The organism is Enterobacter sp. 61D5 (genome assembly GCF_034107965.1).
In the GTDB taxonomy this organism is placed as follows: Bacteria; Pseudomonadota; Gammaproteobacteria; order Enterobacterales; family Enterobacteriaceae; genus Enterobacter; species Enterobacter cloacae_M.
Genome location: NZ_JAWNFK010000024.1, coordinates 173,014 through 214,634, shown reverse-complemented (window position 1 = coordinate 214,634; position 41,621 = coordinate 173,014). Strand labels below are relative to the sequence as shown.

Annotated in this window: 39 protein-coding genes, 1 pseudogene and 1 other annotated feature (1 of these 41 running past the window's edge); of the genes and pseudogenes, 31 read left to right on the top strand and 9 right to left on the bottom strand. The window is 56.2% G+C overall.

All coding sequences use genetic code 11. From position 1 onward, the window contains the following. Positions 1-714, top strand: a 714-nt coding sequence (locus UTM25_RS20530) for a magnesium chelatase domain-containing protein (protein WP_320715267.1), incomplete at its 5' end; no start/stop codon positions are given. 37 nt (positions 715-751) lie between these two features. Continuing rightward, a complete protein-coding gene (gene nadR, locus UTM25_RS20525; RefSeq protein WP_006810194.1) occupies positions 752-1,984 on the top strand; it encodes a multifunctional transcriptional regulator/nicotinamide-nucleotide adenylyltransferase/ribosylnicotinamide kinase NadR in 1,233 nt (410 codons plus the stop codon). A gap of 60 nt (positions 1,985-2,044) precedes the next feature. Here nadR and UTM25_RS20520 read toward each other — a convergent pair whose 3' ends face one another. Next, positions 2,045-3,046 (bottom strand): zinc-binding alcohol dehydrogenase family protein, encoded by a 1,002-nt coding sequence (locus tag UTM25_RS20520; RefSeq protein WP_194400810.1) that lies wholly within the window; start codon positions 3,044-3,046, stop codon positions 2,045-2,047. Between the two features lie 108 nt (positions 3,047-3,154). Between UTM25_RS20520 and UTM25_RS20515 the strand changes: the two genes are divergently transcribed. Next, on the top strand, positions 3,155-4,054 hold the full coding sequence (locus UTM25_RS20515) for a LysR family transcriptional regulator (RefSeq protein ID WP_194400808.1): 900 nt from the start codon (positions 3,155-3,157) through the stop codon (positions 4,052-4,054). A 91-nt stretch (positions 4,055-4,145) separates the two neighbouring features. On the opposite strand, the gene ettA is transcribed toward UTM25_RS20515, so the two are convergent. Then, a complete protein-coding gene (gene ettA, locus UTM25_RS20510; protein WP_006810191.1) occupies positions 4,146-5,813 on the bottom strand; it encodes an energy-dependent translational throttle protein EttA in 1,668 nt (555 codons plus the stop codon). Positions 5,814-6,040: 227 nt separating this feature from the next. Here ettA and sltY point away from each other — a divergent pair, with 227 nt between their 5' ends. Then, positions 6,041-7,978: a murein transglycosylase gene (gene sltY / locus UTM25_RS20505; protein WP_126796822.1), complete on the top strand. Its 1,938-nt coding sequence runs from the start codon at positions 6,041-6,043 to the stop codon at positions 7,976-7,978. A gap of 55 nt (positions 7,979-8,033) precedes the next feature. Further along, a complete protein-coding gene (trpR, locus tag UTM25_RS20500) occupies positions 8,034-8,363 on the top strand; it encodes a trp operon repressor (protein WP_023310330.1) in 330 nt (109 codons plus the stop codon). Between the two features lie 27 nt (positions 8,364-8,390). On the opposite strand, the gene yjjX is transcribed toward trpR, so the two are convergent. After that, a complete protein-coding gene (gene yjjX, locus UTM25_RS20495) occupies positions 8,391-8,906 on the bottom strand; it encodes an inosine/xanthosine triphosphatase (RefSeq protein ID WP_120159185.1) in 516 nt (171 codons plus the stop codon). Positions 8,907-8,956: 50 nt separating this feature from the next. Between yjjX and gpmB the strand changes: the two genes are divergently transcribed. Beyond that, on the top strand, positions 8,957-9,604 hold the full coding sequence (gpmB, locus tag UTM25_RS20490; RefSeq protein ID WP_023310332.1) for a 2,3-diphosphoglycerate-dependent phosphoglycerate mutase GpmB: 648 nt from the start codon (positions 8,957-8,959) through the stop codon (positions 9,602-9,604). Here the strand turns inward: gpmB and robA are convergent. Beyond that, a complete protein-coding gene (gene robA / locus UTM25_RS20485) occupies positions 9,601-10,470 on the bottom strand; it encodes an MDR efflux pump AcrAB transcriptional activator RobA (RefSeq protein ID WP_194400807.1) in 870 nt (289 codons plus the stop codon). The two genes, gpmB and robA, sit on opposite strands and share 4 nt — an antisense overlap. 212 nt (positions 10,471-10,682) lie before the next feature. On the opposite strand from robA, the gene creA reads away from it, so the two are divergent. From creA to creD, 4 genes are read left to right on the top strand one after another with little or no spacing between them, the layout of a single operon-like run. Beyond that, positions 10,683-11,153: a protein CreA gene (gene creA, locus UTM25_RS20480; RefSeq protein ID WP_023334448.1), complete on the top strand. Its 471-nt coding sequence runs from the start codon at positions 10,683-10,685 to the stop codon at positions 11,151-11,153. Positions 11,154-11,167: 14 nt separating this feature from the next. Next, positions 11,168-11,857 (top strand): two-component system response regulator CreB, encoded by a 690-nt coding sequence (creB, locus tag UTM25_RS20475; protein WP_159515481.1) that lies wholly within the window; start codon positions 11,168-11,170, stop codon positions 11,855-11,857. Then, a complete protein-coding gene (creC, locus tag UTM25_RS20470) occupies positions 11,857-13,281 on the top strand; it encodes a two-component system sensor histidine kinase CreC (protein WP_194400805.1) in 1,425 nt (474 codons plus the stop codon). The genes creB and creC overlap by 1 nt, the downstream gene beginning before the upstream one ends. Before the next feature lie 56 nt (positions 13,282-13,337). After that, positions 13,338-14,690 (top strand): cell envelope integrity protein CreD, encoded by a 1,353-nt coding sequence (creD, locus tag UTM25_RS20465; protein ID WP_194400803.1) that lies wholly within the window; start codon positions 13,338-13,340, stop codon positions 14,688-14,690. A 45-nt stretch (positions 14,691-14,735) separates the two neighbouring features. Here creD and arcA read toward each other — a convergent pair whose 3' ends face one another. Next, positions 14,736-15,452, bottom strand: a complete 717-nt coding sequence (gene arcA, locus UTM25_RS20460) for a two-component system response regulator ArcA (RefSeq protein ID WP_003856501.1) — start codon at positions 15,450-15,452, stop codon at positions 14,736-14,738. 95 nt (positions 15,453-15,547) lie between these two features. On the opposite strand from arcA, the gene yjjY reads away from it, so the two are divergent. The 7 genes from yjjY (at position 15,548) to UTM25_RS20425 (ending at position 22,378) form a co-directional block, all read left to right on the top strand. Then, positions 15,548-15,688: a protein YjjY gene (gene yjjY, locus UTM25_RS20455; protein WP_085928893.1), complete on the top strand. Its 141-nt coding sequence runs from the start codon at positions 15,548-15,550 to the stop codon at positions 15,686-15,688. A gap of 399 nt (positions 15,689-16,087) precedes the next feature. Then, positions 16,088-16,774: a tRNA/rRNA methyltransferase gene (locus tag UTM25_RS20450; RefSeq protein ID WP_032642639.1), complete on the top strand. Its 687-nt coding sequence runs from the start codon at positions 16,088-16,090 to the stop codon at positions 16,772-16,774. A gap of 211 nt (positions 16,775-16,985) precedes the next feature. Beyond that, positions 16,986-17,054, top strand: coding sequence for a thr operon leader peptide (gene thrL, locus UTM25_RS20445; RefSeq protein WP_015572623.1), 69 nt, complete (start codon positions 16,986-16,988; stop codon positions 17,052-17,054). Then, positions 16,993-17,110 (top strand) — a sequence feature (Thr leader region). It overlaps the preceding gene by 62 nt. A gap of 24 nt (positions 17,111-17,134) precedes the next feature. After that, positions 17,135-19,597, top strand: coding sequence for a bifunctional aspartate kinase/homoserine dehydrogenase I (gene thrA, locus UTM25_RS20440; protein ID WP_045355097.1), 2,463 nt, complete (start codon positions 17,135-17,137; stop codon positions 19,595-19,597). A 1-nt stretch (position 19,598) separates the two neighbouring features. Beyond that, the gene (thrB, locus tag UTM25_RS20435) at positions 19,599-20,528 is read left to right on the top strand and encodes a homoserine kinase (protein ID WP_194400801.1); all 930 of its coding nucleotides are present in this window, start codon (positions 19,599-19,601) and stop codon (positions 20,526-20,528) included. A 3-nt stretch (positions 20,529-20,531) separates the two neighbouring features. Beyond that, positions 20,532-21,818, top strand: coding sequence for a threonine synthase (gene thrC, locus UTM25_RS20430; protein WP_194400799.1), 1,287 nt, complete (start codon positions 20,532-20,534; stop codon positions 21,816-21,818). A 257-nt stretch (positions 21,819-22,075) separates the two neighbouring features. Further along, complete coding sequence (locus UTM25_RS20425; RefSeq protein WP_039260862.1) at positions 22,076-22,378, top strand: DUF2502 domain-containing protein; 303 nt, start codon at positions 22,076-22,078, stop codon at positions 22,376-22,378. Positions 22,379-22,410: 32 nt separating this feature from the next. Here UTM25_RS20425 and yaaA read toward each other — a convergent pair whose 3' ends face one another. Both yaaA and UTM25_RS20415 read right to left on the bottom strand, forming a co-directional pair. Further along, a complete protein-coding gene (yaaA, locus tag UTM25_RS20420; RefSeq protein WP_023310340.1) occupies positions 22,411-23,184 on the bottom strand; it encodes a peroxide stress protein YaaA in 774 nt (257 codons plus the stop codon). Between the two features lie 66 nt (positions 23,185-23,250). Further along, positions 23,251-24,681, bottom strand: coding sequence for an alanine/glycine:cation symporter family protein (locus UTM25_RS20415; RefSeq protein WP_194400798.1), 1,431 nt, complete (start codon positions 24,679-24,681; stop codon positions 23,251-23,253). Between the two features lie 262 nt (positions 24,682-24,943). Between UTM25_RS20415 and tal the strand changes: the two genes are divergently transcribed. From tal to UTM25_RS20400, 3 genes are all read left to right on the top strand, one after another. Beyond that, positions 24,944-25,897 (top strand): transaldolase, encoded by a 954-nt coding sequence (gene tal, locus UTM25_RS20410; RefSeq protein WP_023334458.1) that lies wholly within the window; start codon positions 24,944-24,946, stop codon positions 25,895-25,897. 110 nt (positions 25,898-26,007) lie between these two features. After that, the gene (mog, locus tag UTM25_RS20405) at positions 26,008-26,595 is read left to right on the top strand and encodes a molybdopterin adenylyltransferase (RefSeq protein ID WP_023310343.1); all 588 of its coding nucleotides are present in this window, start codon (positions 26,008-26,010) and stop codon (positions 26,593-26,595) included. Positions 26,596-26,716: 121 nt separating this feature from the next. Next, a complete protein-coding gene (locus UTM25_RS20400) occupies positions 26,717-28,039 on the top strand; it encodes an MFS transporter (protein ID WP_194400797.1) in 1,323 nt (440 codons plus the stop codon). On the opposite strand, the gene satP is transcribed toward UTM25_RS20400, so the two are convergent. After that, positions 28,016-28,582, bottom strand: a complete 567-nt coding sequence (gene satP / locus UTM25_RS20395) for an acetate uptake transporter (protein ID WP_023334461.1) — start codon at positions 28,580-28,582, stop codon at positions 28,016-28,018. The genes UTM25_RS20400 and satP overlap by 24 nt on opposite strands. A gap of 296 nt (positions 28,583-28,878) precedes the next feature. On the opposite strand from satP, the gene dnaK reads away from it, so the two are divergent. The 4 genes from dnaK to nhaR all read left to right on the top strand — a co-directional run bounded on the left by dnaK (position 28,879) and on the right by nhaR (position 34,331). Then, the gene (gene dnaK, locus UTM25_RS20390; RefSeq protein ID WP_023310346.1) at positions 28,879-30,792 is read left to right on the top strand and encodes a molecular chaperone DnaK; all 1,914 of its coding nucleotides are present in this window, start codon (positions 28,879-28,881) and stop codon (positions 30,790-30,792) included. A gap of 87 nt (positions 30,793-30,879) precedes the next feature. Beyond that, entirely contained in the window at positions 30,880-32,025 is a 1,146-nt protein-coding gene (gene dnaJ, locus UTM25_RS20385) for a molecular chaperone DnaJ (RefSeq protein WP_023310347.1), read from the top strand. 172 nt (positions 32,026-32,197) lie between these two features. Then, entirely contained in the window at positions 32,198-33,373 is a 1,176-nt protein-coding gene (nhaA, locus tag UTM25_RS20380; RefSeq protein ID WP_194400796.1) for a Na+/H+ antiporter NhaA, read from the top strand. A 58-nt stretch (positions 33,374-33,431) separates the two neighbouring features. After that, entirely contained in the window at positions 33,432-34,331 is a 900-nt protein-coding gene (gene nhaR / locus UTM25_RS20375; protein WP_032660752.1) for a transcriptional activator NhaR, read from the top strand. 57 nt (positions 34,332-34,388) lie between these two features. On the opposite strand, the gene rpsT is transcribed toward nhaR, so the two are convergent. Then, positions 34,389-34,652 (bottom strand): 30S ribosomal protein S20, encoded by a 264-nt coding sequence (gene rpsT / locus UTM25_RS20370; RefSeq protein WP_003856458.1) that lies wholly within the window; start codon positions 34,650-34,652, stop codon positions 34,389-34,391. Positions 34,653-34,753: 101 nt separating this feature from the next. On the opposite strand from rpsT, the pseudogene UTM25_RS20365 reads away from it, so the two are divergent. The 7 genes and pseudogenes from UTM25_RS20365 to dapB all read left to right on the top strand — a co-directional run. After that, a pseudogene (locus UTM25_RS20365) lies at positions 34,754-34,972 on the top strand (DUF2575 domain-containing protein). 7 nt (positions 34,973-34,979) lie between these two features. Then, positions 34,980-35,906: a bifunctional riboflavin kinase/FAD synthetase gene (gene ribF, locus UTM25_RS20360; RefSeq protein ID WP_023310350.1), complete on the top strand. Its 927-nt coding sequence runs from the start codon at positions 34,980-34,982 to the stop codon at positions 35,904-35,906. 45 nt (positions 35,907-35,951) lie between these two features. Beyond that, on the top strand, positions 35,952-38,768 hold the full coding sequence (gene ileS / locus UTM25_RS20355; RefSeq protein WP_194400795.1) for an isoleucine--tRNA ligase: 2,817 nt from the start codon (positions 35,952-35,954) through the stop codon (positions 38,766-38,768). Then, positions 38,768-39,268: a signal peptidase II gene (lspA, locus tag UTM25_RS20350; protein ID WP_008502034.1), complete on the top strand. Its 501-nt coding sequence runs from the start codon at positions 38,768-38,770 to the stop codon at positions 39,266-39,268. Before ileS ends, lspA begins: the two co-directional genes overlap by 1 nt. Positions 39,269-39,320: 52 nt before the next feature. Next, positions 39,321-39,770: an FKBP-type peptidyl-prolyl cis-trans isomerase gene (fkpB, locus tag UTM25_RS20345; protein WP_003856450.1), complete on the top strand. Its 450-nt coding sequence runs from the start codon at positions 39,321-39,323 to the stop codon at positions 39,768-39,770. Between the two features lies 1 nt (position 39,771). Then, entirely contained in the window at positions 39,772-40,722 is a 951-nt protein-coding gene (ispH, locus tag UTM25_RS20340; protein WP_194400794.1) for a 4-hydroxy-3-methylbut-2-enyl diphosphate reductase, read from the top strand. A 205-nt stretch (positions 40,723-40,927) separates the two neighbouring features. Continuing rightward, a protein-coding gene (gene dapB / locus UTM25_RS20335; RefSeq protein WP_320715260.1) for a 4-hydroxy-tetrahydrodipicolinate reductase crosses the window boundary here: on the top strand, positions 40,928-41,621 show its 5' portion. 128 nt of this gene lie beyond the right edge of the window; the window shows 694 of its 822 coding nt (coding positions 1-694); it begins with the start codon at positions 40,928-40,930; its stop codon lies off the right edge, out of view.

The following is a 41,621-nucleotide window of genomic DNA, read 5'->3' as shown; positions in this document are numbered from 1 at the left end:
GACGGCTCGCTGGCCGGGCCGAAGGTGCTGGAACACTGTATCGACTGCTCCGTAATGCTCGATGGCGACGCGGACTCCCGCTTCCGTACCCTGCGCAGCCACAAGAACCGCTTTGGCGCGGTGAACGAACTGGGCGTGTTTGCCATGACCGAACAGGGGCTGCGCGAAGTCAGCAACCCGTCGGCCATCTTCCTGAGCCGCGGCGATGAGATCACGTCCGGCAGCTCGGTGATGGTGCTATGGGAAGGGACGCGCCCGCTGCTTGTCGAAATTCAGGCGCTGGTGGACGTGTCGATGATGGGCAACCCGCGGCGCGTGGCGGTCGGTCTGGAACAGAACCGTCTGGCGATCCTGCTGGCGGTGCTGCACCGTCACGGCGGGCTGCAGATGGCGGATCAGGACGTCTTCGTTAACGTGGTCGGCGGCGTCAAAGTCACGGAGACCAGCGCAGACCTGGCGCTGCTGCTGGCGATGGTCTCCAGCCTGCGCGACAGACCGCTGCCGCAGGATCTGGTGGTCTTCGGCGAAGTGGGCCTCGCCGGGGAAATCCGTCCGGTACCCAGCGGGCAGGAGCGTATCTCCGAGGCGGCAAAACACGGCTTCCGCCGGGCGATCGTTCCCGCCGCCAACGTGCCGAAAAAGATCCCGGAAGGGATGCAGGTATTTGGCGTGAAAAAACTCGCAGATGCGTTAAATGTCTTTGACGACTTATAATTACGTAAATTTGATTTTGCAGGAGGCACCGTAATTTATGTCATCATTTGACTACATCAAGACCGCAATCCGCCAGAAGGGCTGCACTCTGCAGCAGGTGGCGGATGCCAGCGGCATGACCAAAGGCTACCTGAGCCAGCTGCTGAACGCCAAAATCAAAAGCCCCAGCGCGCAGAAGCTGGAAGCGCTGCACCGCTTTCTGGGGCTGGAGTTCCCGCGTATGCAAAAGAACATCGGCGTGGTGTTCGGCAAGTTTTACCCCTTGCATACCGGACATATCTATCTGATCCAGCGCGCCTGTAGCCAGGTTGACGAGCTGCACATCATCATGGGCTACGACGAAACCCGTGACCGCCAGCTGTTTGAAGACAGTGCCATGTCGCAGCAGCCCACCGTGCCGGACCGCCTGCGCTGGCTGCTCCAGACCTTTAAGTATCAGAAAAATATTCGTATTCATGCCTTTAACGAAGAGGGTATGGAGCCTTATCCGCACGGCTGGGACGTGTGGAGCAACGGCATCAAAGCGTTTATGGAAGAGAAGGGCATTGCGCCTAACTGGATCTACACCTCTGAAGAGTCCGACGCGCCGCAGTTCCGCGAGCATCTGGGTATCGAGACGGTGCTGATCGACCCGAAACGTACCTTTATGAACATCAGCGGGGCGCAGATCCGTGAAAACCCGTTCCGCTACTGGGATTACATTCCGACCGAAGTGAAGCCGTTCTTTGTGCGCACGGTAGCTATTCTTGGCGGCGAGTCGAGCGGTAAATCAACGCTGGTCAACAAGCTGGCAAACATCTTCAACACTACCAGCGCGTGGGAGTACGGACGCGATTATGTCTTCTCGCACCTTGGCGGCGATGAGATGGCGCTGCAGTATTCCGACTACGACAAAATCGCGCTCGGTCATGCCCAGTACATTGATTTTGCGGTCAAATACGCCAACAAAGTGGCGTTTATCGATACCGATTTCGTGACCACGCAGGCGTTCTGTAAAAAATACGAAGGGCGCGAGCACCCGTTCGTGCAGGCGCTGATTGACGAATACCGCTTTGACCTGGTGATCCTGCTGGAGAACAACACCCCGTGGGTCGCTGACGGCATGCGCAGCCTCGGCAGCTCCGTGGACAGGCGGGAATTCCAGTCCATGCTGGTGGAGATGCTCAACGAAAACAACGTTGAGTTTGTGCATGTGGAAGAGTCGGACTACGACTCCCGCTTCCTGCGCTGCGTCGAGTTGGTGAAGGAGATGATGGGGGAGCAGGGGTAAAAACTTACCCCTCTCCCGGCCCTCCCTGTGGGAGAGGGCCGGGAGAGGGCATCAAACCACTCAGAACTCAACCACCACTTTCCCCCGCATATGTCCCTCCAGCACTTTACGGTGCGCCTCGGTAATGCTTTCCACGCTCAGCCCGTGCAGCGTTTCGCTGAGCGAACTTTCCACCACGCCGTTATCCACCAGTTTTGCCACCTCATTGAGGATCTCACCCTGACGCGCCATATCCGCGGTCTGGTACATGCTGCGGGTGTACATAAATTCCCAGTGCAGGGCGGCGGATTTGGACTTCAGCTTGTCCTGGTTCAGCGGACGTTCATTCTCAACGATGGAGCAGATATGCCCCTGCGGCGCAATCAGTTCGCAGACCGCATCCCAGTGCCCGTCGGTATCGTTGAGGATAAAAATGTAATCCACAAAGGTCAGCCCCTGTTTCGCCAGCTCGCCTTTCAGGTCGCGGTAGTTGACGACAACGTCAGCCCCGCGTTCACGGCACCAGCGGGCGGAATCTTCTCTTGATGCCGTCGCGATGATTTTCACCTTGCTGCTGTGCTTCGCAAAGGGGATCGCCAGCGATCCCACTCCGCCCGCGCCGCCAATGATCAGCAGCGTTTTATCCGCCCCGGCATCCTGAATGTTCAGCCGCTCGAATAATCCTTCCCAGGCAGTAAGGGCGGTCAGAGGCAACGCGGCAGCCGCTGCCCAGCCGAGGCTGGCAGGCTTATGCCCGACAATCCGCGCATCGATCAGCTGATGCGTGGTGTTGCTGCCCGGGCGGGTGATGTCGCCCGCATACCACACTTCATCCCCCGGTTTGAATCCGGTCACGCTAGCCCCCACGGCTTTGACGATCCCGCTGGCATCCCACCCGAGGATGCGCGGCTCATTCAACCCGTTCCTGGCAATGCCTGCGTGGACTTTGGTATCGACCGGGTTTACGGAGACGGCCTTCACCTCCACCAGCAGATCGTGCTCGCCGGGCTGCGGCATCGGCGGGGTGATTTCAATGAAGGTGGACGGATTTTCTGGGTTAACGGCAATGGCTTTAACAGACATGGTGTGCTCCTCAATGGAATGCGTTTTGTTGAGGCTAGTCTATAAAGTGGACAGCTGCGTGATAAGATGGACAATCGAGAACTCAGCGTTCGTACAGGATGAACAATCATGTTTAAACAGCTGCAGGATATGGCGCTTTTCGCGCTGGTGGCGGAGATGGGAAGCTTTACCGCGGCGGCGCAGAAGGCCGAACTGCCGAAATCCAGCGTTAGTCAGCGAATTAGCCAGCTGGAGCAGCAGGTGGGTATCCGCCTGCTGAACCGCACCACGCGCAGGATCAGCCTCACGTTTGCGGGCGAGCACTATCTGGTGCACTGTCGTGAGATGCTGGCGGCCAGCGAGCGGGCAGAGTATGCCATTCAGCGCCTGCGCGAAAACCCCAGCGGGCGGCTGCGCATCACCTGTCCGGCGGGGATAGGGGCGACGCTGCTGGCGCACATGAATGCCGAGTTCCAGCTTTGCTATCCTGACGTTTCGCTGGATGTGTCGATTTCTGATGATGTGGTGGATCTGGTCGAGGCCGGTTTTGACGTAGCGCTGCGCACCGGTAAGCCGCAGGACTCCTCCCTGATTGGCCGGATGATCGGGCACTGCCCGCGCTACATGCTGGCCTCGCCGGACTATCTGGCGCGTCGGGAGCCGCTGACGCATCCCCGCCAGCTGGTGGAGCACCGCTGCATTACGCACCGGGCGTGGTCGGAGTGGCTTCTGCGAAGCGAGAGCGAGGATTACCGCTACCTGCCGGATAACGCGCACATGACCGATAATCTGGTATACGCCCGCGAGTGTGCGATTGCCGGTGCAGGGATCACGCTCTTACCCGCATTTCTGCTGGAAGATAAAATTGAAAAAGGTGCGCTGGTTCAGGTGCTGCCGGAGTGGAATGTTGAAGGTAACGATCTGTGGCTGGCCTATCCGAGCCGCAAGCTGAATTCGCCCGCGCTGATGAGCTATATCGAGTTTGCGATGCAGTTTGACGAGGTGAAGCGGTATTACGTGGGTGGCTGAGTTTGTGCCGCCTGATATCCTCATCCTGGCCCTCTCCCACGGGGAGAGGGTACAAACATAAAAAACGGCAACCGAGGTTGCCGTTTTGCTTTTATTTCGCGATACGCTTGTACTTAATACGCTTCGGCTCCAGCGCGTCGGCGCCCAGCGTGCGTTTCTTGTACTCTTCGTATTCGGTGAAGTTACCTTCGAAGAACTCCACTTTACCTTCGTCCTGGTAGTCCAGGATGTGGGTCGCGATACGGTCCAGGAACCAGCGGTCGTGCGAGATAACCATCGCGCAGCCCGGGAACTCCAGCAGGGCGTTTTCCAGCGCGCGCAGGGTTTCGATATCCAGGTCGTTGGTTGGTTCATCGAGCAGCAGAACGTTACCGCCCACCTGCAGCAGCTTCGCCAGGTGCAGACGACCACGCTCACCGCCGGACAGCTCGCCCACGCGTTTGCCCTGGTCGGTGCCTTTGAAGTTAAAGCGGCCAACATAGGCGCGGCTTGGCATCTCTGTGTTGCCGATACGCATGATATCCAGACCGCCGGAGACTTCTTCCCACACGGTTTTGCTGTTATCCATCGCGTCACGGAACTGGTCAACGGAGGCCAGCTTCACGGTTTCACCCAGGGTGATAGAGCCGCTGTCAGGCTGTTCCTGACCGGACATCATGCGGAACAGGGTCGATTTACCCGCGCCGTTCGGACCGATGATCCCGACGATAGCGCCTTTCGGTACGGAGAAGGTCAGGTCGTCGATCAGCAGACGGTCGCCGTAGGACTTACGCAGGTTGGTAACTTCAACCACTTTATCCCCCAGACGTGCTCCAGGCGGAATAAACAGTTCGTTGGTTTCGTTACGTTTCTGGTATTCGGTGTTGTTCAGCTCTTCGAAGCGTGCCAGACGGGCTTTGCCCTTAGACTGACGGCCTTTCGCGCCCTGACGAACCCACTCCAGCTCTTTCTCGATAGACTTACGACGCGCCGCTTCCTGAGAAGCTTCCTGCGCCAGACGCTGATCTTTCTGCTCCAGCCAGGAAGAGTAGTTGCCTTCCCACGGAATACCTTCACCGCGGTCCAGCTCCAGGATCCAGCCAGCGACGTTGTCGAGGAAGTAACGGTCGTGGGTAATCGCCACAACGGTGCCTTCGAAGTCGTGCAGGAAGCGCTCCAGCCACGCCACGGATTCTGCATCCAGGTGGTTAGTCGGTTCGTCGAGCAGCAGCATGTCTGGTTTTTCCAGCAGCAGGCGGCACAGCGCCACGCGGCGGCGTTCACCCCCGGAGAGGTTCGCGATTTTCGCATCCCAGTCCGGCAGACGCAGGGCATCTGCCGCGCGCTCCAGCTGCACGTTCAGGTTGTGACCGTCGTGCGCCTGGATGATCTCTTCATACTTGCCCTGTTGCGCGGCCAGCTTGTCGAAGTCCGCATCCGGCTCGGCGTATTTGGCATACACTTCATCCAGACCTTTCAGCGCGTTAACCACTTCGGATACCGCTTCTTCAACGGATTCGCGAACGGTGTGTTCCGGGTTCAGCTGAGGTTCCTGCGGCAGGTAACCAATCTTGATGCCAGGCTGCGGACGGGCTTCACCTTCGATGTCTGTATCAATGCCGGCCATGATGCGCAGCAGGGTGGACTTACCGGCACCGTTGAGACCCAGAACACCGATTTTTGCGCCCGGGAAGAAGCTCAGCGAGATATTTTTAAGAATATGACGTTTCGGCGGGACAACTTTGCCGACACGATGCATGGTATAAACGAATTGAGCCACGTTGGACTTCGCCTCTTTTATCGTAATGAGAAGGAATTTCAGCCTCGAAGTGTAGCCTTTTTCACGTCCTAATCCCAGCCAGGAACGTCGGGAGTGTTAAAACGCGCAAGAAAGGTAAAAAAGTGTCCATGACGTGGCGCGTTGAAGGATGCCTGGTTAGCATAAGTTAATTAGACTTTGACGTGGCAAGACGCTGCAATTGACGAAAAAACAATGAGGAAGAGCTTGTGGAAAAAGCCAAACGGGTGGTCTGGCGTCTGCTGGCTGCCAGCGTATGCGTAATGGCGGTAAGCCAGGCGGTGCATGCCGATTCACTGGATGAACAACGTAACCGCTACGCCCAGATTAAACAGGCGTGGGACAACAAGCAGATGGATACCGTGCAGGCGCTGATGCCGACGCTAAAGGATTATCCTCTGTATCCGTATCTGGAGTATCGCCAGATTACGGACGACCTGATGAACCAGCCTACCGTCACCGTGAATAACTTCATTCAGGCGAACCCGACCCTGCCGCCTGCCCGAAACCTCCAGTCTCGCTTTGTGAATGAGCTGGCGCGTCGCGAAGACTGGCGCGGCCTGCTGGCGTTTAGCCCTGAGAAGCCGAATGCCACCGAAGCCCAGTGTAACTATTACTACGCGAAATGGGCGACCGGCCAGCAGGAAGAGGCCTGGGCCGGGGCGAAAGAGCTCTGGCTGACCGGAAAAAACCAGCCGAACGCCTGTGATTCCCTGTTTAGCGCGTGGCGCGCTTCCGGCAAGCAGGATCCGCTGTCCTACCTTGAGCGCATCCGTCTGGCGATGAAAGCCGGTAACACGCGTCTGGTGACCACGCTGGCGGGGCAGATGCCGTCCGATTACCAGACGATCTCCACGGCGGTTATCTCGCTGGCAAACGATCCGAACAGCGTGCTGACCTTTGCCCGCAGTACGGGCGCGACCGATTTTACCCGCCAGATGGCGGCGGTGGCCTTTGCCAGCGTGGCGCGTGACGATGTGGAAAACGCGCGGCTGATGATCCCGCAGCTGGTGCAGGCGCAGCAGCTCAATGAGGAGCAAACCCAGGAGCTGCGCGACATTGTGGCGTGGCGACTGATGGGCACCGATGTGACCGATGAACAGGCGCGCTGGCGTGACGATGCGATTATGCGTTCGAATTCTACGTCGCTGGTGGAACGCCGCGTGCGCATGGCGCTGGGCACGGGCGATCGTCGTGGGCTCAATACCTGGCTCGCGCGTTTGCCAATGGAGGCCAAAGAGAAAGACGAATGGCGCTACTGGCAGGCCGACCTGCTGATGGAGCGCGGCCGTGATGATGAAGCCAAAGATATCCTCCATACGCTGATGCAGCAGCGCGGGTTTTACCCAATGGCTGCCGCGCAGCGTCTGGGCGAGGAATACACCTTCCGTATAGATAAAGCGCCTGCCAACGCGAACCCGGCGCTGACGCAGGGGCCAGAAATGGCGCGCGTTCGCGAGCTGATGTACTGGAATATGGATAACACCGCGCGCAGCGAGTGGGCGAATCTGGTGACCAGCCGCACCACCGATGAGAAAGCCCAGCTTGCCCGCTATGCGTTTGATAATCACTGGTGGGATCTCAGCGTGCAGGCGACGATCGCCGGCAAGCTCTGGGATCATCTGGAAGAGCGTTTCCCGCTGGCGTACAAAGATCTTTTCGATCGCTATACCAGCGGCAAAGATATCCCGCAAAGCTACGCGATGGCGATTGCCCGTCAGGAGAGCGCGTGGAACCCGAAAGTCCGTTCCCCGGTGGGCGCCAGCGGCCTGATGCAGATTATGCCAGGCACGGCGACGCACACGGTGAAGATGTTTAATATTCCGGGGTACAGCAGTCCGTCGCAGCTTCTGGATCCGGATACCAACATCAACATCGGTACCAGCTATCTCCAGTACGTGTATCAGCAGTTCGGCAATAACCGCATCTTCTCTTCGGCGGCGTATAACGCGGGGCCAGGACGCGTGCGCACCTGGCTCGGCAACAGCGCCGGACGCATCGACGCGGTAGCGTTTGTGGAGAGCATCCCGTTCTCGGAAACGCGCGGCTACGTGAAGAACGTGCTGGCCTATGACGCTTACTATCGCTACTTCATGGGGCAGAAAGATACCCTGATGAGCGATGCCGAGTGGCAGAGACGTTACTGATCGGCGTGGGTTGTGTTATGCTGTACTCGCTAAAGAGTACAAGAGGCAGCATAACATGACCCAGCATTCCCCGTATTCCTCGGCAATGGCCGAACAACGTCATCTGGAGTGGCTTCGTTTTGTGGAGCTGCTGCGTCAGTCTTACGAACAGGATCTGCATTTACCCCTGATGCAGCTGATGCTCACGCCGGACGAGCGTGAGGCGCTGGGCACGCGCGTGCGGATCATTGAAGAGCTGCTGCGCGGCGAGATGAGCCAGCGCGAGCTGAAAAATGAGCTCGGCGCGGGCATTGCAACGATCACCCGCGGCTCAAACAGCCTGAAGTCGGCCCCGGTTGAGCTGCGCCAGTGGCTGGAAGCGGTATTGCTGAAAAATGCCGGATGACGGCTTTTCTTTATCCGGCCAACAAACTTACCGATAAATCGCGTTATGGAACGGGCTTAACGCCAGAATCACGGCCTGGTGGTAAACGCCTGAACGCGTCAGCGCGCCTGCGGTAAAGACGCCAATTGCCCCTTCTTTACGGCCAATCTCATCGATTCCGGTGTACTGCGACATCACCGGCCCGAGCGCTTCACCCGCACGGACTTTTTCCAGAATGACCTCCGGCAGCGGCAGGGTGGCCGAACGCGCTTCACCGCGCTGCTCGCGGCTTTCAATCACCACCCAGCTAAAGGTTGCGCCTTCGTCGATACCTGCTTCAATCGCTACCCAAAAATCAGCATTCGGTGCGGCGGCCTTAGCGTTTGCCACGCGATTTCGTGCGCCAGCGCGCGTTTCCTCGCTGCCAAACGGCTGTTCAGGAACGCCACTCTCGACGCCGATGGCCTCAATATGGCAGGATCCTGCGCCGAAGATCTCGTCAAATGCCCTTAGAATTGCCTGAATTTTGGCAGGATTAGTGGTAGCAGAGACAACATGGTGCATAATTAAGCTCGATTCAAAAAAAACTCATCGCAGTATAACGGAAAAAAAGCATGTTACAGGTATACCTTGTTCGCCACGGTGAAACGCAGTGGAACGCCGAGCGACGTATTCAAGGCCAGTCAGACAGTCCTCTCACCGAGAAGGGTGTGCAGCAAGCGTGGCAGGTGGCGGAACGCGCCAGAACGCTGGGCATTACCCACGTGATTACCAGCGATTTAGGTCGCACACAGCAGACGGCGCGCATCATCGCAGATGCCTGCGGCTGCGACGTCATGCTGGAGCCGCGCCTGCGCGAGCTGGATATGGGCGTGCTGGAAAAACGCCATATCGATACGCTGACGGAAGCGGAGGAGGGCTGGCGCCGCACGCTGGTGAACGGCACCGAAGATGGTCGTATTCCTGAAGGCGAATCCATGCAGGAGCTTAGCGTACGCATGCATGCCGCCCTGGCGGAATGCCTGAAGCTGCCGGCGGGAAGCCGTCCGCTGCTGGTGAGTCACGGGATTGCGTTGGGTTGCCTGGTGAGCACCATTCTGGGGCTACCGGCTTACGCTGAGCGCCGTTTGCGTCTGCGCAACTGCTCGATTTCCCGGATTGATTATCAGGAAAGCGCGTGGCTGGCGTCGGGCTGGGTAGTGGAGATGGCAGGGGACATTTCGCATCTCGATGCCCCTGCGCTTGACGAACTGCAGCGTTAACGACGTATCGGAATTAAGAATTCCATACGCAGATTGATTGGGCCTTCTTCCGGTTTGGCATCCTGCGCCGGGTAGTAGCGCTCAATGTCCTGACCTTTACGGCGATTCAGATTCAGCATCGGCATGCAGGTTCCGTAAACGGTCAGGATAAATTCCTGAACCCCCGTTCCCAGCCCTTCATAGGCGAACATCACGTATTCGCCGCCTTCCAGCACGACAGGCTTCGCACCCTGAATATACCCATTCGCCATCTCTGGCGTCAGCGCGGTGGTGTAGAACACCTCCTGCTCGTCGTCTTTTTCCTGGCTTGGGTGCGTTTCGTTGAGGCCATACAGGATTGGCGGGATCGCCGGCGCGTGGCTCAGGAAGTCGCGCCAGAACTGGACGCGCATCTGATGACGGAACTCAGAAATCTGCTCCAGTGAACAGGAGTAGCTTTGCGTCGTGCCGATCAGATGGGTTTCCGGCAGCGCGACAATTTCATATTTCGGCATCGCGAACTCGCCCAGACGCAGCGGCGGACGCATGCCAAACGAGCTCCAGTCAGGCGAGCGACGATACAGCGCTGGCGTCAACGAGAACTGTTTTTTAAAGGCGCGAGTGAAGGTCTGCTGCGAATCGAAACGATATTGCAGGGCAATATCCAGAATCGGCCGCGCAGTCAGGCGCAATGCCACCGCAGATTTTGATAAACGACGTGCGCGAATATAGGCCCCGATAGCATGACCGGTGACATCCTTGAACATCCTTTGCAGATGCCACTTGGAATAGCCTGCTTTAGCCGCCACATTATCCAGTGACAAAGGCTGGTCGAGATGACCTTCCAGCCAGGTGAGCAGGTCGCGAATAATTCCAGCCTGATCCATATACTATCCTCATCCTTAAAACAGCAGGTGCCTGATAACAGGTTAGCGGATAATAGCATTTTTTGATGTTTTAGCATTCAGTGTTTTTTTTTGCGCATTCATGCTTTTTAGAGCACATTACAGGCAGATATATTCTAATCCTGTGATCTTGCTACATTTTTGTCTAAAGTGTTGAATAATCGCTCAGTGTAATTTTAAAGAATGGTAACAATATGAAATACAAGACTTTGATCTTCACCGCGTTGATGCTGATGGTCGGGCGCGTGGCGCAGGCAGAACAGATTGGCTCCGTCGATACCGTGTTCAAAATGTTCGGCCCGGACCACAAAATCGTGGTGGAGGCGTTTGACGATCCGGACGTGAAAAACGTCACCTGCTACGTCAGCCGCGCGAAAACGGGCGGTATCAAAGGCGGGCTGGGACTGGCGGAAGATACCTCCGATGCGGCGATTTCTTGTCAGCAGGTGGGGCCGGTTGAGTTGAGCGATAAAATTAAAAACGGCAAAGCGCAGGGCGACGTGGTATTCCAGAAACGGACTTCGCTGGTGTTTAAAAAGCTGCAGGTGGTGCGTTTCTATGATGCCAAACGCAACACCCTGGCGTATCTTGCCTACTCTGACAAAGTGGTGGAAGGCTCGCCGAAAAACGCCATCAGCGCGGTGCCGATTATGCCGTGGCATTAATTCAGGGATGAACCATGCAACAACCTGTGGTCTGGCTGGTTGAAGACGAAACCAGTATCGCCGATACGCTGATCTACATGCTTCAGCAGGAAGGATTCGCGGTAAAGGCGTTTGAACGCGGTTTACCCGTGCTGGAGGCGGCGCGGCGGCAGGTTCCGGCGCTCGCCATTCTGGACGTCGGGCTGCCGGACATCAGTGGATTTGAGCTTTGCCGCCAGCTGCTGGCGCAGCATCCCTCACTGCCCGTGCTGTTTCTGACGGCGCGCAGTGATGAGGTAGACAAGCTGCTTGGCCTGGAAATGGGGGCTGATGACTACGTTGCGAAACCTTTCTCCCCTCGTGAAGTCTGCGCCCGGGTGCGGACGATTTTACGGCGCATGCAGAAATCCGCCGCACCATCAGAAACGTTGCGTATCGGGCAGTTTGAACTGAACGAGCCTGCCGCGCGAATTAGCTGGTGCGGTGAAGCACTGCCTCTGACCCGCTACGAATTCTTGCTGCTCAAAACCTTGTTGCAGGCCCCCGGGCGGGTCTTTTCTCGTCAGCAGCTCATGGACAAGGTATGGGGTGAAGACGGCGACAGCTTCGATCGTACCGTGGACACCCACATCAAAACCCTGCGCGCCAAGCTGCGGGCGGTGAACGAGGAACTCTCACCCATCAGCACCCATCGCGGTATGGGCTACAGTCTGGGCCTTTACTGATGCGCATTGGGATGCGGCTATTGCTGGGGTACTTCCTGATCGTGGCAATCGCCGCGTGGTTTGTGCTGTCGATCTTTGTTCAGGAAGTAAAGCCCGGCGTGCGCAGGGCAACCGAAGGCACATTAATCGATACCGCGACCCTGCTGGCTGAAATTGGGCGTGATGATTTGCTTTCGGGCCATGCGCAGCAGGGTAAACTGGCGCAGGCCTTTTCTCAGCTTCATCAGCGCCCTTTCCGCGCCAATATCGGCGGGATTCATAAAGTGCGTAACGAGTACCACGTCTACATGACCGATGCGCAGGGTCGCGTCGTGTTTGATTCCGCCGGTCTGGCCGTGGGGAAAGATTACTCGCGCTGGAACGATGTCTGGCTGACGCTTCGCGGCGAATACGGCGCGCGCAGTACCCAGAGCCATCCCGACGATCCGGAGAGCACGGTGATGTATGTTGCTGCGCCGGTTGTGGAGCAGGGCAAGATTATCGGCGTGCTGTCGGTCGGGAAACCTAACAGCGCGATGGCACCGGTGATCCATCGCAGCGAGCGGCGGATCCTGTGGGCAGGCGGGGCGCTGCTCGGCATTGCCCTGCTAATTGGCCTCGTTGTGGTATGGTGGATCAATCGATCTATCGCGACGTTATCGCGCTATGCCGACTCGGTGACCACGGATACGCCTCTCCCGCTGCCTAATCCTGGCAGCAGCGAACTGCACAAGCTGGCCCAGGCGCTGGAGAAAATGCGCATTCGCCTGGAAGGGAAAAACTACATTGAACACTATGTCCATGCGCTGACCCACGAGCTGAAAAGCCCCATCGCCGCCATACGCGGCGCGGCGGAAATTCTCTCCGAGCAGCCGCCGCCGCAGGTGGCCGCGCGGTTTATCGATAATATTCTGGTGCAAAACGCGCGCATGCAGTCGCTGGTTGAAAAGCTGCTCACCCAGGCGCGGCTTGAAAATCGCGTCGAGATTACGCCTCAGAACGTCCGCGTCGATCTGCTGTTTACGCGTCTTGCCGACGCGCGCTCGGCGCTGCTGGCGGCAAAAGAGATTGGGCTGACCCTCCAGCCCGCTTCGCTTCATGTTGAAGGCGATCCCGATCTGCTCGAACAGGCGCTCGGTAACTTGCTGGATAACGCTATCGATTTTACGCCGCAGGGTGGCGCTATTGAACTGGCGGCCAGGGAAGAGCGGGGGCAGATACAGATTCTCGTCGCCGACAGCGGAAGCGGGATCCCGGATTACGCGCTGGAGCGTATTTTTGAGCGCTTCTATTCCCTGCCGCGCGAGAACGGATTGAAGAGCAGCGGACTCGGGCTGGCGTTTGTCCAGGAGGTGGCGCGTCTGCATCAGGGAGAGATTACATTGCGTAATCGTGATGAAGGCGGCGTGATGGCCACGCTGACGCTTCACCGTCCCTTCACATAACTTCAAACTGACCCCACACGGCCTGGTTACGCTCTCCCCATCACAAAGGAGACGTAATGATGAAATCCCCCCTGTTCTGGAAAGTAAGCACCCTGCTGGGGTGCATCCTGCTGCTGTTAATTCCGCTGTTTATGGTCAGTAATCTGATATCAGAGCGGGAGAGCTATCGCAACGATGTCGAAAATACGCTACGCCAGAGTACCAGCGGGCCGCAAAAGCTGGTCGGCCCGATGATTGCGATTCCGATGACGGAGATCTTTTACAAGATAGAGGACGAGAAGAAGGTCGAATACAAGAAAAGCTATATGCATTTCATTCTGCCGGAATCTCTGGTTGTGGAAGGTAACCAGCGCGTGGAGTCCCGTAATATTGGCATCTACGACGGGCAAATCTGGAACACTGACCTGAAGATAAAAGCGCAGTTTAATGCCGAAGAGCTGAAGCAGCTGAAAGGGGAAACGATCGCGACAGGGCAGCCGTTTATCGTGACGGGCGTTGGCGATGCGCGGGGTATTGGCACGGTCAGTATCTCTAAAATCAATGGTGAGACGCTAAGCGTGGAACCCGGTTCAGGCGTCTACGGGGCGCTTGCTGGGATCCACATCCCGCTGACCGACAAAGCGCTGGAAGCCAAAACGTTTGCGCTTGAGATGTCCCTCAGCCTGGCAGGAACCGGCAGTTTTGCGGTGGTGCCGGTAGGGCGTAATAGCGAAATGACGCTCAACAGCAACTGGCCGCATCCGGGTTTTATGGGCGATTATCTCCCTGTTAAGCATCAAATAGGTGAGTCTGGTTTCCAGGCGAACTGGCAGAGCAGCTGGTTTGCGAATAACCTTGAGAGCTGGTTCTACGACAAGGAGTCGCCGGAGTGGGAGGCACTCCCGGCCTTTAGCGTCACGGTAGCCACGCCCGCCGATCAGTATCAGCTGACTGACCGTGCGATCAAGTACGCCATTTTGCTGATTGCGCTGACGTTTATGGCCTTCTTCGTCTTCGAAACCTTAACCGGATTACGCCTTCACCCAATGCAGTATCTGCTGGTGGGGCTGTCGCTGGTCCTGTTCTATCTGGTGCTGCTGGCGCTGTCTGAACACGTCGGGTTTACGCCAGCCTGGGTTGTTGCAAGCCTGGTTGGCGCAGCGATGAACGGAATGTACCTGCAGGCCGTGCTGAAAAGCTGGAAGCGCAGCGGGCTGTTTGTGCTGGCGCTGCTCGGGCTGGATGTCGTGATGTGGTTCCTGCTGCGTTCGGAGGATAGCGCGCTGCTGTTAGGCTCTGCGGTTCTCGCCCTGGCGCTGTTCGCCGTGATGTACCTGACCCGGCATTTCGACTGGTACTCGCTCTCTCAGCCAAAGCGGGCTGAACCTCCAGCAGAGCCAGATGACGACACGATGCGAATCTGGAAATAAAAAAACGGCGCTAATGCGCCGTTTTTTACTGCATTTACTGCCGGATTACTCCTGCAGGTCACCGCAGAAACGGTACCCTTCGCCGTGGATCGTGGCGATGATTTCCGGCGTATCTGGCGTTGATTCGAAATGCTTACGAATACGACGGATGGTGACGTCTACGGTACGGTCGTGCGGTTTCAGCTCACGGCCGGTCATTTTCTTCAGCAGTTCTGCACGGGACTGAATTTTTCCCGGGTTTTCGCAGAAGTGCAGCATCGCGCGGAATTCACTGCGCGGCAGTTTATACTGCTCACCGTTCGGGCTAATCAGCGAACGGCTATTGATATCAAGTTCCCAGCCGTTGAATTTGTAACTATCAACGCTACGGCGCTCTTCGCTGACCGTACCCAGGTTCATGGTGCGGGACAGCAGGTTGCGTGCACGAATGGTTAACTCGCGAGGGTTGAACGGCTTGGTGATGTAGTCATCCGCACCGATTTCCAGGCCAAGAATTTTATCAACTTCGTTATCACGGCCCGTAAGGAACATTAACGCGACGTTCGCCTGCTCGCGCAGTTCGCGCGCCAGAAGAAGACCGTTTTTGCCCGGCAGGTTAATATCCATGATCACCAGGTTGATATCATTTTCAGAAAGGATCTGATGCATCTCTGCGCCATCGGTCGCTTCAAAGACATCGTAGCCTTCTGCTTCGAAAATGCTCTTTAACGTGTTGCGTGTTACCAACTCGTCTTCAACGATAAGAATGTGCGGGGTCTGCATGTTTGCTACCTAAATTGCCAACTAAATCGAAACAGGAAGTACAAAAGTCCCTGACCTGCCTGATGCATGTCGCAAATTAACATGATCGGCTTAACGTGACTAAAGTACGTAATTGCGTTCTTGATGCACTTTCCATCAACGTCAACAACATCATTAGCTTGGTCTTGGGTACTTTCCCTTTGGACCCGACAGTGTCAAAAACGGCTGTCATCCTAACCATTTTAACAGCAACATAACAGGCTAAGTGACACCAGACACCCAATAAAACTACGCTTCGTTGACATATATCAAGTTCAATTGTAGCACGTTAACAGTTTGATGAAATCATCGTAGCGGAATGCTAGCCTTTGTCACAATTTTTCAATAAACCAACTAGTTGCGGACATTGATTTATAAACGAAGCGAATCCAATCAGAATAGGGTATTCATGTTGCCATTATCATTATAAAACATAGGGATAATAGTGTTCTGTTAACATTCTAACTGATTGTTCAGACAAGGAATAGTTTAGCGTTTTTAATTTGTTATGAAACGCTATTTCGGTGATTTGTGTTGCAATTTTGTAAATTCGCGCTGCGTAATATGTTGAAGTGCATCACATTTTTACCGGCTAACTGATTAAAAAGAGAGCATAAATGCATCTGTCGATTGTACTGGTTGCCCCAGCCAGAGCAGAAAATATAGGCGCTGCCGCGCGTGCCATGAAGACCATGGGTTTTACCGATTTACGTATTGTGGACAGCACGGCTCATCTGGAGCCTGCGGCACGTTGGGTGGCACATGGTTCAGGCGATATTCTCGATAATATAACCACTTACGCGACGCTTGCTGATGCGCTGCACGACATCTCTTTTACCGTTGCGACCACCGCGCGCAGCCGGGCGAAGTTCCATTACTATGCCACTCCAGCGGAGCTGGTGCCGATGCTGAGTGAGAAAAGCCAGTGGCTGGATAAAGCCGCGCTGGTGTTTGGTCGCGAGGATTCCGGATTAACCAACGAAGAGCTGGAGCTGGCGGACGTTCTTACCGGTGCGCCGATGGTAGCCGATTATCCCTCCCTGAATTTGGGCCAGGCGGTCATGGTCTACTGCTATCAATTAGCCTCCTTAATACAAATCCCCCAACCTCAGGCTGAAGGGGCAAATGAAAATCAGCTGGCTGCGCTGCGGGCACGCGTTGAGCAACTGTTGTCTCAGCTGGGGGTAGCGGACGATCAGAAAATGGCTGACTGGCTGCAGCAGCGTTTGGGCCGTCTTGAGCAGCGGGACACCGCAATGCTGCACCGTTTGCTGCACGATATTGAAAAAAAATTAGCGGAGTAAAATCCTGTCATAATTTTTTACTATGGAGAATAAGTCTGTCCTGATGGGTTGCATATGGGCGAATCGGATGAAAATAAATCTGCAAACAGCGGGAGGTGAGAGTCTCCCGAATTGTGATCAAATTAAAAATTCGTTGACTTAAGGTGCCCGATCCTTTAACCCTAAAAGAATACAGGACAGACAGATAATAATGACAGAGTACACAACATCCATGAAACGCATCAGCATCACCACCATTACCACAACCATCATCATTACCACAGGTAACGATGCGGGCTGACGCGTACAGGAAAAACAAAAAAAAGCCCGCACCTGAACAGTGCGGGCTTTTTTTTCGGCTAAAGGAAACGAGGTAGAACCATGCGAGTGTTGAAGTTCGGCGGTACATCAGTGGCAAATGCAGAACGTTTTCTGCGTGTTGCCGATATCCTGGAAAGCAACGCCAGGCAGGGGCAGGTTGCTACCGTGCTCTCTGCCCCGGCAAAAATCACGAACCATCTGGTGGCGATGATTGAAAAAACCATCGGTGGCCAGGATGCACTCCCGAACATCAGCGACGCAGAACGTATCTTCGCTGATTTATTGCAAGGGCTGGCAGAGGCGCTGCCTGGCTTCCCGCACGCTCAGCTGAAGTCCTTCGTTGAGCAGGAATTCGCGCAAATCAAACATGTCCTGCACGGCATCAGCCTTCTCGGCCAGTGCCCGGACAGCGTCAACGCGGCGCTGATCTGCCGGGGCGAAAAACTCTCTATCGCCATCATGGCCGGCGTGCTGGAAGCGCGCGGCCATAGCGTGACCGTAATCGATCCGGTTGAAAAACTGCTGGCGGTGGGCCACTACCTCGAATCCACCGTTGATATTGCCGAATCAACCCGCCGTATCGCCGCCAGCAAAATCCCTTCTGACCACATGATCCTGATGGCAGGCTTCACCGCCGGTAACGAGAAGGGCGAGCTGGTGGTGCTGGGCCGTAACGGCTCCGACTACTCCGCCGCCGTGCTGGCCGCCTGTTTACGCGCGGACTGTTGTGAAATCTGGACTGACGTCGACGGCGTTTATACCTGCGACCCGCGCCAGGTACCCGATGCCAGACTGCTGAAGTCGATGTCGTACCAGGAAGCGATGGAGCTTTCCTACTTCGGCGCCAAAGTGCTTCACCCGCGTACCATCTCCCCGATTGCCCAGTTCCAGATCCCTTGCCTGATTAAAAACACCGGTAACCCGCAGGCGCCGGGTACGCTGATTGGCGCGAGTACCGATGAAGACGGTCTGCCGGTCAAAGGCATCTCCAACCTCAACAACATGGCGATGTTCAGCGTCTCCGGTCCGGGGATGAAGGGGATGGTCGGCATGGCGGCGCGCGTCTTTGCTGCTATGTCACGCAACGGTATCTCGGTGGTGCTGATTACCCAGTCTTCTTCCGAATACAGCATCAGCTTCTGCGTGCCGCAGGCCGACTGCCTGCGCGCCCGCCGCGCGCTGGAGGACGAGTTCTATCTGGAACTCAAAGAAGAGCTGCTGGAGCCGCTCGCCATTCAGGAACGCCTGGCGATTATCTCCGTGGTCGGCGACGGCATGCGCACGCTGCGCGGTATCTCCGCCAAGTTCTTTGCCGCGCTGGCGCGTGCCAATATCAATATCGTGGCGATTGCTCAGGGCTCGTCAGAGCGTTCAATTTCTGTTGTTGTGGACAACGATGACGCCACCACCGGCGTACGCGTGGTTCACCAGATGCTGTTCAACACCGACCAGGTTATCGAGCTGTTCCTGATTGGCGTCGGCGGGGTGGGCGGCGCGCTGCTGGAGCAGGTGAAGCGTCAGCAGGAGTGGCTGAAGAAGAAACATATCGATCTGCGCGTCTGCGGGATTGCCAACTCCAGAGCGTTGCTGACTAACGTTCACGGTCTGAACCTGGAAAACTGGCAGGCCGAGATGAACGAGGCGAAAGAGCCGTTCAACCTGGGGCGCCTGATCCGCCTGGTGAAAGAGTATCATCTGCTTAACCCGGTGATCGTCGACTGTACCTCGAACCAGGCGGTGGCCGATCAGTACGCCGACTTCCTGCGCGAAGGGTTCCACGTGGTGACGCCGAACAAAAAGGCCAACACCTCGTCGATGGATTACTATCACCAGCTGCGTCTGGCGGCGAGCAAGTCGCGCCGCAAGTTCCTGTACGACACCAACGTGGGTGCCGGCCTGCCGGTTATCGAGAACCTGCAGAACCTGCTGAACGCGGGCGACGAACTGCAGCGTTTCTCCGGCATTCTCTCCGGCTCGCTGTCGTTTATCTTCGGCAAGCTGGATGAAGGGATGAGTCTGTCGGAAGCCACCCGCGCCGCGCGCGAGCTAGGCTATACCGAGCCGGATCCGCGTGACGACCTTTCCGGTATGGACGTGGCGCGCAAGCTGCTGATCCTCGCCCGTGAAACGGGCCGTGAGCTTGAGCTTTCCGATATCGTGATTGAACCCGTGCTGCCAGCAGAATTTGACAGCAGCGGTGATGTCGCTGCATTCATGGCAAATTTGCCGCAGCTTGACGACGCTTTTGCCGCTCGCGTTGCGAAAGCCCGTGATGAAGGTAAGGTATTGCGCTATGTTGGCAACATTGAAGAAGATGGCGTGTGCCGGGTGAAGATTGCCGAAGTGGATGGCAACGACCCGCTGTACAAAGTCAAAAACGGCGAAAACGCCCTCGCGTTTTACAGCCACTATTATCAGCCACTGCCGCTGGTGCTTCGCGGCTATGGTGCAGGGAACGATGTTACGGCGGCGGGTGTGTTTGCCGATCTGCTGCGTACCCTGTCATGGAAGTTAGGAGTTTAACATGGTCAAAGTTTATGCCCCGGCTTCCAGCGCGAATATGAGCGTCGGATTTGACGTGCTGGGTGCGGCGGTGACGCCGGTGGATGGTTCGCTGCTGGGCGATACGGTCACGGTGGAAGCGGCAGACAGCTTCAGCCTGAACAACGTGGGCCGCTTCGCCAGCAAACTGCCGTCCGACCCGCGCGAGAATATCGTCTATCAGTGCTGGGAACGCTTCTGTCAGGATATCGGTAAAAACGTGCCGGTTGCCATGACGCTGGAAAAAAGTATGCCGATTGGCTCGGGTCTGGGGTCCAGCGCCTGCTCGGTGGTCGCCGCGCTGGTAGCAATGAACGAGCACTGCGGCAAGCCGCTAAACAACAACCGCCTGCTGGGGTTGATGGGCGAGCTGGAAGGGCGCATCTCCGGCAGCATTCACTATGACAACGTCGCGCCGTGCTTCCTCGGCGGCATGCAGCTGATGATCGAAGAAAATGGCATCATCAGCCAGCAGGTGCCAGGGTTTGATGAGTGGCTGTGGGTGCTGGCCTATCCGGGTATTAAGGTCTCTACCGCGGAAGCGCGTGCGATCCTGCCCGCGCAGTATCGTCGTCAGGACTGTATCGCCCACGGGCGTCATCTGGCGGGCTTTATCCACGCCTGCTACACCCGTCAGCCGCAGCTGGCGGCGAAGCTGATGAAGGACGTCATTGCCGAGCCGTACCGCACGAAGCTGCTGCCTGGCTTTAATGAGGCGCGACAGGCATCGATGGATATCGGCGCGCAGGCGTGCGGCATCTCCGGCTCCGGCCCGACGCTGTTCGCCCTGTGCGACAAGCCTGACACCGCGCAGCGCGTGGCGGACTGGCTCTCTAAACACTACCTGCAAAATCAGGAAGGCTTTGTTCATATTTGCCGTCTGGACACGGCTGGCGCACGAGTACTGGGATAATTAATGAAACTCTATAACCTTAAAGATCATAACGAGCAGGTCAGCTTCGCGCAGGCGGTAACTCAGGGGCTGGGCAAAAATCAGGGGCTATTCTTCCCGCATGACCTGCCGGAATTCCAGCTGACCGAGATTGATGAGCTGCTGAAACAGGACTTCGTCACCCGCAGCACCAAAATTCTGTCTGCGTTTATCGGCGACGAAATCCCGCAGGAGCTGCTGGAAGAGCGCGTGCGTGCGGCGTTCGCTTTCCCGGCGCCGGTTAAGCAGGTTGAGCCTGACGTTGGCTGCCTGGAACTTTTCCACGGCCCGACGCTGGCGTTTAAAGACTTCGGCGGCCGCTTTATGGCGCAGATGCTGACCCACATCAGCGGCGACAAACCGGTGACCATCCTGACCGCGACCTCCGGCGATACCGGTGCGGCGGTCGCGCATGCGTTCTACGGCCTGAAAAACGTCCGCGTGGTGATCCTCTATCCGAAAGGCAAAATCAGCCCGCTGCAGGAAAAACTGTTCTGTACGCTCGGCGGCAACATTGAAACCGTGGCAATTGACGGCGATTTTGATGCCTGCCAGGCGCTGGTCAAGCAGGCCTTCGATGACGAAGAGCTGAAGGTGGCTCTGGGTCTGAACTCTGCCAACTCCATCAACATCAGCCGTCTGCTGGCGCAGATCTGCTACTACTTCGAAGCAGTGGCGCAGCTGCCGCAGGAAGCGCGTAACCAGCTGGTGATCTCCGTGCCGAGCGGTAACTTCGGTGACCTGACGGCAGGTCTGCTGGCGAAATCCCTGGGTCTGCCGGTGAAACGCTTTATCGCGGCGACCAACGCCAACGACACCGTGCCGCGCTTCCTGAAAGACGGGAAGTGGGCGCCGAACGCCACGCAGGCGACGCTCTCCAACGCGATGGATGTGTCACAGCCGAACAACTGGCCGCGCGTTGAAGAGCTGTTCCGCCGTAAGATCTGGCGTCTGGGTGACCTGGGCTACGCCTCGGTGACGGACGAAACCACCAAAGCGACCATGCGCGAGCTGAAGGCGGTGGGGTATACCTCTGAACCGCACGCGGCGATTGCCTACCGCGCGCTGCGCGACCAGCTTAACCCGGGTGAATATGGCCTGTTCCTGGGCACCGCGCATCCGGCGAAGTTCAAAGAGAGCGTGGAAGCGATCCTGGGCGAAACGCTGCCGCTACCGAAAGAGCTGGCCGAGCGCGCCGACCTGCCGCTGCTGTCACATGAGCTGCCCGCAGATTTTGCCGCGCTGCGTAAGCTGATGATGACCCGCGCGTGATTGTGTTGCCCGGTGGCGGCTACGCCTTACCGGGCCTACAACGACCACGACGACCTAATCGTAGGCCGGGTAAGGCGTAGCTGCCACCCGGCTTTTTTTGTGAAGAAATTAAGGAGGAATAAAGCAGGAAAAAAGCAGAAATTCCCAATAAATGCGGTCACTTAGCGTTTAGGATTGCAGAGAATAACATCCCCCGTTCCCCTCGCGTACTCTCCTTACATCGGCCCACGTTGGGCAAGAAGAATAAGGAGTCACCTGTGTCTACACTGAAACCTGCACTCATCGCGCTTTCACTGGTGCTGGCCGCCCCCATGGCGGTTCAGGCATCTGAAATTACCCTCGTACCGGCGGTCAAACTGCAGATTGGCGACCAGGATAACAACGGGCATTACTGGGACGGCGGCCGCTGGCGCGACCACGACTGGTGGAAGGCGCATTATGACTGGCGTGATAACCACTGGCGTCCACATGATGAGCATCGTAAACACGACGATCGTCACGATGACCATCACCACGATGACCGCCGCGACGATCGCGGCCCGGACTGGAAACACCACTAATGCAAAACCCCGCCAGCTGGCGGGGTTTGTTTTTACTGCTCGTGGCGCTTAAACACCAGTTCGCCTTTCCCTGACGATGCCTCGTCAAAGAAATAGCCTTCGCTGTTAAAGGCGGTCAGCTGCTCCGGCTTCGTCAGGCGGTTCTGGATGATGTAGCGGCTCATCAGGCCGCGCGCTTTCTTGGCGTAGAAGCTGATCACTTTGAACTTACCGTTCTTCTCGTCGAGGAAAACCGGCTTGATGATTTCGGCATCCAGCTTTTTCGGCTTCACAGACTTGTAGTATTCATCGGACGCCAGGTTAATCACCACGTTATCGCCCTGTGCGTGCAGCGCCGCATTAAGCTTGTCGGTGATGATATCGCCCCAGAAATGGTACAGGTCTTTGCCTTTGGCGTTTTCCAGGCGAATCCCCATCTCCAGACGATACGGCTGCATCAGATCCAGCGGGCGCAGTACGCCGTACAGACCCGACAGCATGCGCAGATGCTGCTGGGCAAAATCGAAATCGGCTTCGCTAAAATCTTCTGCCTGCAGGCCGGTGTAGACATCACCTTTAAACGCCAGAATCGCCTGGCGAGCGTTCGCCGGGGTGAAATCCGGGTGCCACTCGTGAAAGCGGGTCGCGTTAAGATCGGCCAGCTTGTCGCTGATGCTCATCAGCGAGGCGATTTGCGGCGCAGAGAGCTTACGCGCTTCGCGGATCAGCTGTTGAGAGTAGTCCAGCAGTTCAGGCTGGGTATAGCGCTCGGTGGCGAGCGGGCTCTGGTAGTCGAGCGTTTTTGCAGGTGAAATCAGAATCAGCATATCCAGTCCTTGCAGGAAATTTAGAGCGACTTTAGCAAAAAATCGCCCTGAATTGATCGAAAGCTGTTATTGCCGCGGCAAATCATCCCACGTGCCGGGGGCAAGCTGCGCCTTAACGTCGGGATAGCGGGCGGGATCAAATACCGGCGGAACGCCGAGTTTGCGCTGACGCAGATAGTCTCTGGCAATCAGGGTCACAACGGGTGAGAGCAGCAGGATAGCGGTGAGGTTCGTGATCGCCATCAGCGCCATAATGATATCGGCCAGCTGCCAGACCAGCGGCATACTGAGGAAGGAGCCAGCGATGACCATCAATATGACCGCGAGACGCAGGGTTCCGATTGCGGCGCGGGAGTCGAGTTTCAGGAAGATAAGGTTATTTTCAGCGTAGAGGTAATTCACCACAATCGAACTGAAGGCAAACAGCACCAGGACGAGCGAGACAAATCCTGCTCCCCAGCCGCCGGTCAGGTTCACCAGCGCCTGCTGGAGAAGCTGTATCCCGGCGGTACCAGAAGAATGCGGGACGGGGCCTGCCAGCAGCAAAATCATTGCGCTGGCGGAGCAGATGATAATGGTATCGGTAAAGACGCCAATCATCTGCACAATTCCCTGTGCGGCCGGGTGCGGCGGCCAGGAAGAGGCGGCAGCGGCCGCGTTGGGGGTTGATCCCATTCCGGCTTCATTGGAGAACATGCCCCGCTGAAAACCCGCCATCAGCGCCTGGCTAAAGGTGTAACCCAGCGCCCCGGAGGCCACTTCGCGCCAGCCAAAAGCGCTTTTGACGATGGTCGCAATCACGCCCGGCACCTGGTCGATATGCAGTGCGGCGACGAACAGGCTCGCGGCAACCCAAAGCAGCGCCATAACGGGAACCAGCCACTGCATCAGGCGGGCGATGCCCCTGAGACCGGCTGAAATGGTGAGCAAAACGACGAGGGCTAACACGATACCGGCGATCCACTCCGGGCAGGAGAAGGCATAGCGCAGGGCATTGGCGACAGAATTTGCCTGGACGGTATTAAAAATAAGGCCGTACGCGAGCAGTAAAAAAAGCGAGAACAGAACGCCCATCCAGCGCATCCCTAAGCCACGCGCCATGTACCAGGCAGGACCGCCGCGAAACTGGCCATTTTTATCTTTCTCTTTATAAAGCTGGGCGAGCGAACTTTCGGCAAAGGAGGTGGCCATCCCGAGTAGCGCCGTCACCCACATCCAGAAGACCGCGCCTGGCCCACCGGCGCTGATGGCCAGCGCAACGCCCGCCAGATTCCCGCTGCCGAGGCGTGCCGCCAGGCTGGTACAGAGTGCCTGGAACGACGTTAATCCGCCCGGCTGGGGCGTAACGCTGTTTTTCAGACTTCTGCCAAACTTGCGAATATAACGAAACTGGATAAACCCACTGCGTAGCGTAAACCAAATACCTGCTCCCAGAAGCAGGTAAATCATTATCGAACCCCACAGGACTTCGTTAATAAAGAAAAAGAAATCAGGCATTAACGTCCCTCTTGTTGATGCCAAAATGAATATGTAAGCGCTACCACTGATTGGGCATGCTGTTGCTTAGCAGCCTGTTAATCTTTCGAGTTTACCATACTCTACCTAAGCGCACTGTCTGCGGTTGCGCTGCCTCTCACTCGTGTTATCATCAGGGCAGACCGGTTACATCCCCCTAACAAGTAAACCTGTCATTGTTCCGCTGCAGGCATGCTGTCGGTAGCGTGAATTATCCAGGGCACGTTAAAAGAGAAACACTATCATGACGGATAAATTGACCTCCCTTCGTCAGTTCACCACTGTCGTAGCTGACACCGGAGATATCGCGGCGATGAAGCTGTACCAGCCGCAGGATGCCACAACTAACCCCTCTCTGATCCTTAACGCCGCACAGATCCCTGAGTATCGCAAACTGATTGACGACGCAGTGACCTGGGCGAAAGCACAGAGCAACGACCGCGCGCAGCAGGTTGTGGATGCCACCGACAAACTGGCAGTGAACATCGGTCTGGAAATCCTGAAACTGGTGCCTGGCCGTATCTCTACCGAAGTGGATGCACGTCTCTCCTACGACACCGAAGCGTCTATCGCCAAAGCGAAACGTCTGATCAAAATGTACAACGACGCTGGCATTAGCAACGACCGTATCCTGATTAAACTGGCTTCTACCTGGCAGGGTATCCGCGCGGCAGAGCAGCTGGAAAAAGACGGTATCAACTGTAACCTGACCCTGCTGTTCTCCTTCGCGCAGGCGCGTGCATGTGCAGAAGCAGGCGTATACCTGATTTCTCCGTTCGTGGGCCGTATTCTGGACTGGTACAAAGCTAACACCGATAAGAAAGAATACGCACCGGCTGAAGATCCAGGCGTGGTTTCTGTTACTGAAATCTACGAATACTACAAGCAGCACGGCTATGAGACCGTGGTTATGGGCGCAAGCTTCCGTAACGTCGGTGAAATCATCGAGCTGGCTGGCTGTGACCGCCTGACCATCGCCCCTGCGCTGCTGAAAGAGCTGGCAGAAAGCGAAGGTACCCTGGAGCGTAAACTGTCTTACACCGGTGAAGTGAAAGCACGCCCAGAGCGCATCACTGAATCCGAGTTCCTGTGGCAGCACAACCAGGATCCAATGGCGGTAGACAAACTGGCGGACGGTATCCGTAAGTTTGCTGTTGACCAGGGCAAACTGGAAAAAATGATCGGCGATCTGCTGTAATCATTCTGCGTGACCGGGCTCCCGGTCACGCGACTTCTTTCGTACCCTGTCTGAATCTCCTCTCTGCGTGTATCATTCCCTTTAATCAGTACTTTTTGAATGGAATGGATATGAATACCTTACGCATCGGCTTAGTGTCGATTTCTGACCGCGCCTCCAGCGGCGTTTACCAGGATAAAGGCATCCCTGCTCTGGAAGAGTGGCTTGGCAGCGCGCTGACCACCCCCTTTGACATTCAGACCCGCCTGATCCCTGACGAACAGCCGATAATCGAGCAGACGCTCTGCGAGCTGGTGGATGAGATGAGCTGCCATCTTGTTCTGACGACGGGCGGAACCGGCCCCGCGCGCCGCGACGTGACGCCGGACGCAACGCTGGCGATCGCCGATCGTGAAATGCCGGGCTTCGGCGAACAGATGCGCCAGATCAGTCTACACTTTGTCCCGACGGCCATTCTTTCCCGCCAGGTGGGAGTGATCCGCAAGCAGGCGTTAATTCTGAACCTGCCGGGGCAGCCGAAGTCGATCAAAGAGACGCTGGAAGGGCTGAAGGCGGAAGATGGCAGCGTCCTCGTTCACGGCATCTTTGCAAGTGTACCGTATTGTATACAGCTGCTTGACGGCCCCTATGTAGAAACCGATGAGAAAGTAGTAGCAGCTTTTCGCCCGAAAAACGCACGTCGCGAAACAATCTCCTGAAATTAACCAATATGTGGCATTAGCTGAAGCGGCGATAGCGTGGTAAAGCTTTTACGGTATAGTAATTTTTTCTTTACGATTGCTGTAAAAATAAATCCACAATACACGCAAATGGTTCGCTATGTCACATAACACCCGACCTCTGAATCGACAGGACTACAAAACTCTCACGCTCGCGGCCTTAGGCGGCGCGCTGGAGTTTTACGACTTCATCATCTTTGTTTTCTTCGCCGCCGTGGTGGGAGAGCTCTTCTTCCCGACGGATATCCCGGAATGGCTGCGTCAGGTGCAAACCTTCGGCATTTTTGCCGCCGGATATCTGGCGCGTCCGCTGGGCGGCATTATCATGGCCCACTTTGGCGATCTGGTCGGGCGCAAGAAGATGTTTACCCTTAGCATTCTGCTGATGGCCGTGCCGACGCTGGCCATTGGTCTACTGCCCACCTATGCCTCGATGGGCATTCTTGCTCCGTTGATGCTGTTGCTGATGCGCGTCCTTCAGGGGGCGGCGATTGGCGGTGAAGTGCCGGGCGCATGGGTGTTTGTCGCGGAGCATGTTCCGGCGCGGCGCATTGGTATCGCCTGCGGAACCTTAACCGCGGGGTTAACGGTAGGGATTTTGCTCGGTTCCGTCGTCGCGACAATTGTAAACACCAGCATGACGCAGCAGGCCGTGCACGACTGGGGCTGGCGTATTCCGTTCCTGCTGGGCGGGGCGTTTGGTCTGGTCGCGATGTACCTGCGCCGCTGGCTGCAGGAGACGCCGATTTTCCTCGAGATGCAGCAGCGCAAAGCGCTGGCGCAGGAGCTGCCGGTGAAGGCGGTCGTGGTACGCCATAAAAAAGCGGTGGTGGTGTCGATGCTGCTCACCTGGCTGCTCTCGGCGGGCATTGTGGTGGTGATATTGATGTCCCCGGTGTGGCTGCAAAAGCAGTACGGTTTCGCTCCTTCCGTGACGCTACAGGCGAACAGTATCGCGACAATCATGCTCTGCTTTGGCTGTCTTGTCGCCGGACTGGCGGCAGATCGTTTCGGTGCCAGCGTTACCTTTATCGTCGGCAGCCTGTTACTGGCCGCATCAAGCTGGGCGTTTTACCATCTGGCGGGCAGCCATCCTGAACAGCTGTTCCTGCTGTACGGCACTGTAGGGCTGTGCGTGGGCGTTGTCGGGGCGGTACCGTACGTGATGGTCCGCGCATTCCCGCCGGAGGTACGCTTCACCGGGATCTCATTTTCCTATAACGTGTCGTATGCCATTTTTGGCGGGCTGACGCCGATTGCGGTTACCGTGCTGATGGGCGTGTCGCCGATGGCGCCAGCCTGGTATGTACTCGCGCTCTCGCTGATGGGGCTGGTATTAGGATTTTGGCTTCGTCAGGCGGGGGGATGTCGTGCCCGCGGGGCGGACACGACAGAGGGATCAGTGTTTTTCACCAATCGGTAGAATGGTGCGGTCAAACTGCTCGTTCAGCACTTCACCCATTGCGAGGTAGATAGCGCTTGCGCCGCAAACCAGACCAATCCAGCCTGCAACATGAACGATGCCTTCGTTATCCACCAGGTGTCCAATCGCCAGCAGGGCGAACAGCACGGTCAGGCTCAGGAAAACGAACTGCAGCATGCGGTTACCTTTCAGGGTACCGAAGAACATGAACAGGGTGAAGACGCCCCACAGGCCCAGGTAAACGCCCAGGAAGTGGGCGTTTGCCGCGTCTGCCATGCCCATTTTAGGCAGCAGCAGAATGGCAACCAGGGTCAGCCAGAAAGAACCGTAAGAGGTGAAGGCGGTTAAGCCGAAGGTATTGCCTTTCTTATATTCCAGCAGGCCCGCGAAGATTTGCGCAATACCGCCGTAAAAAATGCCCATCGCCAGGATGATGCCATCCATCGGGAACATCCCGATATTGTGCAGGTTCAGCAGGATAGTGGTCATGCCAAAACCCATCAGGCCCAGCGGAGCCGGATTAGCCAACTTAGTGTTGCCCATAAGTCCTCAAAAAAATCATCATTAATATGGTGAAATGGTTAAACCCGCGTCAGTTCTCCCTGACTGGGCGCGGCATCATAATGGGCGCAATCGATGGCGTCTATGATCTCATCAGGGTGAAATTAAAATTTTTTTTATGCTTGCCCCTTGATGGATGCCGTCGCGACCCCATCTTGTAGTCAACCGCAGTGTGTGGACCTGAAAAAAATCAAATCTGGGCAGTTGAAAAAGCACGTTCTGCCCTTATTACAGGTACACAACCACATGTTGACTGAATTTTTAGTGGAGACGTTTAGATGGGTAAAATTATTGGTATCGACCTGGGTACTACCAACTCTTGTGTAGCGATTATGGATGGCACTACTGCACGCGTGCTGGAGAACGCCGAGGGCGATCGCACCACGCCTTCTATCATTGCTTATACCCAGGATGGTGAAACTCTGGTTGGTCAGCCGGCTAAACGTCAGGCAGTGACAAACCCGCAAAACACCCTGTTTGCGATTAAACGCCTGATCGGCCGCCGCTTCCAGGACGAAGAAGTTCAGCGTGACGTTTCCATCATGCCTTACAAAATCATCGCGGCAGATAACGGCGATGCATGGCTTGATGTGAAAGGCACCAAAACTGCACCACCGCAGATTTCTGCTGAAGTGCTGAAAAAAATGAAGAAAACCGCTGAAGATTACCTGGGTGAGCCGGTAACTGAAGCTGTTATCACCGTTCCTGCGTACTTCAATGATGCTCAGCGTCAGGCAACCAAAGATGCTGGCCGTATCGCAGGTCTGGAAGTAAAACGTATCATCAACGAACCAACCGCTGCTGCACTGGCTTACGGTCTGGATAAAGAAGTTGGCAACCGTACTATCGCGGTTTACGACCTGGGTGGTGGTACCTTCGATATCTCTATTATCGAAATCGACGAAGTTGACGGCGAAAAAACCTTCGAAGTTCTGGCAACCAACGGTGATACCCACCTGGGTGGTGAAGACTTCGATACCCGTCTGATCAACTACCTCGTTGACGAGTTCAAGAAAGATCAGGGCATTGACCTGCGTAACGATCCACTGGCCATGCAGCGCCTGAAAGAAGCCGCTGAGAAAGCGAAGATCGAGCTGTCTTCCGCTCAGCAGACCGACGTGAACCTGCCGTACATCACCGCAGACGCGACCGGTCCTAAACACATGAACATCAAAGTGACTCGTGCGAAACTGGAAAGCCTGGTAGAAGACCTGGTGAACCGTTCTATCGAGCCGCTGAAAGTTGCCCTGCAGGACGCTGGCCTGTCCGTATCCGATATCCAGGACGTTATCCTGGTGGGTGGTCAGACCCGTATGCCAATGGTTCAGAAGAAAGTGGCTGAGTTCTTTGGTAAAGAGCCACGTAAAGACGTTAACCCGGACGAAGCGGTCGCGATCGGCGCTGCGGTTCAGGGTGGCGTACTGACCGGTGAAGTTAAAGACGTACTGCTGCTGGACGTTACCCCGCTGTCTCTGGGTATCGAAACCATGGGCGGTGTGATGACTGCGCTCATCAACAAAAACACCACCATCCCTACGAAACACAGCCAGGTGTTCTCTACCGCTGAAGACAACCAGTCTGCGGTAACCATCCATGTGATTCAGGGTGAGCGTAAGCGTGCGGCGGATAACAAATCTCTGGGTCAGTTCAACCTGGACGGTATTAACCCGGCGCCGCGCGGCATGCCACAGATCGAAGTGACCTTCGACATCGATGCTGACGGTATCCTGCACGTGTCTGCGAAAGACAAAAACAGCGGTAAAGAGCAGAAGATCACCATCAAGGCATCTTCTGGCTTGAACGAAGCGGAAATCGAAAAAATGGTTCGCGATGCTGAAGCTAACGCGGAATCCGACCGTAAGTTCGAAGAGCTGGTTCAGACTCGTAACCAGGGTGACCATCTGCTGCACAGCACCCGTAAGCAGGTTGAAGAAGCAGGCGATAAACTGCCAGCGGAAGACAAGACTGCTATCGAAGCTGCACTGAGTGCGCTGGAATCCTCACTGAAAGGTGAAGACAAAGCGGACATCGAAGCGAAGATGCAGGAACTGGCGCAGGCTTCTCAGAAGCTGATGGAAATCGCTCAGCAGCAGCACGCTCAACAGCAGGCGGGCGCTGACGCTTCAGCGAACAACGCGAAAGACGACGACGTTGTCGACGCTGAGTTCGAAGAAGTTAAAGATAAAAAATAATCGCCCTGATGCAGGGTAATTAATCGGCACGGGCGTAGGAGAATTCTCCACGCCCGTGCTCGCATGTTAAGGGGCTTAAAAAAACCAATGGCAAAGCAAGACTATTACGAGATTTTAGGCGTTCCGAAAACTGCGGAAGAGCGTGAAATCAAAAAGGCGTATAAGCGCCTGGCCATGAAATTCCACCCGGACCGTAACCAGGGTGACAAAGAGGCTGAAGCCAAATTTAAAGAGATCAAAGAAGCCTACGAAGTCCTGACCGATGCACAAAAACGTGCGGCCTATGACCAGTACGGTCACGCAGCCTTTGAACAGGGCGGCATGGGCGGCGGTGGATTCGGTGGCGGCGGCTTTGGCGGCGGTGCTGACTTCAGCGATATCTTTGGCGATGTATTTGGCGACATCTTCGGCGGCGGCCGTGGTCGTCAGCGCGCTGCGCGCGGCGCGGACCTGCGCTACAACATGGAGCTGACGCTGGAAGAGGCCGTTCGAGGTGTCACCAAAGAGATCCGTATCCCGACGCTGGAAGAGTGTGACGTTTGCCACGGCAGCGGCGCGAAAGCGGGAACACAGCCTCAGACCTGTCCAACCTGTCACGGCTCTGGTCAGGTACAGATGCGCCAGGGCTTCTTCGCGGTACAGCAGGCCTGTCCGCACTGTCACGGTCGCGGCACGCTGATCAAAGATCCATGCACCAAATGCCACGGGCACGGTCGCGTTGAGAAAACCAAAACACTGTCCGTTAAGATCCCGGCTGGCGTCGATACGGGCGACCGAATCCGTCTGGCAGGTGAGGGCGAAGCAGGGGAGCACGGCGCACCGGCGGGCGATCTGTACGTTCAGGTGCAGGTGAAACAGCACGCTATTTTCGAGCGTGAAGGTAATAACCTGTACTGCGAAGTGCCGATCAACTTCGCGATGGCGGCACTCGGTGGTGAAATCGAAGTGCCTACGCTGGACGGTCGCGTGAACCTGAAAGTACCTGGCGAAACCCAGACCGGCAAGCTGTTCCGCATGCGTGGGAAAGGCGTTAAATCCGTTCGCGGTGGCGCCCAGGGCGACCTGCTGTGCCGCGTCGTCGTGGAAACGCCGGTTGGCCTGAACGACAAGCAGAAACAGCTGCTGAAAGAACTGCAGGAGAGCTTTGGCGGTCCGACGGGTGAGAAAAACAGCCCGCGTTCCAAAAGCTTCTTCGATGGCGTCAAAAAATTCTTCGATGATTTGACCCGCTAATTCGTTAGCTGATTTTCATCTTCTAAAAGCCCGGAAGCGATTCCGGGCTTTTTTATTTGCGCGTATAGCTCGGTTAAACTGAGTCTATACTCAACATTAATCTGTTTTTGCCGAGCTATTTGGCTTGGTATTATGGTTTTATCGAGGTATTGATGTAAAAGAGAGAACTTAAATGAAATTACTACACCGTTTCTTTAGCAGTGAGGCGTCCGGTGGCGTGATCCTGATTATTGCCGCAGCGGCCGCGATGGTGCTGGCTAACCTTGGCATCACGCAGGATCTCTACCATGCATTTCTGGAAACGCCCGTTGAGCTGAAGGTCGGGGCGCTGGAAATTAACAAGAACTTGCTGCTGTGGATCAACGATGCGCTGATGGCGGTGTTCTTCCTGCTGGTAGGTCTTGAGGTTAAGCGTGAGCTGGTTCTGGGCTCGCTTGCCAGCCGCCAGCGCGCGGCGTTTCCTGTGATCGCAGCGATTGGCGGAATGGTCGTTCCGGCGTTGCTCTTCCTGGCGTTCACCTGGCAGGATCCTGTTGCACGTGACGGCTGGGCGATCCCGGCCGCGACGGATATCGCCTTTGCGCTCGGTGTCTTAGCCTTGCTCGGTAGCCGCGTGCCGGTGGCCCTGAAAATCTTCCTGATGGCGCTGGCGATCATCGATGACCTGGGCGCCATTGTGATTATCGCGCTGTTCTACACCAGCGATCTGTCGATCCTGTCCCTGAGCGTCGCCGCCGGGGCGATTGCGGTGCTGGCGCTGCTGAACATCTTCAATGTTCGCCGCATTGGTATCTATATCCTGGTGGGGATGGTGCTGTGGACGGCGGTGCTGAAATCCGGCGTGCACGCCACGCTGGCAGGCGTGATTGTGGGCTTCTTCGTGCCGCTTAAACCGCAGGACGGCAAGTCGCCTGCCAAACAGCTGGAGCATGTGCTGCACCCGTGGGTTGCCTTTATGATCCTGCCGCTGTTTGCGTTTGCCAACGCGGGCGTTTCCCTCGGCGGCGTGACGCTGGACGGGCTGACGTCCGTGCTGCCGCTGGGCATCATTGCCGGGCTGTTTATCGGTAAGCCGCTGGGTATTAGCCTCTTCTGCTGGCTGGCGACGAAGCTGAAGCTGGCGTCATTGCCGCACGGCACAACTTTTGGTCAAATTATGGCCGTCGGCGTGCTGTGTGGAATCGGGTTTACGATGTCGATCTTTATCTCGACGCTGGCGTTTGGTGCGCATGCGCCTGAGCTTATCGTCTGGGCTAAACTCGGCATTCTCATCGGGTCATTACTGGCCGCGGTAATCGGTTATACCTTGTTGAAGGTGAAGTTGTCCGGCCAGGCCGTCCAGGCATAACGGAACACCGGGAGGAGGCGATCCTCCTTCCGATATACACTCAGGGAGAGAAGACGCGATGTCTCATTTAAATTACAACCATCTGTACTACTTCTGGCACGTTTACAAACAGGGCTCGGTGGTGGGGGCGGCAGAGGCGCTCTACCTGACGCCGCAAACCATCACCGGGCAAATCAAGGCCCTGGAAGAGCGCCTGCAGGGTAAGCTGTTCAAGCGTAAAGGGCGTGGGATTGAACCCAGCGAACTGGGTGAACTGGTGTTCCGCTATGCGGACAAAATGTTCACCCTGAGCCAGGAGATGCTGGATATCGTCAACTATCGCAAAGAGTCGAACCTGCTCTTTGACGTGGGCGTGGCGGATGCGCTGTCCAAACGGCTGGTGAGCGGCGTGCTGGATGCGGCGGTAGTCGAAGACGAGCAAATCCACCTGCGCTGCTTTGAATCCACCCACGAGATGCTGCTGGAACAGTTGAGCCAGCACAAGCTGGATATGATTATCTCGGACTGCCCGATTGACTCCACCCAGCAGGAAGGGCTGTTCTCGGTGAAGATTGGCGAATGCGGCGTGAGCTTCTGGTGCATTAATCCTCCGCCGGAGAAACCGTTCCCCGCGTGCCTTGAAGAGCGCCGTCTGCTGGTGCCTGGGCGACGTTCCATGCTCGGACGCAAGCTGCTGAACTGGTTTAACTCGCAGGGGCTGAAGGTAGAAATCCTCGGTGAGTTCGACGATGCGGCGCTGATGAAAGCCTTTGGCGAAGCGCATAATGCGATCTTCGTTGCGCCGACGCTGTACGCGCACGATCTCTATTCAGACGACAAGATTACGGAGATAGGCAGAGTGGATAACGTGATGGAGGAGTATCACGCCATATTTGCCGAAAGAATGATTCAGCACCCGGCGGTGCAGCGAATCTGCAATCGTGACTACTCGGCGCTGTTTACGCCACCGGCAATCTGAAGGCATAAAAAAACCCGCGTTAAGCGGGTTCTTTAAACAAGCAACAACAAGTAGCGATTAAGCCAGTTTGTTGATCTGCGCGGTCAGGTTTGCTTTATGACGCGCTGCTTTGTTTTTGTGGATCAGACCTTTAGCAGCCTGACGATCCACGATTGGTTGCATTTCGTTAAATGCGTTCTGCGCTGCAGCTTTGTCGCCTGCTTCGATTGCTGCGTATACTTTCTTGATGAAAGTACGCATCATAGAGCGACGGCTTGCGTTGTGCTTACGAGCCTTTTCAGACTGAACGGCACGTTTCTTAGCTGATTTGATATTAGCCAAGTCCAACTCCCAAATATGTTCTATGTGGACAATTCAAAGGCCGAGGAATATGCCCTCTTTGCCTTCTTTTGTCAATGGATTTGTGCAAATAAGCGCCGTTAATTAGCGACGCTACGTTACGTAGTGATGGCGCAGGATTCTACCAGCTTGTCTTCCCTGAATACAGCCTTTCGGCATAAAAATCGCAGTTCAAGAGCAGATTTTTTCGCTGCGAAAGGTCAGCCTGATGAAATCATTACGGCTTTCTGTTTTGCGCGAACAATCGCCGGTTAACCTTAACCGCTGTACAAGGTATACTTTGGCGATTTTCACTGTTTTGAGCCAGACATGAAGCTGATACGCGGCATACATAATCTCAGCAGCGCGCCACACGGGTGCGTGCTGACTATTGGTAATTTCGACGGCGTGCATCGTGGTCATCAGGCGCTGTTGCAGGGATTGCGTAAAGAAGGGGAGGCCCGTGGCCTGCCCGTTGTAGTGATGATTTTCGAGCCGCAGCCGCTGGAGCTGTTCGCGGGCGATAAATCTCCCGCCCGACTCACTCGCCTGCGCGAGAAATTGCGCTATCTGGCGGAGTCCGGCGTGGACTATGTATTGTGTTTACGTTTCGATCGTCGCTTTGCCGCGCTGACAGCACAAAATTTCGTCAGCGACCTGCTGGTTAAGCGTCTTGGCGTACAGTTTCTCGCCGTGGGTGATGATTTCCGCTTTGGCGCTGGTCGTCAGGGCGATTTCTTGCTATTACAGAAGGCTGGTCTGGAGTATGGATTTGACGTCACCAGCGCGATGACCTTCTGCGAAGGTGGCGTGCGCGTCAGCAGCACGGCGGTGCGTCAGGCGCTGGCTAATGATGACCTGGACACGGCAGAAACCCTGCTGGGGCATCCGTTCACTATCTCTGGCCGCGTGGTCCATGGCGATGCGCTGGGCCGCACGATAGGCTTCCCGACGGCGAATATACCGCTGCGTCGTCAGGTTTCCCCGGTTAAAGGGGTGTATGCGGTGGAAGTGGCAGGACTGGGCGATAAGCCGTTTTACGGCGTCGCCAACATTGGCACGCGTCCGACCGTCGCCGGTGTGCGTCAACAGTTAGAAGTGCACCTGCTGGACGTTGTAATGGACCTCTATGGTCGCCATATAGATGTGATACTGCGTAAAAAAATACGCAACGAGCAGCGATTTGGTTCGCTGGATGAACTAAAAGCGCAAATTGCGCGAGATGAATTGACGGCCCGCGAGTTTTTTGGGCTTTGAACCCGGCTTAACTGCCTACGTGATAAATACGGAACCGAGAATCTGATGAGTGACTATAAATCAACCCTGAATTTGCCGGAAACAGGGTTCCCGATGCGCGGCGATCTCGCCAAGCGCGAACCGGGAATGCTGGCGCGTTGGACCGATGATGACCTGTACGGCATCATTCGTGCAGCCAAAAAAGGCAAAAAAACCTTCATTCTGCATGATGGCCCTCCATATGCGAATGGCAGCATTCATATTGGTCACTCGGTTAACAAGATTCTGAAAGACATTATCGTGAAGTCCAAAGGCCTCACGGGATATGACTCGCCTTACGTTCCAGGCTGGGACTGCCACGGTCTGCCAATCGAGCTGAAAGTGGAGCAAGAGTTTGGCAAGCCTGGTGAGAAGTTCACCGCCGCCGAGTTCCGTGCGAAGTGCCGCGAATACGCCGCCACGCAGGTTGACGGTCAGCGCGCTGACTTCATCCGTCTGGGCGTGCTGGGCGACTGGTCGCATCCGTACCTGACCATGGACTTCAAAACGGAAGCCAACATCATCCGTGCTCTGGGTAAAATCATCGGCAACGGCCACCTGCACAAAGGCGCTAAGCCGGTGCACTGGTGCGTGGACTGCCGCTCTGCGCTGGCAGAAGCGGAAGTTGAGTATTACGACAAAACCTCTCCGTCTATCGACGTGGCGTTCCATGCCGTCGATCAGGATGCGGTGAAAGCTAAATTTGGGGTCTCCTCGGTAAACGGCCCGATCTCTCTGGTGATCTGGACCACCACCCCGTGGACCTTGCCAGCGAACCGTGCGATCTCCCTGTCCGGTGAGTTCGAATACGCGCTGGTTCAGATTGACGGTCAGGCGGTTATCCTGGCGAAAGATCTGGTTGAGAGCGTGCTGAAGCGCGCGCATATCACCGACTACACCGTGCTGGGCACCGTGAAAGGCGACGCGCTGGAGCTGATGCGCTTCAAACACCCGTTCCTGGACTTCGACGTTCCGGCAATCCTGGGCGACCACGTGACGCTGGAAGCGGGTACCGGTGCGGTGCATACCGCCGGTGGCCACGGCCCTGACGACTACAACATCAGCCTGAAGTACGGTCTGGAAATCGCTAACCCGGTTGGCCCGGACGGATCTTACCTGCCTGGCACCTACCCGGCGCTGGACGGTATCAACGTCTTCAAAGCGAACGACATCATCGTTGACATGCTGCGCACCAGCGGCGCGCTGCTGCACGTTGAAAAAATGCAGCACAGCTATCCGTGCTGCTGGCGTCATAAAACGCCGATCATCTTCCGTGCGACCCCGCAGTGGTTCGTCAGCATGGATCAGAAAGGCCTGCGCGAGCAGTCTCTGAAAGAGATCAAAGGCGTGCAGTGGATCCCTGACTGGGGCCAGGCGCGTATCGAATCCATGGTGGCTAACCGTCCTGACTGGTGTATCTCCCGTCAGCGTACCTGGGGCGTGCCGATGTCTCTGTTCGTACATAAAGAGACGCAGGAGCTGCACCCGAACACTCTGGAACTGATGGAAGAAGTGGCGAAGCGCGTCGAAGTTGACGGCATCCAGGCGTGGTGGGATCTCGACTCCCGCGACATCCTGGGCGCTGACGCAGACAACTACGAGAAAGTACCGGATACCCTGGACGTGTGGTTCGACTCCGGGTCTACCCACTCCTCCGTGGTTGACGTGCGTCCGGAATTTGCCGGTCACGCTGCCGATATGTATCTGGAAGGGTCTGACCAACACCGCGGCTGGTTCATGTCTTCTCTGATGATCTCCACCGCCATGAAGGGTAAAGCGCCTTACCGTCAGGTACTGACTCACGGCTTCACCGTGGATGGTCAGGGCCGTAAGATGTCCAAATCTATCGGTAACACCGTTTCTCCGCAGGATGTGATGAACAAGCTGGGCGCAGACATTTTGCGTCTGTGGGTGGCCTCTACCGATTACACCGGCGAAATGGCGGTGTCTGACGAGATCCTGAAGCGTGCTGCCGACAGCTATCGTCGTATCCGTAACACCGCGCGCTTCCTGCTGGCGAACCTGAACGGGTTCGATCCGGCAAAAGACATGGTGAAACCGGAAGAGATGGTGGTGTTGGATCGCTGGGCGGTAGGCTGCGCGAAAGCGGCGCAGGAAGATATCCTGAAAGCCTATGAGTCTTACGACTTCCACGAAGTGGTGCAGCGCCTGATGCGCTTCTGCTCCATCGAGATGGGCTCGTTCTACCTCGACATCATCAAAGACCGCCAGTACACCGCGAAGGCGGACAGCGTGGCGCGTCGTAGCTGCCAGACCGCGCTGTTCCACATTGCAGAAGCGCTGGTGCGCTGGATGGCGCCGATCATGTCCTTCACTGCGGACGAAATCTGGGGCTACCTGCCGGGTGACCGTGAGAAGTATGTGTTCACGGGCGAGTGGTACGAAGGTCTGTTCGATCTTTCCAGCACCGAAGCAATGAACGATGCCTTCTGGGACGAGCTGCTGAAAGTGCGTGGCGAAGTGAACAAGGTTATCGAGCAGGCGCGCGCAGACAAAAAAGTCGGCGGCTCTCTGGAAGCGGCAGTTACGCTGTACGCCGAACCGGAGCTGGCGGCGAAGCTGACGGCGCTGGGCGATGAATTACGATTTGTCCTGTTGACCTCCGGTGCGAAAGTTGCGGATTATGCCGATGCTTCTGCTGATGCTCAGCAGAGCGAACTGCTCAAAGGACTGAAAGTCGCGCTGAGCAAAGCCGACGGTGAGAAATGCCCGCGTTGCTGGCATTACACCACCGATGTTGGCCTGGTGGCGGAACACGCAGACATCTGCGGACGCTGTGTAAGCAACGTCGCCGGTGACGGCGAAAAACGTAAGTTTGCCTGATGAGTAAAACTCTCTGTTCAACAGGACTGCGCTGGCTGTGGCTGGTTGTGGTGGTGCTGATTATCGATCTGGGCAGCAAGTTCCTGATCCTCCAGAATTTTGCTCTGGGGGAGACGGTCCCGCTGTTCCCGTCGCTTAACCTGCACTACGCGCGTAACTACGGCGCAGCGTTTAGTTTCCTTGCCGACAGCGGTGGCTGGCAGCGCTGGTTCTTCGCAGGTATCGCTCTTGGTATCTGCGTGATCCTGGCAGTGCTGATGTACCGCTCGAAGGCCACGCAAAAGCTGAATAACATTGCCTACGCGCTGATCATTGGCGGCGCCCTGGGCAACCTGTTTGACCGCCTGTGGCACGGCTTTGTGGTCGATATGATCGACTTCTACGTCGGCGACTGGCACTTCGCGACCTTTAACCTCGCCGATAGCGCAATTTGCATCGGCGCGGCGTTAATCGTGCTGGAAGGCTTCTTGCCTAAACCGGCTGCGAAAGAGCAGGCGTAACACACTCGCCCGGTGGTGTAATGCTACCGGGCAAAACAAGCGAGCAATTTGCATGTCTAAATCCGTACAGAGCAACAGCGCGGTTCTCGTTCACTTCACGCTGAAGCTGGATGACGGCTCCACGGCCGAATCCACCCGCAATAACGGCAAACCGGCCCTGTTTCGTCTTGGCGATACCTCCCTGTCTGAAGGTCTTGAGCAGCAGCTTCTGGGCCTGAAAGAGGGAGAGAAAAAAGCCTTTTCGCTGGAGCCGGATGCCGCGTTTGGCGTGCCGAGTCCGGACCTGATCCAGTATTTCTCGCGCCGCGAGTTTATGGATGCGGGTGAACCGGAGATCGGAGCGATTATGCTCTTTACCGCTATGGACGGCAGCGAAATGCCTGGCGTGATCCGCGAAATCAACGGCGACTCTATTACCGTTGACTTCAACCATCCGCTTGCCGGGCGTACCGTTCATTTTGATGTTGAAGTGCTGGAAATCGATCCTGCACTGGAGGCCTGAAATGCAGATCCTGTTGGCTAACCCGCGCGGCTTCTGCGCCGGTGTAGACCGCGCTATCAGCATTGTTGAAAACGCGCTGGAGATTTACGGCGCGCCGATTTATGTGCGTCACGAAGTGGTGCACAACCGCTACGTGGTCGACAGCCTGCGCGAGCGCGGCGCCATCTTCATTGAGCAGATCAGCGAAGTGCCGGACGGTGCGATCCTGATTTTCTCCGCGCACGGCGTCTCGCAGGCGGTACGTAACGAAGCAAAAAGCCGCGATCTGACCGTATTCGATGCCACCTGTCCGCTGGTGACAAAAGTGCATATGGAAGTGGCGCGCGCCAGCCGTCGTGGTGAAGAGTCGATTCTGATTGGACATGCCGGTCATCCGGAAGTCGAAGGCACCATGGGCCAGTACAGCAACCCGGAAGGGGGGATGTATCTGGTTGAGTCGCCTGAAGATGTCTTTACGCTGAACGTGAAAAATGAAGCCCGTCTGTCGTTTATGACCCAGACGACGCTCTCCGTTGACGATACCTCAGACGTGATTGACGCGCTGCGTCAGCGCTTCCCGAAAATCGTCGGTCCGCGTAAGGATGATATCTGCTACGCGACCACTAACCGTCAGGAAGCGGTGCGCGCACTGGCTGAACAGGCGGATGTGGTGCTGGTGGTCGGCTCCAAAAACTCGTCTAACTCCAACCGTCTGGCCGAACTGGCGCAGCGTATGGGGAAAGCGGCGTTTCTGATCGACGATGCAACGGACATTCAGGAAGCGTGGGTCAAAAATGCGGCCTGTGTTGGCGTGACCGCCGGCGCTTCCGCGCCGGACATCCTGGTGCAGAACGTGATTACCCGCCTGCAGGAGCTAGGCGGCGGCGAAGCGGTGCCGCTGGAAGGACGTGAAGAGAACATCGTTTTCGAAGTCCCGAAAGAACTGCGCATCGAAGCCCGCGAAGTCGAATAGTCCTTTTTCTGATGAAAGGCCAGCACCTCCTGTGCTGGCCTTTTTTTTAGCCGTTACTTTATCGTGACGACAAAATCATGTCTTTTACTGATATTTAAGTCGGTTTCACGTTAAATTCTAATTATCGGTGTTTTCAGTTGGCAGTGCTTCTCAAGGCTGGTTAATCTGAAAACGGTTTACATCATTTTAACGTAAGAGAATAACTATGCATGATGCACAGATCCGTGTCGCCATTGCGGGCGCGGGTGGACGTATGGGCCGTCAGCTTATTCAGGCGGCACTTCAGATGGATGGCGTCGCGCTTGGCGCGGCACTGGAGCGTGAAGGTTCGTCGCTTCTGGGGACCGATGCCGGTGAGCTGGCAGGCGCTAGCCACACGGGCGTTACCGTGCAAAGCAGCCTGGAGGCGGTAAAAGATGACTTCGATGTATTCATCGATTTTACCCGCCCGGAAGGGACGCTCGCGCATCTGGCGTTTTGTCGCCAGCACGGCAAGGGGATGGTGATTGGCACCACCGGTTTTGACGATGCGGGTAAGCAGGCTATCCATGATGCATCAAAAGAGATTGCGATTGTCTTCGCCGCAAACTTCAGCGTGGGCGTTAACGTCATGCTGAAGCTGCTGGAGAAGGCCGCGAAGGTGATGGGCAACTATACCGATATTGAGATCGTAGAAGCTCACCACCGTTACAAAGTTGATGCGCCATCGGGTACGGCGCTGGCGATGGGCGAAGCGATTGCTCATGCACTTGATAAAGATTTAAAAGACTGCGCGGTCTATACCCGTGAAGGTTACACCGGCGAACGCGTTCCTGGCATCATTGGCTTCGCAACCGTGCGGGCGGGTGACATCGTCGGCGAACACACGGCGATGTTCGCCGATATTGGCGAGCGCGTCG

What these genes read in the sequence shown, in the direction of transcription:
- dnaJ (WP_023310347.1), top strand. Translation starts at nt 30,880, where the DNA reads ATGGCAAAGCAAGACTATTACGAGATTTTAGGCGTTCCGAAAACTGCG.
- creA (WP_023334448.1), top strand. Translation starts at nt 10,683, where the DNA reads ATGAAATACAAGACTTTGATCTTCACCGCGTTGATGCTGATGGTCGGG.
- nadR (WP_006810194.1), top strand. Translation starts at nt 752, where the DNA reads ATGTCATCATTTGACTACATCAAGACCGCAATCCGCCAGAAGGGCTGC.
- yaaA (WP_023310340.1), bottom strand. Translation starts at nt 23,184, where the DNA reads ATGCTGATTCTGATTTCACCTGCAAAAACGCTCGACTACCAGAGCCCG.
- thrA (WP_045355097.1), top strand. Translation starts at nt 17,135, where the DNA reads ATGCGAGTGTTGAAGTTCGGCGGTACATCAGTGGCAAATGCAGAACGT.
- UTM25_RS20400 (WP_194400797.1), top strand. Translation starts at nt 26,717, where the DNA reads ATGTCACATAACACCCGACCTCTGAATCGACAGGACTACAAAACTCTC.
- satP (WP_023334461.1), bottom strand. Translation starts at nt 28,582, where the DNA reads ATGGGCAACACTAAGTTGGCTAATCCGGCTCCGCTGGGCCTGATGGGT.
- ribF (WP_023310350.1), top strand. Translation starts at nt 34,980, where the DNA reads ATGAAGCTGATACGCGGCATACATAATCTCAGCAGCGCGCCACACGGG.
- UTM25_RS20515 (WP_194400808.1), top strand. Translation starts at nt 3,155, where the DNA reads ATGTTTAAACAGCTGCAGGATATGGCGCTTTTCGCGCTGGTGGCGGAG.
- nhaA (WP_194400796.1), top strand. Translation starts at nt 32,198, where the DNA reads ATGAAATTACTACACCGTTTCTTTAGCAGTGAGGCGTCCGGTGGCGTG.
- UTM25_RS20450 (WP_032642639.1), top strand. Translation starts at nt 16,088, where the DNA reads ATGCATCTGTCGATTGTACTGGTTGCCCCAGCCAGAGCAGAAAATATA.
- trpR (WP_023310330.1), top strand. Translation starts at nt 8,034, where the DNA reads ATGACCCAGCATTCCCCGTATTCCTCGGCAATGGCCGAACAACGTCAT.
- fkpB (WP_003856450.1), top strand. Translation starts at nt 39,321, where the DNA reads ATGTCTAAATCCGTACAGAGCAACAGCGCGGTTCTCGTTCACTTCACG.
- arcA (WP_003856501.1), bottom strand. Translation starts at nt 15,452, where the DNA reads ATGCAGACCCCGCACATTCTTATCGTTGAAGACGAGTTGGTAACACGC.
- robA (WP_194400807.1), bottom strand. Translation starts at nt 10,470, where the DNA reads ATGGATCAGGCTGGAATTATTCGCGACCTGCTCACCTGGCTGGAAGGT.
- mog (WP_023310343.1), top strand. Translation starts at nt 26,008, where the DNA reads ATGAATACCTTACGCATCGGCTTAGTGTCGATTTCTGACCGCGCCTCC.
- gpmB (WP_023310332.1), top strand. Translation starts at nt 8,957, where the DNA reads ATGTTACAGGTATACCTTGTTCGCCACGGTGAAACGCAGTGGAACGCC.
- creB (WP_159515481.1), top strand. Translation starts at nt 11,168, where the DNA reads ATGCAACAACCTGTGGTCTGGCTGGTTGAAGACGAAACCAGTATCGCC.
- nhaR (WP_032660752.1), top strand. Translation starts at nt 33,432, where the DNA reads ATGTCTCATTTAAATTACAACCATCTGTACTACTTCTGGCACGTTTAC.
- lspA (WP_008502034.1), top strand. Translation starts at nt 38,768, where the DNA reads ATGAGTAAAACTCTCTGTTCAACAGGACTGCGCTGGCTGTGGCTGGTT.
- thrC (WP_194400799.1), top strand. Translation starts at nt 20,532, where the DNA reads ATGAAACTCTATAACCTTAAAGATCATAACGAGCAGGTCAGCTTCGCG.
- UTM25_RS20520 (WP_194400810.1), bottom strand. Translation starts at nt 3,046, where the DNA reads ATGTCTGTTAAAGCCATTGCCGTTAACCCAGAAAATCCGTCCACCTTC.
- tal (WP_023334458.1), top strand. Translation starts at nt 24,944, where the DNA reads ATGACGGATAAATTGACCTCCCTTCGTCAGTTCACCACTGTCGTAGCT.
- dnaK (WP_023310346.1), top strand. Translation starts at nt 28,879, where the DNA reads ATGGGTAAAATTATTGGTATCGACCTGGGTACTACCAACTCTTGTGTA.
- creD (WP_194400803.1), top strand. Translation starts at nt 13,338, where the DNA reads ATGATGAAATCCCCCCTGTTCTGGAAAGTAAGCACCCTGCTGGGGTGC.
- ispH (WP_194400794.1), top strand. Translation starts at nt 39,772, where the DNA reads ATGCAGATCCTGTTGGCTAACCCGCGCGGCTTCTGCGCCGGTGTAGAC.
- thrB (WP_194400801.1), top strand. Translation starts at nt 19,599, where the DNA reads ATGGTCAAAGTTTATGCCCCGGCTTCCAGCGCGAATATGAGCGTCGGA.
- UTM25_RS20415 (WP_194400798.1), bottom strand. Translation starts at nt 24,681, where the DNA reads ATGCCTGATTTCTTTTTCTTTATTAACGAAGTCCTGTGGGGTTCGATA.
- yjjX (WP_120159185.1), bottom strand. Translation starts at nt 8,906, where the DNA reads ATGCACCATGTTGTCTCTGCTACCACTAATCCTGCCAAAATTCAGGCA.
- ileS (WP_194400795.1), top strand. Translation starts at nt 35,952, where the DNA reads ATGAGTGACTATAAATCAACCCTGAATTTGCCGGAAACAGGGTTCCCG.
- creC (WP_194400805.1), top strand. Translation starts at nt 11,857, where the DNA reads ATGCGCATTGGGATGCGGCTATTGCTGGGGTACTTCCTGATCGTGGCA.